We start from the raw sequence: 53,132 nt of genomic DNA on the forward strand, positions 1-53,132 counted from the left end.
TCTATGCTCAGAATAGTGCTGTATGGAATATATTGTTTGGTTCTAAATATCAATGAAGTTTTCTCAATACCTTTCTCCATAATTTTTAGAGAAGAAACTTTGAACAAATCAATTGAAACGTATACTAAAAAAAGCAGTCCTACAAATGCTAAAATTAATGCTTCTTTTGGAGTTGAGTCAGAAATTATCAGTCCATTTACGCAATATGATAAAATTGACAGAAATAGGAAAACTCCAATTCCTGTTCTAATTAAAAAAAGATTACGAAATTTTGATTCTGTTTGCATCTTTTGTATTTCTGGGTTTTAGCATGTTGCATAACTTGTATATAAGCGAAACAAACCTTCGTATATACACCCATTTTGGGGTAGATTGGCGAAGGTTTGTTTCGCTTTATTGTTTTATCAAATATATTAAAATTTTCTTACAAATCATCAAATGGACTTCTATTCCATTTTAAAACATAAAAAAAGCGTTTACTCTCTTTTTAAATTGAGAGGAAACGCTAGTTTACTTTTGTGATGAAAATATTTTTATCGAATCGCTTTTACGAACTCTTCAATTTTTCCTGTTCCGTTTTTGGTTAAATCCTGAATAAAAGCACTGCCTATAATCGCTCCTTTGGCAAATTGTGTGGCTTGCTCGAAGGTTTCTTTGTTGTTGATTCCAAAACCAATTACTTGTGGGTTTTTCAGATTCATATCGGCAATGCGCTTGAAATAGTCTTCCTGTGCGCTGCCAAAACCCGTTTGTGATCCTGTCACGCTCGCTGAACTCACCATATAAATAAATCCATCAGATACACTGTCAATAAAGTGGATGCGTTCTACAGAAGTTTGTGGCGTAATTAAGAATATATTTTTCAAGCCGTATTTTTCAAAAGTAGCTTTGTATTCGTCCGCATACACATTAACGGGAAGGTCTGGTATGATTAATCCGTCAATGCCAATAGCAGCACACTCTTTGCAAAAATTATCAATTCCGTATTGTAACATTGGGTTGAAATAGCCCATAATAATTAGCGGAATAGTAACGGTTTTCCGGATGTCTTTAAGTTGATCAAACAAAACTTGAGTGGTCATTCCATTATGCAATGCTTGGGTAGAACTTTCTTGAATTGTTGGTCCATCGGCCAAAGGATCGCTGAACGGCAATCCAATTTCTATCATGTCCACGCCATTTTTTTCTAGTTCTTCAATGATTTGCACAGTATCCTTTAAGTTGGGATATCCTGCCGAAAAGTAGATGGAAAGTATTTTTTTGTCTTCTTGTAATTTCTGATTTATTCTGTTCATTTTATATTCTGTATAATTTTTTTATCTTTTTAGATCCGCAAAGCGTTTGGCTTTGAGGATGCTTTTTGCAGTTTTCAGACTTTTTTTATTAATGCGGTCGGAGACCGTTAAAAACTTCCTCAAAGTCAGAGACTTTGCGGAGCAGAGGTTTCAAACTTTTTTTATTAATGCGGTCGGAGACCGTTTAAAACCTTCTCAAAGTCGGAGACTTTGCGGAGCGGTATCGTAAATCTTAAATCAAATTGCCGCACTGTATGCCCAAGCTTTTTGGTTGGATTGCAATTGTACTTCAACACGCTTGTAATGCAATCCTTCATAAAGATCCGATTGATGCAGTTCCTTTGTGGTTATGGCATAAACCATTCCGTTGATTGTATCTTCAGGCTTGTGAGTTTCCGTAATAATGGGATAGTAGACTAACCCAAATTCTTCTTCAATTTGAATGTTTTTTACAATATAACCAATTAGTGTTTCAGGAGTTCCCTCAAGAATCCGTCCAAATAGATCTGTTTGTATGTCCTCATTTTGAAGGCTGCCATAAGCGAATAATTTTTCCATAGTTTCTATTTTCAAAATCTGAATTGAACTGCTTCGTGTACTTTTTTTGCGTTAAGGAGTGTAGTGAAAATCCTTTTTTAGCTTGCTTTTTAGCAAGGTGAAAAAGATTGTAACGGAAAGCCTGACCTTGCAGTAACGCTAGTGAAAGCAAGGGAACGCCCCGAAATAAATTCGGGATAAACCCTGAAATAAATTCGGGATAAACCCCGAAATAAATTCAGGATAAATACAATTATAATTTAAAATAATCAATATAAGTATTCAAATCTTTGTCGCCACGACCGGAAAGGTTGATGACCACAATATCTTCTGGTTTGAACTTCATTTCATCCAGAACTGCAAAAGCATGGGCACTTTCGATAGCCGGAATTAATCCTTCCATTTGAGATAATTTGATACCCCAATCCATAGCTTGCGCATCGGTGATCGAGATAAATTTTGCTCTACCAGTAGCAAATAAATTAGCATGCATAGGTCCTACTCCGGGATAATCCAGTCCTGCAGAAATGGAATATGGCTCTGTGATTTGGCCATCCGTAGTTTGCATCAATAAGGTTTTACTTCCATGAATAACGCCCACTTTTCCTAAAGCGGAGGTAGCGGCACTTTCACCAGAATCAACTCCTAAACCAGCTGCTTCCACAGCAATAATGGTCACATCTTCATTGTCTAGAAAATGATAATACGTTCCTGCGGCATTGCTTCCGCCACCAACACAGGCGATTACGTAATCGGGATTTTCACGTCCTTCTTTTTCTAGTAATTGTTCTTTAATTTCTTTCGAGATAACACTTTGAAAACGCGCTACCATATCTGGATAGGGATGTGGTCCTACGACAGATCCTATAATATAATAGGTGTCAACAGGATTATTGATCCAATCTCTGATGGCTTCATTTGTAGCATCTTTCAAGGTTTTTGAACCTGATTTGGCAGGACGAACTTCGGCACCTAACATTTTCATACGAGCTACATTTGGTGCCTGACGCTTGATGTCGACTTCGCCCATGTACACGATGCATTCCAAGCCCATCAAGGCACAAACGGTTGCGGTAGCCACTCCATGCTGACCTGCGCCAGTTTCGGCAATGATTCTGGTCTTGCCCAATCGTTTTGCAAGAATAATTTGTCCAATCGTGTTGTTAATTTTATGTGCGCCCGTATGGCATAGATCTTCTCTTTTCAGATAGATTTTGGTATTGTATTGTTCGGATAAACGCTTTGCAAAATACAGTGGCGTAGGGCGACCTACATACTCCTTAAGCAGGTCATCAAATTCAGCTTGGAATTCTGGTTCAGCTGTTATTTTTAAATAATTTTGGCGTAATTCTTCTACATTTGGATATAACATTTCAGGAATGAAAGCACCTCCAAATTCTCCATAATAGCCTTTTTCGTTGACGTTGTAACTCATTTTGTTTTAAGTTTAAAAGTTTAAAGTTTCAAATTATGCTGAAACTTGCTCAATAAATTTTTGTCTTTTAATCCAGGCTCTGTTTCAAATTTACTATTTAAATCCAAAGCATGAATGGGTAATTGTGTTGCTAAAATTGCTGTTGTCAAATCGATTTCTTCTAAACCTATGCCACCGCTTAGAAAAAAAGGTTTGGTCGATGGGTATTTTTTTAATACTGTCCAATCGAATGTCGAGCCGTTGCCACCAGGTAATTTTCCTTTGGTATCAAAAAGGAAATAATCACAAACCGCTTCAAAGGGTTGCAGTACTTCAAAATCAAAATCAGCAGCAACCGAAAATACTTTTATAATTTCAATATCATTTCCTATTGCGCTCCTTAATTCAGTACAAAATGCCACTGATTCATGGCCGTGCAACTGAATGGCTTGTAAATCGTGGGTTTGCGCTTTCGCCAAAATAACTGCGATACTTTCATTAACAAAAACACCGACTTTTTTAATCGATTTAGGTAAAGGTGGAATCACTCCATCAAAATACCTAGCAGATTTATCCCAGAATATAAATCCCATATAATCGGGTAGGAGTGAGGCTACTTCGAGAATATTGTTAGGGTATTTCATTCCGCAGATTTTAGTCCCAAAGCCCCCTGATCCCCGAAGGGGGAACATTAGAGTGGAATTTGTTTGAAGATTACCACTATTTTTATTTTCTAAAAATGAATCCATTATTGACTAAAGTATTTATTTGTTGCTAATTCCCTTTTGGGGATTAGTGGGCTATTTGCTTAATAAATTCAGTTGCTGCTTGACCCGCATTATCCGTTTTCATGAAGTTTTCACCAATTAAAAATCCCTTATATCCAAAAGGTTTCAATTCATTAATGGCTTCAATGGATGAAATTCCACTTTCTGAAATTTTTACAAAATCATCTGGAATTTGGTTGGCTAATTGCTTGCTGAAATCTAAACTTACTTCAAATGTTTTCAGGTTTCTATTGTTTACCCCAATCATATCTAATGAGGGCATAATCGATTTTTCTAATTCTTCCTGATTGTGTACTTCAAGCAACACTTCGAGTCCTAATTTTTTTGCAAATTCGGATAAAGCTTTAATTTCCTCTCTTGTTAAAACTGCTGCGATTAGCAGAATTAAATCAGCTCCATACGCTTTGGCTTCTAGGATTTGGTATTCATCTACAATAAATTCTTTTCGCAATAACGGAATATTTACTGTGGCTCGTGCCAAAAGTAAATCATCTAACGAACCTCCAAAATATTTTCCATCCGTCAATACCGAGATGCCGCAAGCACCAGCATTTTCGTATCCTTTTGTTACTTCTTCCACCGTAAAACTATAATTGATTTCTGCTTTAGAGGGCGAACGGCGTTTGTGTTCTGCAATAATTCCGGATGTACTGTGTCGCAAATTAGTACTCAAAGAAATAGTCTTTTTTTCAAAGAAAACAGACGCTTCTAGTTGTGAAACTGGAATGATTGATTTCTTGAGAATTACTTCTCGTTTTTTGTCAACTATAATTTTATCTAGGATGTTCATGGTTTAATTTAAAGATTTAAAAATTTAAAGATTTAAAAATTTGTGATGTTTAACAAATTACTCTTTAATTTTGGTGTTTAAATATTTTATAAAGTTGGATAAGTTTTGAGAAATCTCGATACTTAAATCATAACTCTTTTCAATTTCTAATTGTGATATTAGTTCTAATTCTTTCGCTAATACTAACATACTTCTAACTTCTGCACAACTTCCTTTGGAAATTTTCAAATATTTAATCAGCTGTTTGTTACTATTGTATTCGGAACCTTCTGCGATGTTGTTAGTAATCGAAATGACAGCTCTTTTTATTTGATCTTTGAAACCGAATTCTTTTTCAAAGGGTTTGTTGTTTAATAATTTAAAAATCAATTTCGCTAATTGAATACCTTTTTGGTACACTTCGAATTTTTCAAATGACTTTGTCATAATCTTTCAATTTTTAAATGCTTAAATCTTTCAATTTGTTCAAAGATAAAAGTCCTTTTCCGGATAATAAACTTTCTTTCGCTATTTGAAATCCTTCTAAAGGAGAACATTTTATCACCGTGGCAATGGCCATGGCTGCATTTGCACAGACTACGTTGTTTTGTGCTTCGGTTCCTTTTCCAGAAATAATATTCATAAATATTTCTGCTGAATCTTCGATGGTTATTCCTCCTTCAATCTCGCTTTGCAGCAAAAGGCGAACACCAAAATCTTCGGGATGCAGCATTCCTTCCATCGTGCTTGTGATTGTTTTTGTTGGTCCAGTTAAAGAAACTTCGTCATAACCGTCAAGCGAATGTAAAATCGTAAAATTCACATCCGTATTCTGGTACAAGTACGCATACATTCTGGCTAATTCTAAATTGAAAACACCAACCAATTGGTTTTTTGGAAAGGACGGATTTACCATTGGTCCTAACATATTGAAAAAAGTTTTTACAGCCAGTTCTTTTCGAATAGGGCCTACATTTTTCATAGCTGGGTGAAATAAAGGTGCATGTAAAATGGCAATTCCCGCTTTGTCGATACTTTTTTCTATAAAATCAGCGTCATTGCTAAATTTGATTCCTAATTTTTCCATCACATTACTAGAACCTGAAATAGAGGAAACCCCGTAATTTCCATGTTTTGCGACTTTTACTCCTGCACCTGCTGCTACAAAGGAAGCCAAAGTGGAAATATTAAAAGTATCTTTTCCATCACCACCCGTTCCACACAAGTCGATGGTGTTGTAGGCTGATAAATCCACTTTAATGCATAAGTCCAACAACGCTTCTCGGAAACCTGAAAGTTCCTCAATACTGACGCTTCGCATCATGTAAACGGTAAGGAATGCTGTAATTTGACTCGGATTATAACTTCCGTTGGAAATATTAACCAATACATCTTTTGCTTCTGCTGAGGAAAGTATTTCGTGATTAATCAGTCTATTTAATATATTTTTCATATTATTTTATTTTTTGCCGCTAAGGCTCAAAGACGCAATGTTTAGTATTGAATATTGTTATTAAATTCAGTCAACTGATTACTGCGACTGAACACTGAATACTATGATTTCACCCAATTTTCTAATATCTTTTTACCATTAGGCGTCAATACGCTTTCTGGATGAAACTGAACGCCGCGTACATCGTAGGTTTTATGTCTTAAGGACATTACTTGACCATTTTCGTCGAATGAAGTAGCTTCAAGAACATCGGGTAAAGTGGCATCTACAACCCAAGAATGGTAACGTCCTACTTCAAATTCATTTCCTAATCCTTCGAATAAAAGTTCATCATTTACTGCTGTTTTTACATTGGTGGCAACGCCATGATACACTTTGTCTAAGTTGGAAAGTGTTCCTCCAAAAACTTCTCCTATGGCTTGTTGTCCAAGACATACTCCAAAAATGCTTTTGGTAGCTGCATATTTCCGAATCACCTCTTTCAATAACCCTGCTTCATCCGGGATTCCAGGTCCAGGAGATAGCAAAATTTTATCGAAAACAGCAATTTCATCGATGTCAAATTCGTCGTTTCTGTAAACGGTTACTTCGCAATCTAAATCTTCGAGATAATGCACCAAATTATAAGTGAAACTATCGTAATTGTCTATGACTAGTATTTTTTTCATTTTGTTATTGAAAAATTGAAAGATTTAAAGATTGAAAAATTCTAACGTTTCATCAATCTTTAAATTCTTAAATTATTGAATCTTTAAATTATTTATATCGTTTCTGCTAAATCCAAAGCTTTATTCAGCGCTAATAATTTATTGTAAACCTCTTGCATTTCGTTTTCTTCATCAGATCCCGCTACAATTCCCGCTCCAGCTTGGGAGTGTAATTGATGGTTTTTACTCAAAAAAGTCCGAATCATAATCGCATGATTAAAATTACCTTCAAAATCCATAAATCCGATAGCGCCACCATAAAAATTTCTATTCGTTTTTTCATACTCTTCAATCAGCTGCATAGCCCGGTGTTTGGGAGCACCACTCAATGTTCCTGCCGGAAAAGTATCCGCTACGACTTGCATTGTCGTTGCATTTTCATGCAAGTGTCCCGTTACTTTTGAAACCAAGTGAATCACATGAGAAAAGAATTGTACTTCTCTATATTTCTCCACGTTGACATTATGACCGTTTCGGCTTAAATCATTTCTGGCCAAATCTACTAACATTACATGCTCGCTATTTTCTTTTTTATCTATGGATAATTCTTTGGCTAGAACGGCATCTTTTTCATCATCTCCCGTTCTTTTGAAAGTTCCTGCAATAGGATGAATCTCCGCTTTGCGATCTTTTACAATGATTTGTGCTTCGGGTGACGAACCAAATATTTTAAAGTCTCCGTAATCAAAAAAGAACAAATAAGGAGATGGATTGATGCTTCTCAACGCTCTGTACACATTGAATTCATCGCCTTTAAATCCTTGGGTAAACCTGCGAGATAAAACCAATTGGAATACATCGCCGCGGAAACAATGCTTTTTGGCCAAAGCCACATTATGCTTAAATTCTTCGTCTGTTAAATTTGAAAAGCCTTCGCCTTCTTTATAAAATTTATAAGATGAAATGTTTCTGGATTGCAACAATTGCTCGATTTCGGATATGTTGTTTCTTCCGTCTAAACTGTGGCAGAAAATATAGGCTTCATTTTTGAAATGATTGATGGCAATGATATTTTGGTACACGGCATAATACACATCAGGAATGGTATTGCTATTTTCTTTTTTGGCAATAGATACTTTTTCGAAATACCGAACAGCATCGTATGAAATATATCCAAAAAGTCCATTATTGATGAATTTAAAATCATTTTTCTCCGATTTAAACTGACCTGAAAATTCCTGAATTACAGTCGGAATATTGGTATTAACATCAATTGTGATTTTCTCAGAACTTCCATCAGGGAAAGTTTTGTAAATAGTTTCGTTTTCTATTTTGATGGAAGCAATAGGATTGCAACAGATGTAGGAGAAACTGTTGTCATTTCCATGATAATCACTACTTTCTAGTAACAGACTATTTGGAAATTTATCTCTAATTTTGAGATACACACTCACAGGAGTAATTGTATCAGCCAAGATTTGCTTGTAATTTGTATTTAATTTAAGTGATTTCAATTGTTATGTTTTTAATGTTGTGTTTAACTGGTAAAATTGGCACAAAAAAAAGGCCTGTCGTGATGACAAGCCTTTTATATTTATAGTTTTAATAATACTATAGGAGCTTAGTTCACGACGACTGACGTAAATTGTTCCACCACCAAGTATTGTTTAAAATTGTTTTCATGTTTTATTTTGTTGAAACAAATGTAGAAATTAAATTCGATTATTCAAGTATACAATCCGTTAAAAATCATTAAAAATAAAGATTATTTGTTAAATAAATTTTCTAGCAGAAATTCATAAAAGTACAAAACCCCAACAATTGCTTGTTAGGGTTTAATGATATTGTTTTGATTTGAAATTAGAATTTCAGAGCTACAGCTAAAGTGAAATCATCATTGATAGCTTTGTCTCCAATTGCACTAAAAATACTTGCTGAATTATATTCGATTTTGTATTTAGTTCTGTCAATTACTACATTAGCATTAGCTGTATTCGCAGTTGTAGCAAGATCAAAAGTTACGGGTTTAGTAATTCCTTTGATCGTTAAATCTCCAGTTACGGTGTATACATTTGGTGCTTTAGTAACTAATTTTTTGAAAACTAAAGTTGCTGTTGCAAATTTATCTGTTCCAAAAAAGTCATCCGCTTTCAAGTGACCTTCTAATTTTTCTTTACCTTGACCTGCTTTTAAGTCGGTAACAGTCATAGAAGTCATATCAACTACAAATGTACCACCTACTAATTTTTTTCCTTTGAAAACTAAAGCACCGTCTTTAAGGTTGATTGTACCTTCATGAGCTCCAGTTACTTTTTTTCCAACCCAGTTGATTGTACTAGCTGCAGCGTTCACTTTTTTAGTTTGTGCAGTTACTGATACTGTAGATAATACTACTACTAATGCTAATGCGATTGATTTTAAATTTTTCATTTGTTAAAATTTGATTTGAATTAATATTTAATTTTGGATTAGTAATTTATAAAGTGATGAATAAGTCTTCGTTTGATTTTCTAACTTTCTTATAATATTGAGTGGCATCGTCATCATGTCTGTATCCTAGAGTGGCTATTAATGCTGCATTAAGTCCAAGTTTCTCTAAACCTAATATTTCATTTACATCGGCAGGAACAAAACCCTCCATTGGGGTTACATCTATTTTAAGTTCAGCAGCAGCGTTAAGTAAATTTCCTAAAGCTAAATACGTTTGCTTTGCAGTCCAATGATTACGAATATCTTCTGGAAGAGTTGTAAGGTTGTTTTTCATTAAATCACCATAAGGTTTCAAGTTTTCTAAAGGAATTTCTCTAGTTTGACTCATGTTCTGAATTAAATTGTCTATCCCTTCTGCTCCAAAATTTAATTCGTTGGCAAAAACAATTAAATGTGATGCTTCAACAATTTGAGATTGTCCCCAAGCCGAAGGTTTGATTTTAGCTCTTAATTCTGGATTTTCTACGATAATAACTTTGTAAGGTTGCAATCCATAAGACGAAGAAGTCAAACGAATGGCTTCTTTTAAAGTATTTAAATCTTCAGTAGTTATTTTTTTTGTAGCATCGAATTTTTTCGTTGCGTATCTCCAATTTTGATTTTCTAAGAAAGTATTCATATTGTAATGTTATTATTAATTATTTATTGGTTTCTGTATTTTTCTAATAAGTGATTTAATTGGTCTATTTCTTCTGAATTTAGATTTTTTGAAAAATACTGCTCGTGAGCAATGACTTTCGGATCTAATTCTTCTAAAACGTCTAATCCTTTTGGTGTTATTAAGACTTCTATTTTTCGTCTGTTTTCAGGACATACTTTTCGAGTTACTAACTCTTTCAACAACAATTTATCTACTAAACGAGTAGTGTTACTGGTTTTAGCTAACATTCGCTCTTGAATGGCCCACATATTTGCCGGATTCCCTTTTTGTCCTCTTAATATTCGAAGTACATTATATTGTTCTCCTGATATTTCATGAGGTTTTAATATTTCATTAAAATTTTCTGTAATAACATTTTGTGTGTACAAAACATTCAGAATAATTTTTTTAGAATTATCCATGGGTACAGTAGATTTTAAAACGTCTTCAATTTTCATAATTGTATATATGTAATTTGTCGGTACAAATGTAACACTTTTTATAGTTGTATGTACAAATGTGTGTTATTTTTTTATTAAATAAATTTTTTATCCGTTTTAAGCGCTTTTCAGCATCGCTTTGGTTTTATAAAACAAAAAGAATCTTCTAGTTTTCGAATACAAAATTTACAAAAATCAATCCAAAATTTTTTTTCGATTTAGTATTTTAACAATTTGCATTTAAATTGCTCTATTTTGACTTTATATTTTATACTGTTTTGGAAGTTAAAAATGTAGGTTACTATAAAATAACAGGTATTGTTTTTTAGTCAAATCATGGAATTGCACGACTTTTGACATTTAAATTATTATTGCCCTTTTTTATTCTTAACTATAATTTGTTATATTTATCATTTATTATAAATTGATGAGCAAGAATATAAATAAGCCTTCCTACGACGATTTACTTAGTAGAATTCAAAAGCAAGAATTAGAAATAAATCGTTTATTAAAAAAAGAGCAATTAAGCAGTGACCTTGCTTTCTACCAAAAAGTATCTCGCGATTTAGTTTGTATAGCCGGTTTTGATGGTTTTCTTAAACAAATAAATCCCTCTTTTGTACAATTATTAGGCTACTCTTCGGAGGAGTTACTAACTAATCCTATTTTATCATTTATTCATCCAGAGGATATTGAGAAAACAAAGCAGGAATTCTTATTGTTGTCTAATTCTCAGTCATCCCCTTATTTTGAAAACCGATATATAAAAAAGAATGCTGATATAGTAACGATACAATGGACAATTAGCCTTTCTCCTAATCAAGATTATGTATATGGAATAGGTAGAGATATTTCAGAAATAAAAAATAATCAAGACTATTTACGCTCTGCTCAAAACTTATTGAATGAAGCCCAAAAAATTGCCAAGATTGGGAGTTGGGAATTTAATTTAAAGACTAGAAATATGATTTGGTCTAAGGAATTATATTCGATTTATGAAATTGACAGAGATCCTAAACAAAGTTTGTTTCAGGAATTTATAAATCTTTTTTCAGCAGAGGATGCCACCTCTTTTTTAAATAAAATTGATCAAGCAATTATTGATAAAAAAGAATTTGAGGTGCAACAAAATGTCGTTTTATCAAACAACAAAAAAAAATGGTTGCATGCTATTGTAGTTCTAGAATTAGATAGTGAGGGAAATGTTGTTACACTAAGGGGGAATACTCAGGATATTACAGAGAAAAAATTAATCGAGCAGTCAATAAAAGAGCAAGAAGCCGCAGTAATAGATTATAAACTTAAATTGATTGAGAAAGAAAGTGATGCTAAGTTTAAATATTATATTGAAAATGCTCCAGACGGAATTTTTGTTATTAATCAAGACAGAAACTATATTGAAGTTAACCAAGCTGCATCTACATTAACGGGATATTCTGCGGAAGAACTTTTGTTGATGAAATTTGGAGATTTATCTTCAAAGGAACATGCGGATGCTACTTTACAAAAATTTCAACTTTTGCAAGAAACAGGAGTCTTAAAAGGAGAGATTATAATTAATCATAAAAATGGAGCTGAACTGTTTTGTTTCATTGATTTAGTGAAGCTTTCCGAGGATCGATTTTTAGGTTTTGTTAAAGACGTTACTCAAAATAGGAAAGCCGAAGAAAAAATAAAACAAAGCGAAAAATGGTTCCGCACACTAGTAGAATATAATGATGGCATTATAGCTGTTTTGGATAAAGACTTAAACACTATTTTTAGGAGTAGCTCTTCTGCTCGTATTACAGGCTATTCTGATGCCGAGTTTAAAAAAATAACAAGTACAGTCTACTATCATCCTGATTATTTAGAATATGTTAGAGGAATGATTCAAAGAGCAGTTGACAATCCGGGCCTCCCTTTAGACGTTATTTTTCAAGTTAAGCATAAGAATGGAAATTATATCTGGCTACAAGGAGTCCTGAAAAATATGATAGAGCACAATGGTGTGAATGGTATCGTTGTCAATTTAAGAGATGTCACTGAAAGCATCATGGCCAATGAAACCTTATCAAAAGAAAAAGATAAATTTGCTAAAATTGCAGCTACATCGCCAGGATTGATTTATTCCATGCGGCAAAATAAGGACGGTTCATTATGTTATCCTTATGCCAGTCATGCTATTGAGGAAATATATGGATTTACCTATGATGAGATTGAGTTTGATGCAAATAAAGTTTTTGGATTAATTCATCCGGATGATATAGAGAGCTTGATGTGCAGCATACATGAAACTAAATCCAAGTTAGTTCCTCTCAAAGGAGAATACCGCTATTTTCATCCTACAAAAGGATTGGTTTGGCATAGTGTAAATTCTTTGCCTATAGTTGAGCCGGAAGGAACGGTGATTTGCCATGGAATTGTTACAGATGTTACTGAAAAAATTTTAGCGGAACAAAAAATTATTAAAGCTAATAGGCTGTATTTGTTTATCAGTCAGATTAACCAGATGATCGTAAGAACTACAGATCAAGAAACGTTATTTACAGAAGCATGTACTATTGCAGTTGATTTAGGAAAGTTTAAAATGGCATGGGTTGGCATTGTAGATGAAGTTACTAAAAGAGTAATACCAGTAAAAATTGCAGGAGATGACCGGGATTATTTCTCTAAAATTAAAACCATAACAATAGATGATGAGCCACTTGGCAGAGGTCCAGCAGGTCGAGCCATTATACAAGGCAAAGCGGTTGTTTGTAATGATATTGAAAATGATGTAATGATGCTGCCTTGGAAAGAAGAAGCATTAGATAGAGGATATTTATCTTTAATGTCAGTTCCAATAAATAAATTCGGAAAAGCAATTGGTACTTTTACTTTCTATGCAGAGGAGAAAAATTTCTTTGATGAAGAGGAAATTGCATTACTAGAGGAAGCGACAGGTGATGTGGCTTTTGCTCTAGAGATTTTTGAAAAAGAAGCGCTACGCAAAAAAGCGGAAGAAGATATATCTGAAAGTGAACAAAGATATTACACTTTAACGGAGGTTTCTACAGTTGGAATTTTTCGCACAGATACAAAAGGGTATACCACTTATGTAAATTCCTATTGGTGTCAAATTTCCGGATTGTCTTTTGAAGAAGCTATGGGTAACGGCTGGATAAAGGCCGTTCATGAGGAAGATAAAAAAATAGTATCGCAAAGATGGGAGGAAGCAACAAATGATCTAGAAACATCAATATCAGAGTATCGTTTTTTGCGTCCTGATGGATCAATAGCTTGGGTGATGGGCCGGGCGATTCTAGAAAGAAATGTTAGAAATGAAATCGTGGGTTATATCGGTACAATAACTGATATTACGGAGCGTAAGATTGCTGAAGATGCCATTTTGAAGGAAAAACAACTTTCTGAATTGATAATCAATAACCTGCCGGGTGTTTTCTATTTGTATGACGAATCTGGGAATTTTGTTAAATGGAATAAAAATTTCGAGACTGTTACCGGTTACACTGCAGCTGAAATAGCTCAAATGGAAGCAGTAGATTTTTATGATGAGGATTTTAAGGAAATCATAAAAACAAGATTAAAGACGGTCTTTGAAAGTAAAACACCAGGATTAGAAATCGAACTATTTACAAAAAATAAAGATAAAATTCCATATTACATTAATTCTCATAATTTTGAGTATAAAGGAAATAAGTGTCTTTTAGGAATGGGCTTAGATCTTTCTGACCTCAAAAAAGCAGAAGAAAAAATAAGAATTGCAAACGAACGATTTGAAATGATTTCTGCAGCAACCAATGATGCAGTTTTTGAATATAATATACTAACAGGAGAAAGTTGGAACAATCAAACTTTCATTACTCTTTTTGGATTTGGGAGCAGTTTGCCTAATGGTCAGAACAATAGCGTTATATGGCGTTCTAAGGTTCATCCAGAGGATAGGGAAAGAGTGGTTAAAAAATTAGAAGAATCCTATGTAGGATCTACTAATTTATGGTCAGACGAATTCCGATTTTTGAAAGCAGATGGCAGTTATGGAATTTTTTATGACAGAGGAATTATATCCAGAGATGAATCTGGAAAAGCAATTCGTTTAAATGGTGCCATGATTGAAATCACCGAATTAAAAAACATTAAGGAACAGTTAATTCTTAGTGAAGAGAAATATAGAAGTCTTATTGAACAAGCTTCTGATGCTATTTTTATAAATGATATTTCAGGAAATTTACTTGAAGTAAACGAAAGTGCCTGTGTCATGCTAGGGTACACTAAAGAAGAATTATGCGCAAGAAACATAACAGATTTATACACTAAAGCCGAACTTGTAAGGAGGCCAATTATGTTCAAAGAAATATTAAATGGGGAGCAAACCCTGCTTGAACGTACTATGCTTCATAAAATGGGGTCTTTTATTACTGTAGAAATTACTGCAAAAATGATTGCTGATGGTCGGATTGTTGCTATTGTAAGGGATATAAGCGAACGTAAAAAGAAAGATGACGACTTTAAGAAAATGCATAAAAAAATGGAGGCCATTCTTGGAGCCATCCCAGATTTGTTATTTGAAGTAGATCTAACTGGTAAGATTTTTAATTATCATTCGCGCCGTGATGATCTCTTAGCATTACCTCCAGAAGTTTTTTTAGGAAAGACATTTTCAGAAGTTTTATCTCCAGATGTGGCTAATTTAATTTTGTCTGCTATTAAAGAAGCTTCTCTGCAAGGATATTCTATAGGAAGACAATATTCCTTAATATTAAATGAGGAATTGTATTGGTTTGAACTTTCAATTGCACCAATGATGGAAAGCGATGCGCAGGAAGTTCATTTTATATGTTTGTCACGCGATATTACCGCGGTAAAAAAATCCGATTTTGCACTTTTGAAAAGTGAGGAACGATACCGCGGCCTACTAAATAATCTTGATGCAGGGATTCTTGTTTATGCGGCTGATACATCAATTATTGTCAATAATCAAAAAGCAGCTGAATTATTGGGATTGACCGATAATCAAATGAAAGGGATGAAAGATTCGGATTTTGCTTGGAATTTTTTAGATGAGAATAATGCTATTTTGTCCAGAAACAAGTATCCAGTAAATCAAATCATTGCTACTAAGGAGTCTTTGAAAAATTTTAAATTAGGAGTAAGACGTTCCGCTAGAGAGGATATCGTGTGGTTATTAGTAAATGGTTATCCAGATCGTAACGAGAAGGGTGAGATCTTAGAAATTGTAATTAGTTTTTTTGATATTACAAAGCAAAAAGTAATGGAAATGGAACTGCTAAAAGCTAAGGAATTAGCAGAATCTGCAAACAAAGCAAAGACTGATTTTCTAGCTAATATGAGTCATGAAATTAGAACGCCATTGAACGGGATAATTGGATTCACTCATTTACTTATGAAGTCTAATCTAAAAAAAAACCAAGCGGAATATATGACTACGGTTAATGAATCAGCAACATCCTTAATGGAAATTGTTAACAATGTTTTGGATTTTTCTAAAATTGAATCTGGGAAATTAGAACTAGATATTGAGGAGGTCAACCTATTTAAATTGATAAATCAAGTCATAGATTTGTTTAAATTTCAAGCAAATCAAAAGAAGATAGATTTAATACTTGACATAAATAATAACGTTCCGCAATACATTCTGGCTGATTCTGTGCGATTGAAACAAATACTCGTAAATCTCTTGAGTAACGCAATTAAATTTACCAATTTTGGAGAAATAAGATTAGATATCAATGAAGTCGATGCATCAAATGCAAAAGGGTCAACGATTCAGTTTTCTGTTAAAGATACTGGAGTGGGAATTAAGACCCAAAACAACGAAAAAATATTCAATTCGTTTGTGCAAGAAGATAATTCCACCAATAGAAAATTTGGTGGTACAGGATTAGGGTTAGCTATTTCAAATCAATTATTGGCTTTAATGGATAGTAGGTTACAATTGATCAGTAAATATGGTGATGGAAGCGATTTCTTTTTTGTGATTAAATTTAAAAAAGCAAATCATAAGAAAAATACAACTGCGTTATTTGCCAAAAGCTTAAAAGAGGACGTTATTATACCATTGAACACTTTAAGTGATTTTACAGTTCTAATAGTGGAAGATAATAAAATTAATATGTTGCTAGCTAAAACATTAGTCAAAAGGATCATCTCTAATTGCACTATTCTTGAAGCTAAGGACGGTAATGAGGCTGTCGATATCTATAAAAAAGAAAAACCGGATGTGATTTTAATGGACATTCAAATGCCAAATAAAAATGGATATGAAGCAACAGACGAGATTAGACAATTAAAAGATTCGGGGGATATTCCTATAATTGCAATAACCGCCGGAATCATGGTTGGAGATAAAGAAAAATGCCTTCAAGCTGGTATGAATGATTACTTACCTAAACCGATTATTCAATTGGATTTAGAAAAAATGTTGCAAAAATGGTTGAATAAGAATTGATTCTATTTCAACAAAGTCTACAAATAAGCGGTTAATTATAGACATCTAGTATAATATTAGGTAAGAATAGAAGATAGAGAAACGAGAAAGAAGGAGCAAAGATGCTATTATTTTTGCTCCTTTTCTGCGTTTTTTAGACTTGATAACTCCCATTTTAAACCTTTGTATTGGAAAAAATAACTTTAAACAATTTGATGTCGATAAGTGAATATTGCTTAACAATAACTCCAAATCTAAATAAAGAGTTATTTAGAGTAACTTTTGCCTTTAATAAATGATCTAAAAGCAACGTTGAAAAAATTGGTTTACTATTTTTTTTGAGAGTGTAAAAACCTGTATGATTAAGTATACAGGCTTTTAACAGGCTTACTACAAGCGGAATTATTTTAAGATAGCAAAATATTCAATTCCATCATACAGGCGCGCATCATTTGATAGGTTCTTTCAATGTCATTGTCTAAACCTATAGAAAATCGGATTAAACCATCAGTCAATCCCATTTCTGTTTGTTCCTCAAGAGGAATTTCACTTGATGTCGAAGTTCCCGGTGCGCTGAACAATGTTTTGTAAAATCCTAAACTCACGGCCAGATATCCTAGATTTTTTGCTTGCATCAATTCCATTAATTCATTGGCTTTTGCCAAAGTTCCTACGTCCAAAGTCATCATTCCTCCAAAACCATATTCTGGATTAATCATCGTTTTATATATTTCGTGACTTGGATGACTTTCTAAACCGGGATAAACTGTTTTTAAACCGTCTTTTTCGAAGCGTTGCGCCAGATACATCGCATTATGACTGTGCTGTTTCATTCGGATATGCAAAGTGTGCAAGTTTTTCATCACACTCGCTGAACGTAAGCTATCCATTGTAGGTCCCAGTAACATGCTGGCTCCGCTATTGACGTTTTTTAAACTATCAATAAATTCTCTCGAGGCACACGTTACTCCGCCCACAGTATCACTGCTTCCGTTGATGTATTTAGTCAAACTGTGAATCACAATATCAGCACCCAATCGCGCAGGAGAAACGGACAATGGTGAAAATGTATTATCAACCACAAGCGTTAAATTATGGCGCTTTGCAATTTTAGATAAACCTTCAATATCAGCTACTTCTAGCAACGGATTACTAACTGTTTCACAATATAAAACTTTAGTTTCAGCCGTTATTGCAGCTTCTACAACAGCAAGTTTTGTAATGTCTACAAAGGTAGTTTTGATGCCTAATCGTGGTGTAAAATTCTTCAAGAAAGCATACGTTCCTCCATAAATTGTTCTGCTCGAAACAATATGATCGCCTGTGCCGCACAACTGCAAAAGCGTAGGGGTAATCGCACCCATTCCGGAGGCCGAAACATTAGCGGTTTCTGTTCCTTCCATCGCTGCCAAAGCTTTGTCTAAATACAAATTACTTGGGGATGAATGGCGGGAATACAAATAACAGCCTTCCATATTTCCTTCAAAAGTATCGAACATGGTTTTTGCCGATAAAAACGTATACGTGGAGGAATCAGAAATGGATGGATTTACACCACCAAATTCGCCAAAGTACTGTAAATCCTGAATGTTGTCTGCGGGATTGAAATTTTTCATAGTTGTATGTATTTTTATTTGAAGCTATTCCTGCTATTCGTTTCAATCTTTTCTTTTAAAAAAAAGAAAAGGATTTACACTGCTATCAGGGCTAGGGTATTTCGTTAGTAACAAAATCTATTCAAAATAACGTAGTTCTAGATTAATAATCAATCATGTTGTTTGATATTAGATTTTAAAACTATAAAATAGAAATAATGTAATTTAATTTTCTAAATTAGCTCCTTAAACAAGATTTACATAGATTTTATTTCTATTCCAATATTACATAATGATGACACTAGACTCAATAGATAAAAAACTACTTTTCTTATTGCAATCCGATTGTAAGAAAACAACTAAGGAACTTTCTCTTAAATTAAATCTTTCTGTAACTGCTGTTTACGAGCGAATAAAAAAACTCGAAAGAGAGGGAATCATCGATAAATACGTAGTGCTAGTCAACCGTTCGAAAGTCGAAAAAGGTTTTGTTGTTTTTTGTCATCTTAAATTGATACAGCATACCAAAGAGTTTCTTACCAAATTTGAAAGTGAAGTCGTGAAGCTAAAAGAGGTTTTAGAATGCCATCACGTAAGTGGCGAATACGATTATATTCTGAAAATAGTGGTAAAAGATATGGAAGCGTATCGGGAGTTTTTGGTTACAAAGCTGACTACTTTGCAACATATTGGAAGCACACACAGCACTTTTATGATTAGTGAAGTAAAAAATACTACAGTGGTTGACGTTTGATAATTATAAAAGGTAGTTTTTTGTGACTCCTCCTTCCTACCAATGACAAAGCGCATCCAAAACACTTAATTTATATGTCGATTCTTTTTGTTTTTTATTGGAATATGGAATTTGCATACCTTCATTTGTGTTTGCGTGGCATTCACTTGATGTTCATTTCTTAATGAAAGCCCATTTTCATAACAAAAAACCTTCTGAATTAAACTTTAAACAAAACTTAATTCCTTAATTTTGTAGAACATTATATAAAAACACAATAAAAAAATATACTATGAGTTCATTTGACGTAGTCATTATAGGTTCTGGACCAGGCGGATATGTAGCAGCAATTCGTTGTGCACAGTTGGGTTTCAAAACAGCAATTATCGAAAAATATTCCACTCTTGGAGGAACTTGCCTCAATGTAGGTTGTATTCCTTCTAAAGCATTGCTTGCTTCTTCTCATCATTACAGTGAAATTGCTCATTTTGCAGATCACGGAATTGAGGTTTCTGGGGAAGTAAAGGTGAATCTAGAAAAAATGATCGCACGCAAACAAGCGGTTGTAGATCAAACTTCAGGTGGTGTGAAATTTTTAATGGACAAAAATAAAATTACAGTTCTCGAAGGATTGGGTTCTTTTGTAGATGCTACGCACGTTGCTGTTGCAAAAGCAGATGGAACTTCTGAAACTGTTGAAGCTAAAAACATCATAATTGCTACAGGATCTAAACCTTCTTCTTTGCCTTTTATCAAAATTGATAAAGAAAGAATAATCACTTCGACAGAAGCTTTGAAACTAAAGGAAGTACCAAAACATTTGGTCATTATCGGTGGTGGAGTGATTGGAATTGAACTTGGACAAGTATATCTACGATTGGGAGCGCAAGTTTCGGTTGTCGAATATCTAGACAGAATCATTCCAGGAATGGATGCTTCTTTGTCTAAAGAATTGACTAAAGTATTAAAAAAACAAGGTATGAAATTCTACGTTTCGCATAAAGTGAAATCAGTAGAGAGAAATGGCGAAGGGGTTGTAGTTCAAGCTGAAAATGCAAAAGGAGAAACGATTACGCTTCAAGGAGATTATTCATTAGTTTCTGTAGGGCGTCGTCCTTATACCGATGGATTGAATGCGGATAAAGCAGGAGTGAAAATTTCGGATAGAGGAATGGTTGAGGTAAACGATCATTTGCAAACCAATGTTCCAAATATCTATGCCATTGGAGATGTTGTTCGTGGAGCGATGCTTGCTCACAAAGCAGAAGAGGAAGGAGCAATGGTAGCAGAAATATTAGCAGGCCAAAAACCGCATATTGATTATAACTTGATTCCTGGAGTCGTATATACTTGGCCAGAAGTGGCTGCTGTAGGACAAACAGAAGAGCAATTAAAAGCATCTGGAATCGAATACAAAGCGGGAAGTTTTCCATTCAAAGCATTAGGACGTGCAAGAGCAGGAGGAGATTTAGACGGATTTGTAAAAATTCTTGCTGATGCAAAAACGGATGAGGTTTTAGGTGTTCACATGATTGGAGCACGTTGTGCGGATTTAATTGCCGAAGCAGTAACTGCCATGGAATTTAAAGCATCTGCTGAAGATATTTCTAGAATTTCCCATGCGCATCCTACTTTTGCGGAAGCGATTAAGGAAGCTGCACTTGCCGCTACAGACAACAGAGCGTTGCACGTATAAAAAATAGAGTTCTAAAATAATAAATCCCAAATTCCATAGATACAATTGGAATTTGGGATTTTTTTATTTTGGTATTTAGAAGATTTTATTTCAAACTTCCCACCATATCTTCAGGTTTAACCCAAGCATCAAAATCTTCTGGTGTTACATAACCCAAACGCACCGCTTCTTCTTTTAAAGTAGTACCGTTTTTATGTGCCGTCTGAGCAATTTCAGCCGATTTGTAATATCCAATTTTAGTGTTCAAAGCAGTAACTAACATTAAGGAATTGTCTACTAATTCTTTGATTCGTTTGTAGTTTGGTTCAATACCTTGAGCGCAATGTTCGTCAAAAGAAAGACACGCATCACCTAATAAACGAGCAGATTGTAAAAAGTTTGCTGCCATCAGAGGTTTAAAAACATTCAATTCATAATGACCTTGCATTCCTCCCACAGAAATAGCGACATCATTCCCCATAACTTGTGCGCAAACCATTGTCAAAGCTTCGCACTGGGTTGGGTTTACTTTCCCTGGCATGATAGAAGAACCTGGTTCGTTTTCTGGAATAAGGATTTCTCCAATTCCGGAGCGTGGTCCTGAAGCTAACATGCGAACATCATTAGCAATTTTATTCAATGAAACGGCTAATTGTTTTAATGCACCATGTGTTTCAACAATTGCATCATGCGCAGCCAAAGCTTCAAATTTGTTTTCGGCAGTTACGAATGGATGTCCTGTAAATTCCGCTATGTATTCTGCTACTTTTACGTCATATCCTTCTGGGGTATTCAATCCAGTTCCTACTGCTGTACCTCCTAAAGCCACTTCTGATAAGTGAGCTAACGTATTTTTAACTGCTTTTAAACCATAGTTTAATTGCGCTACATATCCTGAAATTTCTTGTCCCAATGTAAGCGGAGTAGCATCCATTAGATGTGTACGTCCAATTTTTACTACTGTCTTGAATTCTGTAGCTTTGGCGTGCAAGGTGTCTCTTAATTTTTCAACAGCAGGAATTGTAATTTCCACAACTGCTTTGTAAGCGGCAATATGCATTCCAGTTGGGAACGTGTCATTTGAAGATTGTGATTTGTTCACATCATCGTTAGCTTTAATGAATTGTTCGCCTTCGCCAATGTTAAATCCCTTTAATACTTGAGCGCGATTTGCAACTACTTCATTTACGTTCATGTTACTCTGTGTTCCAGAACCCGTTTGCCAGATCACTAGTGGAAATTCATTGTCGAGTTTACCGGCAAGGATTTCATCACAAACGGCCGCGATAGCATCTCGTTTTTCGATTGGTAAAACTCCTAAATCACAATTGGCGTAAGCAGCTGCTTTTTTTAGATAAGCGAAACCTTCTACGATTTCTTTTGGCATCGAAGCAGATGGACCAATCTTAAAATTATTACGAGAACGTTCTGTTTGTGCGCCCCAATACTTGTCAGCAGGAACCTGCACTTCACCCATGGTGTCTTTTTCTATTCTGAATTTCATGTTGATGTTATTTATAAATATGAAGTTTATTCGATTTTTAGCCGCGATGGAAATGGAAATCCTTTTCTTTTTTTCTTTAAAAAAGAAAAGATTGGAGTGTACAGCGGGAATAGCTCCAAATTCTGAGCTCAAAAATAGGGAAAATTCCTTTTTTATAAAAATTCATCAGTAGTTTTTATCCTTTTTTATTGGTATGAAAAGGAATTAAACTTACATTTGTGGCTACATTCAAAAATTCCGGAAAACATGTTTGAATTTTCACAGTATTTAGGCTTTTTACTTTTCTTAACCATCCTTACTATAGGGTTTTGGTTGATGTTCTTTTTAGTTGGTTTCGTATCCTATTGGGTAGGTGGAGCAACTTGGGAAGCATACAAAGAGAAAAGAGATAAAAAGAAGCAAGAGCAACAAGCAGTATAATCTGTTTTGTTAAATAAAAAGGACCCGTTTATACGAGTCCTTTTTTTTATGCTTCTTAGTTTTTGAAATTGCATTTTTAATGGATACAAAAAAAACAAGGACTCCTTTTTGGGAGTCCTTATTTTTTTAACCTTGATAGTCGCCTTCGCCATCATTTTGATTTTGTCTAGGTCTTTCTCTTTCGTTTTTCGGTTTGTTGAAACGATACGTAAACGATAAACTAAACTGTCTTTCTCTCCACTGCATTTCACTGTATGAATCTACAATTCCTGGAAGATTGTTTTCCATGATTCTTTTTCTAGAATTGAACACATCACTGATATTAAATGAAAGTGTTCCTTTCTCTTTCATGATGTCTTTACTAAAAGCCAAGTTTGCAGCAAGAACACCCAAACTTCTTCCTTGAGCATTATTTTGTGGACCGTTATAACTAGCATTTGTTTGCCAATCGATTTTGTATGGCAACGTGATTTTAGAGGTTAGTCTAGTAGACCATGATGTAGCTATATTGTCAAAATTTTGAGAGATTTCATTATTGTTAAAGTCGGTATACGTGAAATCGCCTTTTGTTTCATTTCTAAAAAAATTGAAATTCCCATTTAATTTCCACCATTTGTAAGGCGAATAGTTTAAAGTAAACTCAAATCCTGTTCTGAATTCAGTAGCTAAATTGATAGGCGAGCTAATAAGTATAGGCGTACCATTGACAAAGTCACCAGATTCTCTTCTAGCAAATTGAAACGAATCATTTGTTTTGTTTAAATATAGGGAAGTGTTGAATGTTAATTTATCCCATCTTTTGATATAACCAAAATCAATAGCATCAGTAAATGCTGGATCTAAATCAGGATTTCCAACAAAAATATTGATATTACTGGATAAGTTACTGAATGGATTTAAGAATCGGCCTCTAGGTCTTTGAATTCTGCGACTGTAACTTACTGAAGTGCTACTTTTATCTGAAATTTCATAAGTGAAGAAAGCACTAGGGAAAAAATTATTGTATTTTTTAGTATTGAAATCATTCGTAGCTAATTGGTTAATTTCAATATTTGAATCTTCAAAACGCAAGCCAAAAAGGGCTGAGAATTTATTGATTTTCACACCATATTGTGTATAAAGTGCATTTACTTTTTCTTTATATTCTAATGTGTTCGTAAAGTTGTTGTTGATTACTCCGTCATTATCCACTTGGTAATCAGTTAGTAATTTTGAAAAATCACCGCGATATCCTGCTTCAAACTGACTTCCTTTACCAAATGGTAAAACATAATCCATTTGAACTAAATTTCTACTCTGAGTTTGATCATTTCGTGTATTATCAAATGTAACCAAATTTGTTCTAGAGTCATTATCTGTAATTATAGCATTATTGATATCATCATTAGTAGAAAAGGATCCATCAATTGACAATTTGTGTCCGTCTTTTTTGAATTTTTTTATGAAGTTAGTAGCAAATTCTACATTTTCACTATCGCTATTTTCATTATTTACTCGATTGCGAGTGTAATCATAATTAAAACCTGAATCATAATAATCTTGAAAAACGTCATCCCTATTCTTTCCATCGCTTTTACGGTAATTAATAGAATTTGTCCATGATATGGATTTGTTTAAATACCATTCTACACCAAAATTCCCATTGTAGCCTTTATTGTTTCTTTCGTTTTCTCTGGTCTCGTAGATGTAATCTCGAGTTGTATTGTCAGCATTTAAATATCTAGAGTTGGTAAATGCATTTCCGGGATTATTACGATCATTGTAGGCTTGCGTGGTGAAAATATTAAAATTCTCTGATTTATAATTTAAAGTTCCGCTTAAACCGTGATTTTCTGGATAGCCTGTAGAGGCAATAAAGGTTCCATTTAAACCTAAATTTTTACCTTTTTTCAAGATGATGTTTAATAGACCCCCACCACCTTCGGCATCATAACGAGCGGATGGATTGGTAATTACTTCCACTTTTTCAATGGCATCGGCAGGTATAAGGCGTAATGCTTCCGCTATATTTATCGCATTTGATGGTTTTCCATCAATCAGTACTCTAACATTGTCATTCCCACGCAGGCTTATATTTCCCTCAACATCTACTGCAACCGAAGGAATATTATCCAAAACATCACTTACCGTTCCTCCTTTTACCATAAGGTCACTACCTACGTTGTATACTTTTTTATCCAATTTGATTTCAACGGTAGTTTTTTCAGAACGAATAATAACCTCGTTCAATTGATTTACGTCTTCCTCTAAACTAATTAAGCCTAAACTTGTATTGGATTTTAGGTTTTTTTGTTTGATTTCTTTTACTTTGAAAGATATGAATTCAATTTTTATGTCATAAACACCTGGTGTAACCTCGATATCAAATTCTCCTTTTGGATTTGTAATTCCACCCGCAATTGGTTTGGGATTATTAGGAGCCAAAAAAGTAATAGTAGCATATTCTAAAGGTTGATTGCTTATTTTTTCTACCACTCTTCCCGAAATTTTGATTTTTGGGACTGTAGGTGCTTGTTGGGCAAAACTAAAAAGGGTATTAAAAGAGAGAACAAGAAGTAAAATAGATTTTATTTTTTTCATTTCTATAAACATTGGTTAAACAACGTTAGACGTCAAAAGTTGATTTTTGTTTAATGCCCACTGTCATAAAAAAATGTTAAATTTAAATAATTGAATTGTTACGCGATGAACTTGCTGACTTTTTCTAAATCTCGTCCTATAATTGCCTTGTTTCCCTTGACTACAATAGGTCTTTCAATTAGAATTGGATTCGATATCATGGCTAGAATAACTTGTTTGTCATCTAACTTTTGATCTTTATAATTTTCGATCCAAATTTTTTCTTTTTGTCGTACTAAATCAAAAGGTTTTATGTTTAGTTTTTCAATAATGGTAGACAGTTCTTCAAATGAAGGTGGATGTGTTAGGTAGTGGATGACTTTATATTCTAGCTTCGAATTTTGAATAAGTGCTAAACATTGTCTGGATTTTCCGCAGCGGGAATTATGGTATATTTGTAGCATGTAAACTTATATTTTGTTTGTTACGGTTTTTAAAACAAGGAACTGTATCCTGTAACAAAAATAAGGTTTGTTAAACTAATCAGGTATATAATTAAAGTAAAATTCATGTTTATAGAACAAGGTGTAAAGTCAGAAAATAGATTTTGGAAGTATATTTGGGGTTCGGTATTACTCGTTTTAGCTTCACTAATAGGTCAGATGCTATTTGTTGCGGCTTTGTTTTATGAAACATTCACCAATGGCACATCATACCCAACAAATAATGAGGCATTAATGAGGTTTTTTGAGCCTAATGTAACCTTATTTTTGATATTGATTTCATTTGTTTTTATTATGCTAGGAGTTGTTTTAGTAGTACGACATTTACATAATCAAACGCTACTATCTGTAACTACTACTAGAAGTAACGTGGACTGGAATCGAATCTTTTTTTCTTTTTCACTTTGGTCTGCGATTACAATAGTCACAACGTTGTCTTTTTATTTTTATGAACCCAACGACTTTGTAATCAATTTTAAACCAATTCCTTTTGTAATTCTTGTTATTATTGGAACGCTACTTATTCCAGTACAAACCAGTTCTGAAGAATATATTTTCAGAGGATATTTGATGCAGGGTTTTGCTAATTTGTCTAAAAACAAATGGTTTCCTCTTCTCATGACTTCGCTTATTTTTGGTGGGATGCATATCTTTAATCCTGAAGTGGATAAAATTGGCTACATTATATTGGTTTATTATATCGGAACAGGCTTGTTTCTGGGGATTATTACGCTTATGGATGAGGGATTGGAGCTCGCCTTAGGGTTTCACGCTGCTAATAATTTGGTTGGCGCTTTACTCGTCACTTCGGATTGGTCTGCCTTCCAGACACATTCTATTTTTAAAGATGTTTCAGACCCTTCAGCAGGTTTTGATGTTATTCTTCCGGTAATTATTATTTACCCGATACTTTTATTTATCTTTAGTAAAAAATACAACTGGACCAACTGGAAAGAAAAATTAACAGGAAAAATTTAGTATGTTTATTTTTTCAATATCTTAATAAATTACGTAACCATGATCAATACTATAACCTATAATAATGTCCATAATTTATTTAAATTGAATGGATTTCACTTGAACCGAAATGATTTATGCCGAGTAGCTTATAGCTTTATCAAAGAAGGGGAGGAGTTCGAAAAAGCAGTTGGTGATTTTATTCTTGATTGGTTTGATGCTAAGTCCTATCTGGAAATGACTACTTCTGGAACAACAGGAACGCCTAAACTAATCCGAATTGAAAAGCAGGCAATGGTCAATTCAGCGATAGCAACGGGAGATTTTTTCGGTTTAAAACCAGGAGATAAAGCACTACACTGTTTACCTACGAAATACATCGCTGGAAAAATGATGTTTGTAAGAAGCTTTATTTTAGGTCTCGATATTGATTTTGTAGCACCAAGTGCACATCCTTTGCAAGATAATGATTCTAAATATGATTTTGTTGCTATGGTCCCTTTGCAAGCTCAAAATTCTTTATCGGAATTAGAAAACGTAAAAACAGTAATCATTGGTGGTGCAAGAATGAATGATGTACTAGAAAAAGGACTTTCAAAGCTGAAAACAAAAGTGTACGAAACGTATGGTATGACTGAAACAATAACTCATATCGCTGCAAAGCAAATAGGAGAAGAAGCTTTTTCAGTTTTGCCAAATATAAAAATTGCCATTGATGATCGAAATTGCCTTATAATTGATGCTCCTGAAATTTCAAAAGGTTCTATTGTAACCAATGATCTTGTAGCCTTAATTGGAGAGAGTCAGTTTTTGTTTTTAGGACGAATGGATAATATAATAAACAGTGGAGGAATCAAATTGATACCAGAGAAAATTGAAGCTAAATTATCCCACAAGATTCATACTAGATTTTTTGTCACGGGAATTCAAGACACTGATTTAGGTGAGAAATTAGCTTTAATAATAGAGGGTGAAGAGCAAGTTCTAGAAGATACAATTTTTGAAGATTTAGATAAATATGAAAAACCCAAAGAAATTTTTTATGTTGCAAAATTTACAGAAACTGAAAATGGAAAAATAAAACGCAAAGAAATCGTAGAGGGTATTTAAAAAAACTACTTAAGTAGTTGGACTTATTTATTGCCGTACTATAAAAGGAGTGAAATACTATTCAACATAAAAAGTCATGTAAGCATTAAACCTTAAATGACCTTATTATTGCTTAAGTTATCATTCTTACACAAATGAAACTTCAATGACTTATATGGTAAAAAAAAATACGTCATTGTTTTATACTTATTACTTATTTCATTATTTGTAGAAAAAAAGCATCTTTATTTTAACATGCTCCAAAAAGTTAGACACTATTTGGGGCATTTTTTTTTGGTTTTAAAAAGCTAGTTAAAAAACGGTAATTTAGTTTGAATCCAAGACTATTTTCAGCATGGCCATGAGCTAAAAATTGAGTTAAATTCATAGATATACCTATTTTATTTATTTTTGGATTAATAACAAAATACCTGCCCAGATACAGATCCGAACACAAACCGAACTGCTGATCACTTGCATATTCTGACACAAAACCCAGCCCAATCTTTGGATTTTCATCTGAAAGCGCATAACCGATACCCGTTTCTACACCCCAAAACCAATGCGAGTTCATATTAAATTGAATGTTGGGTTTGAGGCAAAATAGACTGAAATTATTGTGACTGGCTCTTTCTGCGAGCGTACTTTCGGCGGTTAGTATTCGTGTATTATTTTTAATGAATCGGTAATCATAGTCAAAACGAATGCCTAGTTCTACTTTTCGGGAAACTATTTTTCCAACTCTAGCGTTTATGCCAATACCCAACCTGTGGGTTCTATACATTTCTATATGTACTGGTAAGGAAGCGTTGATTCCAGATTCAAAATAAACAGATTTCCTTTCATTTGTAGCCTTGGATGGCTCTCCACTAGTTTGGGCAACGATAAACTGACCAAGTAGTAGTGCAGTAGCAAGTAGTAAAACCGAAATCTTTTTCATTTGTCTCTAATTTTAAATTATTAAAATGAATTAGGTTAAGATTTTTTGGGCTTAATATAATAAGAAAAGCTGTTCTGCAAGTACTATACGTAAATTGCAGAACAGCCAAAAATGTACAAAATAATTACATAAGTACTTGAAAATCAGTATTAAACTTGAATAACGCCCAAATTAAATTTCTTTTCGATAGGAGCGTGGTTTGCCGCTTCAATACCCATTGAAATCCATGTACGCGTATCTAAAGGATCGATTATGGCGTCCGTCCACAATCTGGAAGCAGCATAATAAGGGGAAACTTGTTCGTCATATCGGGCCTTTATTTTGTCAAAAAGTGCTTTTTCTTTTTCTTCATCTACTAATTCTCCTTTTGCTTTAAGTGAAGAAGCTTCAATTTGTGCCAATACTTTTGCCGCTTGAGTTCCACCCATAACCGCGAGTTCTGCACTTGGCCACGCAAAAATTAATCTTGGGTCATACGCTTTGCCGCACATGGCATAATTTCCAGCACCATAGGAATTTCCAACAATCACAGTGAATTTTGGAACAACTGAATTACTAACGGCGTTGACCATCTTTGCACCATCTTTTATAATTCCGCCATGTTCGGATTTAGATCCTACCATGAAACCGGTAACATCTTGAACAAAGACCAAAGGAATTTTCTTTTGGTTGCAATTGGCAATAAAACGTGTGGCTTTATCCGCTGAATCGGAATAAATTACACCACCAAACTGCATTTCACCATTCTTTGTTTTTACCACTTTTCGTTGATTAGCCACAATTCCTACTGCCCAACCATCAATCCTGGCATAACCAGTGATGATTGTTTGTCCGTAGCCGTCTTTATACGCTTCAAATTCAGAATTATCAACCAGACGATTGATTATTTCCATCATATCGTATTGTTCATTTCTGGCTTTTGGCAAAACACCATAGATTTCTTTTTCGTCTAATGCTGGTTTTTCCGCTTTAATTCGGCTGTACCCTGCTTTATCAAAATCGCCTATTTTGTCTACAATATTTTTTATTTTATCTAAGGCATCTTTATCATCTTTGGCTTTATAGTCCGTCACGCCCGAAATTTCACAGTGCGTAGTTGCGCCACCTAGTGTTTCGTTATCGATGCTTTCACCAATAGCAGCTTTTACTAAATAGCTTCCAGCTAGAAAAATACTTCCTGTTTTTTCAACAATCAAAGCTTCGTCGCTCATAATAGGTAAATAGGCACCACCGGCAACGCAGCTTCCCATCACGGCAGCAATTTGGGTGATTCCCATACTGCTCATTTGGGCATTGTTTCTGAAGATGCGACCAAAGTGTTCCTTATCTGGAAAAATTTCATCTTGCAAAGGCAAATAAACGCCTGCACTATCCACTAAATAGATAATTGGCAAACGATTTTCCATTGCAATTTCCTGTGCACGTAGATTTTTTTTGGCAGTGATAGGAAACCATGCACCTGCTTTTACAGTAGCATCATTGGCCACCACAATACATTGTTTTCCTCTAATATATCCAATTTTAACTACTACCCCTCCTGAAGGGCATCCTCCATGTTCAGCGTACATTCCTTCTCCAACAAAAGCTCCAATTTCTATACATTTTGCCTTTGGATCCAATAAATAATCGATGCGTTCGCGTGCAGTCATTTTGCCTTCTCCATGTAATTTTTGGATGCGTTTTTCACCGCCTCCCATTTTAACTACGCTCAATTTTTGACGCAAAGCAGAAAGTAAAAGTTTATTGTGGTCTTCGTTTTTGTTGAAGTTTAAATCCATGATGAAATTGTGTTAATAAATGTTTGCGCTAAAATACAAAATCCAATGAAATAAATTTTACTATTTTGTGGGTTTAGAGAGGAAATCGAATATTTGTTTACTATTAAAACAAAAAAACAGAAGCTAACTTCTGTTTTTTTATGAATTTAATAAAAAAGTACCTATTTATTTTTTAGACTCATTTACAAGTCTTTTCAAAATTGCCCATTGTTTCAATGCATCACGAGCTTCTACAGCTGGATAACCTAACATGGTTTTTCCGGCAGGAATATCTCCTGTTACACCAGAACCAGCTCCTACAATGGCTCCATCGCCAATAGTTGTGTGGTCTTTTATGGAAGCGCTTCCGCCTATAATCACACCGTTTCCTAGTGTTACTGAACCAGCAAGACCGCTATTTCCAGCCATAATACAAAATTTACCTAATTTGCTGTTATGGCCTATTTGGACTAAATTATCAATTTTGCAACCATCTCCTAAAATGGTAGAGCTAAATTTCCCTCTGTCAACGCAAGAATTGGCCCCAATTTCTACATTGTTGCCAATAATAACATTACCAATTTGTGGAATTTTTACCAAGCCTCGCTGTGGATCCGGTCGAAAACCAAAACCATCGGCACCGATAGTGGCATTAGGATGTATGATACAATCATTCCCAATATGACATCGTTCCCGAATAACAGTTCCTGACCAAATTACAGTGTTTTTCCCCACTGTAGAATCATCAAGAATGGTAACATTGGGATAAATTGTTGTGTTGTCGCCCAAAACCACATTTGGTCCTATATAACAGCCCGCTCCAATTCTTGCTCCATTGCAAATAGTTGCTGTGAGATCTATCACTGCGGTTGGATGGATGTCAATATTAAATAAAGGCGCTGGAGGTGCAAAAAGTTCTAAAACTTGTGACATTGCTAAATCAGCATTTTTAACTTTTATAAAAGCCCTGTTTTCTCCTGGTTCTATTGCAATATCCTCATTGACAACTGCAACACTAGCTTTAGATGTTGCCCAAAATTTTTCGTATTTTTTGTTTCCAATAAATGAAATTTCAGTAGCACCAGCCATTTCTAATTGTTCTGGAGCGGTAATGTTTTCAGAGGTATTCCCGACAATATTCCCTTGTAGAATCTTATTTATTTCTTGTATTGTAAAGGATTTCATTAGGTATAAATTTGGTTTTGGTATTTAATAATTTTCAAATAAAAGAATTTAGGTCTAATATTCCTAATCCTACTGCTTTCTTTAAAAAAAAAAGACAGTTTTAGCAGTAGAAATTATCAACTTAATTCTACAACGTAAAACAAACCTCAAAGCGTATATTTGCAAAGTATTAATTTTATTGCCCTTATGAGATTTTTTCAAATTAAAATAGCTTTGTTTTTTGTTTTATGTTTTTCCACTTCTGCAAATGCGCAAATTCAAGCGCTTTTCAATAGTAAGACGCAATTAAGGGATTTGACGGAACGTTGGGAATTGGATACCACTTCAACGAGAGGAACTTTTTTGGTTACTCCTTATAAACCAATGTTTGTAATGCCTGTTCGATGGACAAGTAATCCTAATGAAAGACCAATTTCTGGGAATTTAGATCCAGATTATGTAGCTCCTCCAGACATTAATTATAATAATATTGAATCTAAATTTCAATTGAGTTTCAAGACTAAAGTAATGCAGGGTATCTTTTGGGGATATGGTGATTTGTGGGTAGCTTATACGCAAATATCGCATTGGCAAATCTATAATAATGCTCTTTCTAGACCTTTTAGAGAAGTTAATTATGAGCCAGAACTAATCTTGAATGTGCCTGTTAAATTTAATTTCTTGGGTTTTAAAACTCGAATGATTGGAGTCGCTTTAAACCATCAGTCTAATGGTAAAAGTGAGCCTTTTTCAAGAAGTTGGAATAGAGTAATTTTTCATGCTGGACTAGAACGTAAGAACTGGACCATCTATGTACGACCATGGCTTCGAGTGCCTGGTGGGAAAGATGATAATCCAGATATTGCCGAATTTGTAGGACGAGGTGATGTAAACGTAATTTATACTAAAAACGGAAATATACTTTCTTTCGTTGGTAGTCACAATCTTAATTTTAATTCCAAAGCTAGGGGTAATTCGACATTTTCTTGGTCTTATCCTATTAAAAATAATTTAAAAGGGTATTTATTAATCTCTCACGGATACGGAGAAACATTGATTGATTATAATCATTTGCAAACTACCGTCGGTCTTGGTGTTTCATTAATTGAATGGCTTTAGATCTTTAAATGCAGCTACATTTTAGGTATACATTATCCTAAAATTTAAAAAAGGCTCCACTATTTTGATAAAAGATAGTGGAGCCTTTTTAAATAATTTAGGTCTTATTAAAGCGTAATGATTGCATTTTGAGCGATTGCACCTGATTACTCTTCTTTTTGTCCCATCATCATTAGATAGGCTTTCAAGAATTCATCAATTTCACCATTCATAACGCCATCAACATTACTGGTTTCATGACCAGTTCTAACGTCTTTGACTAATTTATAGGGTTGCATCACATAATTTCTGATTTGTGATCCCCATTCTATTTTCATTTTTCCTGCTTCGATATCCGCTCGTTGAGCCTGTTTCTTTTTTAGCTCAATTTCGTATAATTGCGACCGTAACATTTGCATGGCACGCTGTCTATTATCTTGTTGCGAGCGCGTTTCGGAACATTGTATTTGGATTCCAGTTGGTTTATGAAACAATTGTACTTTGGTTTCAACCTTATTTACATTTTGTCCTCCTGCGCCACTAGATCGCGAAGTTGTAATTTCAATGTCGGCAGGATTTATATCAATTTCGATGCTGTCATCCACAAGTGGATACACGTAAACAGAAGCAAACGAAGTATGACGCTTGGCATTACTGTCAAAAGGGGAAATACGCACCAATCGATGTACGCCATTTTCTCCTTTTAAATACCCAAAAGAATAATCGCCTTCAAATTCGAGTGTTACGGTTTTTATTCCCGCAGCTTCACCTTTCTGGAAATTCAGTTCTTTTATTTTATAACCGTACTTTTCGCCCCACATCATGTACATGCGCATGAGCATTTCGGCCCAATCACAGCTTTCAGTTCCACCGGCACCAGCGGTTATTTGCACCACTGCACTCAAAGTATCACCTTCGTCAGAAAGCATGTTCTTGAATTCGATGGCTTCAATATGCGCTTGCGTAGCGCTGTAATGTTCGTCTAATTCCTCACTTGTAAGTTCTCCTTCTTTGTAAAAATCATAGGCCAATTGCAATTCGTCCGTCATTTCGATGGCTTTATTGTAATCTTCAATCCACTTTTTTTTATTTCGAAGATTCTTTACAATGATTTCGGCATCTTTTGCGTTATTCCAAAAGTCGGGTGCAAAAGTCTTCTCTTCTTCGTTTGAAATTTCTATTAATTTGGCATCAACGTCAAAGATACCTCCTCAACGCACCAAGGCGCTCTACAATACCTTTAATCTGTTCGGTAGTTGTCATAAAATTGTATTAATTTAATAGGTCTATTTTTAATATTCATCAAAAATCCCTTTGTGTACTACAATTAGTTTAGTTTTAACGGAACTAGTTGGAATTAACAAACGGTATTGTGTAAATTTGTGGCACAAAAATAGAAAAATTTTACGCAGGGACAAGTCGTGGCTTCTCCTTATCAAAAATAAAAAAATAATATGGAAATAAATTTAGTTAGCGATACAATTACAAAGCCTTCGCGCGAAATGCTGGTATACATGTTAAACGCTGTGGTAGGGGATGATGTTTACAAACAAGATCCCACCGTGATTGAACTTGAAGCCAAAGTTGCTGAAATGTTTGGTATGGAAGCGGGGCTTTTTTTTCCGTCAGGAACGATGGCCAACCAAACTGCTATAAAATTGCACACACAGCCTGGAGAACAATTAATAGCGGATAAATATGCACATGTTTATCATTACGAAGGCGGTGGTGCTTCTTTTAACAGCGGGGTTTCCTGTTGTTTATTGGATGGAAATCGCGGAATGATTACAGCGGAGCAAGTAGCAGGAGCGATTAATGATCCGGAATTTTACCACAGTCCATTAACGAGTTTGGTTTGCGTAGAAAATACCACTAATAAAGGAGGTGGCGCTTGTTATGAACTGGAAGATTTGCAAAAAATAAAGATGGTTTGTGATGCCAATAATTTGAAATTTCACTTGGATGGGGCTCGTATTTGGAATGCTTTGGTTGCTAAAAATCAAGATCCGAAAGCGTTTGGTAAACTCTTTGATACCATTTCAGTTTGTTTGTCTAAGGGTTTGGGAGCTCCTATTGGCTCGGTGTTATTGGCTGATAAAGCTACGATTCATAGAGCTTTGCGAATTCGTAAAATATTAGGAGGCGGAATGCGTCAAGTAGGCTATTTGGCGGCAGCCGGAATTTATGCTTTAGATAACAATATAGAACGCCTTGCTGAAGATCACCGTAGAGCTAAAGAAATTGCCGAAGTATTAAAAAAGTTGAGTTGGGTAGCCTCAGTAGAACCGGTTGAAACTAATATTTTGATTTTTTCACTCGTTCCAAATTGTATCGAGAAGAACTTAATCGAATTGTTGAAACAAAAAAATATTTTAATCAGTTCAATGGGCCACGGAAAACTGCGAATTGTCACACATCTAGATTACAAAGAAGTAATGCACACGTATGTACTAGAAACACTGCAAAAGTTAGTGTAATTCTTTTTGGGAAATTTGTTTAACGTTTAAGGTTTAAAGTTTTTATCACGATCAAAAAACGTTAAACCTTAAACGTTAAACTTTTTATTTAAACAAATCTTCCATTCCAGGAATCATTGGCATATCCATTTTAGTAACGGCATCCAGTTCGCTTTGATTCATATTTGTCGCTTTTTCAATCGCTTTATTCAATACTAAAATCAAATAATCTTCCAGTTGATCTTTATCTTCTAATAGAGTGTCGTCAATAGTGATTGATTTGATAGTTCTGTTAGCTGTCAACGTAACTTTTAATAAACTATCGGTACTTTGTTCGTCAATTAGAACAGTATCTAAACGTTTTTTTGTGTCTTCTATCTTTTGTTGGGTCTCTTTAAGTTTGCCCATCATTCCCATTAAATCCATGTTTTAATTTTTTAAATTAATTTGATTTACAAAATTACTATATTGCATAGTCATAATCAATAAAATATTCATGAAAAATAAACTCATCCTCAGTTGTCTTTGTGTTATTTTTGCAGCATCAAATACTAAAATTAAAGCACAAAAAATGTCAAAAAATATTCCAACTCCAATAGCTAAAATAATTCCAAAAACATTAGAAAAACATGGTGAAAAAAGGCTAGACAATTACTTTTGGTTAAACGATAGAGAGAATCCGGAAGTCATTGATTATTTAAATCAAGAGAACACGTATTATGATGCGATGACTGCGGATACTAAAGGTTTTCAGAAAGATTTATACGAAGAAATGAAAGCCCGCATCAAGGAAGACGATCAATCGGTTCCTTATTTGTACAATGGATATTATTACATCACGCGTTTTGAAACTGGAAAAGACTATCCTATTTATTCCCGAAAAAAAGGGAATCTTGCTGCTACAGAGGAAATTTTGTTCAATTGTAATGAGCTGGCTGAAGGGCATTCGTATTTTCAATTGGGAGGTTTAAGCATAAGTCCAGATAATAAATTTGTAAGTTTTGGCACAGACATAATGGGAAGACGGATTTATACCATACAAATAAAAAATCTCGAAACGGGTGAACTGTTTTCTGAAAAGATTGAAAATGCTACCGGAAGTTCGGTATGGGCGAATGACAATAAGACTATTTTTTACACTAGGCAAGACGAAGTTACCTTGCGATCTGATAAAGTTTTCAAACATAAATTAGCTACAGATGCTGCCAATGATGTATTGGTTTTTAATGAAAAAGATGATACGTTCAACGTTTCCGTTGGGAAAGAAAAATCAAAAAAATACATTGTAATTGCATCAGGAAGCACCTTAACGACGGAGTATAGAACATTAAATTCAGATATGCCAGACGGAGAGTTTAAAGTTTTTCAGCCTAGAGTGCGTGGATTGGAATATAGTATCTCTCATTTTGGAGATTCTTTTTACATTATTACAAATAAGGACAAAGCGACTAATTTTAAGTTGATGAAAACTCCTGAAAATGCTACTGCAAAAGAAAATTGGAAAGATGTAATCGCGCACAGAAAAGATGTTTTACTAGAAGATATTGAAATTTTTAGAAATTATTTGGTCGTTGAAGAACGTTCTAATGGCTTGAATCACATTCGCATCATGCCTTGGAATGGAGAAGGAGAGTACTACTTGCCTTTTGGCAGCGAAACGTACAGCGCAAATACTACAACTAACGTAGATTTTGACACTGATATTTTGCGTTACAGTTATCAATCTTTGGCGACACCATCGTCGGTTATTGATTTTAATATGAAAACTAAGGATAAAGAAATCAAGAAAGAGCAACAAGTTCTTGGTGGCAAATTTGATAAAAATAATTATATCGAAGAGCGTGTTTGGGCTACAGCAACTGATGGAACAAAAGTGCCAATTTCAATGGTTTACCACAAAGGATTGAAAAAAGACGGAAATAATCCGGTATTGCTTTATGCGTATGGTTCGTACGGAGTGACCATGGATGCTTACTTTTCATCTACAAGATTGTCAATTTTGGATCGAGGATTTGTTTTTGCCATAGCGCACATACGTGGTGGCGAGGATTTAGGAAGAGAGTGGTATGAGGACGGTAAATTATTGAAAAAGAAAAATACTTTTACTGATTTTATCGACTGTTCTAAGTTTTTAATCAGGGAGAAATTTACTTCACCACAACATTTATATGCCGAAGGCGGTTCAGCTGGAGGTTTATTGATGGGAGCAGTAGTGAATATGGCGCCTGAATTATACAATGGGGTAATTGCTCAAGTTCCTTTTGTAGATGTAATCACTACGATGCTTGATGATACGATTCCGCTTACAACCGGAGAATATGATGAGTGGGGAAATCCAAACGAGAAAAAATCGTATGATTATATGTTATCCTATTCGCCTTATGATAATGTAAAAGCTCAAAAATATCCTAATATGTTTGTTTCAACCGGACTTCACGATTCTCAGGTGCAGTATTGGGAGCCTGCAAAGTGGGTTGCAAAGCTACGAACTCAAAAAACAAATGATACCGTTTTATATCTTAATACTAATATGGATGCCGGTCACGGTGGCGCTTCTGGTCGATTTGAAGCCCTAAAAGAATTAGCAAAGGAATATAGTTTTTTATTAGATTTAGAAGGAATTAAAAACTAATTAGTTTTTTTTTGTTAGATTTGCAACATTCGTGTTTGATGGAAAATTGCCACGACTAACTATTTTTTTATGAAAAAAGAAATAACTGCTTATAATAATGTCTTAGAATTAATAGGGAATACTCCACTTATTAAGCTAAATAAAGTTACTGAAAATTTAGTAGGAAATTTTTATGCTAAAGTAGAGGCTTTTAATCCAGGACATTCCTCAAAAGATAGAATAGCATTATACATCATTGAAGAAGCAGAGAAGAAAGGTATTTTATCTCCGGGTGATACCATAATTGAAACGACTTCCGGTAACACGGGTTTTAGTTTAGCAATGGTCAGTATCATAAAAGGCTACAACTGCATTCTTGCTGTTAGTTCTAAATCATCTAAAGATAAAATAGACATGCTTCGCAGCTTAGGTGCTAAAGTATATGTTTGTCCGGCACATGTTTCTGCTGATGATGAACGTTCGTATTATAACGTAGCCAAACGTTTGCACGAAGAAACGAAAGGCTCGGTTTATATCAATCAGTATTTTAATGAGTTAAATGTTGATGCGCATTATAAGTCTACCGGACCAGAAATTTGGAAACAAACTAATGGCGCAATTACACACTTGATCGCTTGTAGTGGTACAGGTGGAACTATTTCAGGTACAGCAAAATACCTAAAAGAACAAAATCCAAATATTAGAATTCTTGGCGTTGATGCTTTTGGTTCTGTATTGAAAAAATACCATGAAACCAGAGAATTCGATAATGATGAAATTTATCCATACAGAATAGAAGGTCTTGGAAAAAATTTAATTCCATCAGCTACAGATTTTGATATTATTGATAAGTTTATGAAAGTAACGGATGAGGAAAGCGCTCATGCCGCCCGGGAAATCACTAGAAAAGAAGGTTTATTTGTTGGATATACTTCTGGAGCAGTGATGCAAGCGATAAGACAATATGCAGAAGAAGGAGAATTTGATGAAAACAGTAATGTAATCGCAATTTTCCCGGATCACGGTTCTCGGTATATGAGTAAAGTATTTAGCGATGATTGGATGAACGAACAAGGTTTCTTTGACAGCATCAACGAAGAAGAAGTTCAAAAAATTGAAATGATAAAATAAGTTAAAAATTATAAATGAAAAAGTCCCATTTTTTGCAAATGGGACTTTTTTTTGAACTTTAAGTAAGAACTCTTTTTTATTTAATCTAAAAGTTCAGGATTATTCAGTATCAATTCAATTTTTTTAATAGTAATTGTAATCTGACTCATTTGTAATTCTATATTTCTAAAAAAGAGACTAATGTCTCTATTGACCCAGCTTTCAGAAATTACTCTTGCGCCCAAACTAATTCTTAAAATAGCACTTTCAATTTCAGTAGTATATTTTACATTAACTGCTTGTCCAATATGACATTTTTGAGCCGCAAGTCGAATGATTTCTAAAGAAGAACCTTCAAACTGATCCGATAAATCAGAATTTAATAAAGTATATAATTTTTTTACTTTATCAACAGATAAGACTTCATTGTCTTTAAAAATAAAGAAAGGAAAAATAGTACGTATGTTTCTTATTCCAAATTCTTTACTGCTGTAACTCTTGGTTTTTGTTTCATCACCATAAATAGGCTGCAAAAAAGTAGCCTCTTTTATGGAGTCATCCACAAAATTGCAAAACATCTCAATACCCATATTTCGATATAAAATAGGTGTTTTGTAATACCTGTCCATTTCAACTACAGCGGCATTCCATCGCATGTAGGAACCATAATTATAGCCGTCAGATAATTCATTGGAACAAAACCAAGAAGTCGGCCAATCAGAACGATTATAATATTGGGTTAAGCCTTTGGGTAATGTATTTTTTACAGAATGAATTAATTTATTGACACTTTTAGGTAAAATTAATGCACCGCAGTAAGGAGGACCAGTGAAGAATTTACTTCCCGTAATAGTTACAATATATCCTTTATTTAAATAATTTTGTATGTCTTTTGGATCTAATCTTAGCTGTGATCCATCGACAATTATTTGAATTGATAAGTTTTCAAGAGAATTTAGTTTTTTAATAAATTCGTCGCTCGGAGATTGATACCCCAATTTTGATTGGTCCATCGTATGTAATACAATATGCCTGCCTTGATTTTTGGTCTTAATAACGGCATCTAATACTTCCTGATCTAATTGAGCAGCAGTTTTTAAGGCACCATTTTGATCTCTAAAAGGAATTTGTATTAAATCAACCTCTCTAAAACCCTCAATTTTAGTGTCTTTTTTAATTGGATAATTTAAAGCAGTAGTATTTTCAAAATGACATCCCTTTAAGGCCGCCGCTACACCGCTGCCAGTTTCATCAGAGGCGACCAGAATATGTGTTATTTCTTTATCGGAAATAATTTGCGTTATAGCTGCTATTTGAAGCGAAGAATCAGTTCCTGATGGAGAAAAAATTATTTCACATTCCTCATTTAATTTAAAGATATGTCGCAGGTTATTTTTTAGCAATTCAGAAAACTCAATCGTAGTATTTTGAAAACCTTTTTTCAGACTATTTCTAATCAATATACTTCTCACTTTATCTGTTTTATCAAAAGCAAAATTAGAAACGCTCGAAGCCGTAGAAGAAGCAAAAGTAAATGCATCTGGTCTTGGAAATGGGCGACATCCGTATTTGTTGAGCAAATGAATCTCGTCGATATTCAATCTAAGATCTCCACCAGACATCAACATGTATTCTGTTGGTTTTGCAAGATTTTCGATAATTGCTTTCCAAGATTCTTTGATTTCAGTGTTAGCATTTTTTAAACCATGAAACGATTGGATTTCTTCGTTTATTGAGGAGTATTCAGCATTTAGATCAATATTGTTTTTAATTAAATTAATCAGAACATAATCAAGATTCTCTAATTTTTCTTTATCATCTTTCGGTAATAAATTGTAAAATATTCTGATTACTTCAAGCGCTGCAATATCACATAAAACAACATCTTTTTTCTCCGCGTTCAATGCTTTATACCATAGCTGCCATTCGATTCCATATCGTAAATAGACTAAAGCTAAAATGGGTTTGTCTAAAAAAGAGGAACCAATTATAATTGATTTGTTGGGTACAATTTTGAAAATAGCAGGTTCACTGTTGGACGTGATAATATTGATATTATTTATCTTTGGAACGGTATTAAATCTCTTCAAAATGCGAACTAAATAGTTTACATTTTCTTTTTCAAATAAACTGCTTCTTTTATATTGATTTTCAATTAGAATATTGTTTGTCATATATGTTATAATTTTAAGCGTTCCTTAGAACGATATTCTGTATCTGGAAATCTAGCATACTAACTAAAGTCATTCAACCATGGAGTATCCTTTGTAAAACATTCTCAAAAAAATGATTGTGCTCCCAATAGTTTTATGTTTCGCTTGTTGTTAGGACGTTGCATTTCGCAAAAGTTAGCAAATATAAGAAACTTGGAAGCAGTAAAAAATATTAACAAATACTCATTTGCTGAATTTTCTGTTTTTAATTAAAGTCTGTTATTTAAAAGTATAGAATCTGTAATTTAAAGGTAAACACGTATTAAAAACAGTATTTTTTAATAATTAACACTGGAAAATTTTATAAAAAAAAACAAAGGCGCGATCCTATAAATCCTAGCAATTATCTGTTTTGTGTCCAAAGTTTGTTTTCAACCGATTTAAAAATAAACTCAAAGAATACTATAAAAACGAAATAAAGAAACAACCTTTTTAATACATAAACTATCAAAAAAAACTCTAGCCTAAGCTAGAGTTTTAAGTATAATGGTAATGAAGTCTATGCCTCTTCCATAGTGTGATACACGTTCATAACGTCATCATCTTCTTCTAGTTTTTCAATTAGCTTTTCGATATCAGCTATTTCCGCTTCTGATAATTTCTTTGTGATCTGCGGAATTCTTTCAAATCCAGAAGAAAGTATTTCTAGGCCTCTGTTTTCTAATTCTTTCTGGATGGTTCCAAAACTACCAAAAGGAGCATATATCAATATACCATCTTCGTCTTCAAAAACTTCTTCAGCACCAAAATCGATTAATTCTAACTCTAATTCTTCAGGATCAATTCCGTTTGCAGGAATTCTGAAGTTGCAAGTATGATCAAACATAAATTCTACAGAACCTTGCGTTCCCATAGTCCCGTTGCATTTGTTAAAATAACTTCTGACATTAGCTACCGTTCTGTTGTTATTATCTGTGGCAGTTTCAACCAAGATTGCAATTCCATGCGGTGCATATCCTTCAAATAAAACTTCTTTATAATTGGCTGTATCTTTGTCTGTAGCTTTTTTTATGGCGCGTTCCACATTTTCTTTAGGCATATTTACTGCCTTAGAGTTTTGGATAACGGCTCTTAATCTAGAGTTGGCATCAGGATTTGGTCCGCCTTCCTTTACAGCCATTACAATATCTTTTCCAATTCTGGTAAATGCTTTGGCCATTGCTGACCAACGTTTCATTTTTCTTCCTTTTCTAAACTCAAACGCTCTTCCCATTTCTATTTCTTATTTTGAACTGCAAAAATACAGTTATTAGTTATTTTTTCAAACGTTTTTGTTAATCAATTGGAACGTGTTTCGAAATAAAATTTGTTCCGGTTACATTCCAGTTATTGATTGCGTTCGAACGCTCTGTATTGAACTTTGTATTCAGTTTGTTGTACGTTCCCACTTCTTTATTCAAGCTATTTACGAGCGTATTAAAATTATCAATTTCTGCTGTAGATCTTGCATTCGCGGCTTTGTCGTCCATAATCTTTTTGCTTTCCTGAAATTTTTGGTTCAGCATCATAAAAGCAACAACTCCTGGTGCAAATTCTAACGCCTCTTTTTTACTAAATTCCAATACTTTTTTGGTAGCATTGACCAACATTAAATCGTTTTTATACGGTTGGAATGTCTTTAGTTTATCTAATCCTTCGTTTGCATATTGTTCCAATGCATTGCTGTTTTGTTGTATGGCATTCAAATCATTTTGAGCAATCGCTTTCATTAAAACGGACTCTGTAAAATTCACTTTAAAAAAGATCAGATACAATTGGGTGTGATTTTCGAAAACCTCGTTCGATATTTTCATTTTTTTGCCCAATTCACTTTTATCTTCACCAATTTGAATTCCATATTTATTCGCAAATATTTTTTGGTTGGCATTCAATTTGTCCACTTCTTCATTGATTTTAGCATTGACTAAATCTCTAGCCATAATAAATGCTTCCATAAAGTCATAGGATTGTTCAGCAACTTCTTGCATGTTTATTATTTTGTCATACTCCTGATTCAGTTGCTTTTCAGAAATTGCCAGATACGCTAGAAGCTGGTTTCTATATTCAACATCACCTTTGTAACCCTCTTTGAGTGCTTCTATTTTTTTAGTAGCGCTTTGTATGCTTTTGACCAATGTTTTTCGAGTTACATCAATTTTACGAGCATTTTTGCTGTGTGCAACAGCCGAGGTATATTTCCAAGTTGTTCGGGAAATAATGTCGGTTTCCTTACTGATATAATTCAAATAGTCAACAGGTGTTTTGAATTCTTGAGCAGTAGCAAAAGTTGTAACAAGCAAAAGTAAGAACAAAGTAAAGGTTGGTTTCATATTTTAAAATTAGTTTATTTGGTTATTGTAGTGTAATCATGGAGTATTGCAATTGCTTCTTCTAGATAGGGACTGTTTTTTAAATTTTTAATTTTATAGGCATTGCTTTCTTGCTGAAAAGTATCGAATTTTAAGTTCTCTAAATCGTACGATGTGTTCGAAAGTGTAAAATCACTTTCACTTTCAACTATTTTTTTGACTTTTTCCCAAAGCGTGTCTATTTCATGTACATCATCAAACACATCTTTAAAAACTAATCGTGTTGGTTTTTTAGGATTGTTATAAAGTGCATTAATCTGTTCATTTGCTGTATTAATTTCACTAAAACGAACATTTGCTTGTACTCTTGTTTGGCTTAATGCTGTTAGTTGTGCGAAATAGGTTCTTGGTAAAGGACTGAATCTTGCCTTTGTAGTAATTACATCATTTTTGAAAGCTGTTTTGTAACTGATTTCGCGGGGAATAACACTGTCAAATAGTACTGGAAGCAAAATATCAGGAATAATCCCTTTTATCTGATGACTTTCACCAGTAATTCTATAAAATTTTTCAATGGTCACTTTTATAAAATCCTGTTGATTTTTCTCGTCTAATGGCAAAATAGATTGCATTGTAGCTTTACCTAATGAGGTGCTCCCAACGATAATTCCGCGATTATAATCTTGGATAGCAGCCGCAAAAAATTCGCTTGCTGAAGCGGAATTCCCATTTATCAGTACTACCAAAGGACCATTGTAAACACTACCGCGGTTAAAATCTTTCAAAATTGTTTGATTGGCTTTGCTGTCCACTAAAACCGATACAGGTCCTATGTCTATGAACATTCCTGCTAATTTGATCGCTTCTTCTATCGAACCACCGCCATTGTTTTGAAGATCTATTACTAGTCCTTTGATGTTTTCTTTTTGAAGTTTTACAATTTCTTTGGCAACATCATCGGCGCAACCTTGAACGGAATTCCCATCAAAATTGGAGTAAAAACTGGGGATATTGATATAGCCAATTTTCGATTCTTTCTCGGCAATATAACTATACACCACATTATCTGTGGCTTTCATCACTTGTTTTCTAAGAAATACAGTCGTTATAGCCCCATTTTTTTTCTGAACGGTTAATTCTATGTCAATATTGGAATCTAAGAAAATCAATTCTCCAATTTTTTCAATGGATGAACAGGAAACGGTATAACTGATTCCTTTGGTATTGGAAACTTCTAGAATAATGTCGTCTTTTTCAAACTTACCAGTCTTTGCAGCAGGTCCGCCAGGAACTATTTCTTGCACAACAATTTCCTCTTTCTCATTAAAACCTACATTTAGTCCTAACGAAAGCGTGCTGGTGGACAAACCCGACATGAAGCTGGATTTTGCAGCCAAAGAAAAATAATTAGAATGCGGGTCAAAATAAGTACAAAATAAATTCAAAAAAGTATTTTGTAATTCACTTTCTATTCGGTCTTTAGTTTCCAAAATGCTGTTTACCTGACATAAATTAGCCTCAAATAACTTTATTTTTGTTGCTTTTTCGAGAGTAGAAAAATTTTGACGTAACGAATCTAAATTTGAACTTAGCTTCGAAATATCTTCCAGAATATCATACCGAATTCTCTTTTTCCAAACGCGTTCTATATCTGTTGCAACTAGATCAAAAGCGAATTTTTTCTTCGAAAATTTTACAGAATCATTGGAATTATAATCAAGTGGTTCGTTTTGTATTTTCTCTAAAACTTTCTTTTTTCTGTTTAAAGCCAAAGTGTAAGCAGCAACAAATTCGTTCATGAACGAACAATTGTTCTGCAATATATAATTGTCCAGTTGGAGTCTGTGTTTACAAAGCTTGTCATATTCAATTTTGGTGAATAAGTTGCGGTTCGAATCCAAAGCATCCAAAAAACCATCAAAAACAAAAACCGATAAACTGTCGTCTACCGGTTTAGGTTGATAATGTACACGTTGTAATAACGCGTTCATTTTAGAAAGTGTCTCACAAGTTTTTGCGTCATTTTGACCAAAAAGTGAAAATGTTGAAAGCAAAAATGCTAGTGAAAGTTTCTTCATTTATTTTTATTTCTTGTAAAAAGGTAGTTTCACCACTTTGGCAGGAACATCATTTTTACGGATTCGGATAAAGATATCGCTCTCCAAAGCACTGTTTTCAACGGTTACATAACCCATTCCAATTCCTTTATTCATTGATGGTGACATAGTTCCCGAAGTTACAATCCCAATAACATTTCCCGTTGCATCTACAATCTCGTAATCGTGTCTTGGTACAGCGCGTTCTTGCATTTCAAAAGCAACCAGTTTTTTAGTGACACCTACTTCTTTTTGTTTTTTCAGATTTTCTGAATTCGTGAATTCTTTATTGAATTTCGTGATCCAACCCAATCCAGCTTCAAGAGGAGATGTAGTATCATTAATATCATTTCCGTACAAACAGAAACCCATTTCTAAACGCAACGTATCACGAGCAGCCAATCCAATTGGTTTAATACCAAAAGCAGCACCCGCTTCAAAAACTTTATTCCATATTTGTTCCACTTCTGAACTTTTACAATAAATTTCAAAACCTCCAGAACCGGTATAACCTGTAGCCGAAATAATTACATTTTCAATTCCAGCAAAATCACCCACTTCAAAATGATAATACGGAATCGCTGATAAATCTTTTGAGGTCAAGGATTGCATGGCTTCAACGGCTTTTGGTCCTTGAATTGCCAATAAAGAATAATCATCGGATAGGTTTTTCATCTCCACACCCAAATCATTTTGGCTCGAAATCCAATTCCAATCCTTGTCAATATTCGATGCATTTACGACTAATAAATACTGTTCGTCTTTCATTTTATATACCAGCAAATCATCTACAATTCCGCCGTCGTTGTTAGGTAAACAAGAATATTGCGCTTTTCCAACCGTTAGTGTTGAAGCATCATTCGAAGTTACTTTCTGGATTAATGCCAATGCATTTGGACCCGTTAGTAAAAATTCCCCCATGTGCGAAACGTCAAAAACACCCACAGCATTTCTAACCGTTTCATGTTCCGCATTCACTCCTTCATATAAAATTGGCATATTGTATCCGGCAAACGGAAGCATTTTTGCTCCCAAACTCTCGTGTATGTGCGTAAGTGCAGTATTTTTCATTGTGTTTTTATGTAAAATTTGAAGTTGCTAATTTATTGCTTTTTTATGGAGTGGCAAAGTCAAAGAGAAATTGATTCAAACGATTTCGAAAATCACAAATCACTTTATTAGATAATTGGTTTTAGGAGCTTTTTACTTCGTCAGTTCGCTTCGCTCGGGTCCAGCTATCCATTGCAAGTCCTCGTCTCGCCAAAAAAGGCTTGACTGTGGGCTTTCCATTTCTATCTGGGCTAGGGTATTTGTCTATTTAATTCCATTCTTCTTTAAAAACTTATTCCCGTTGACTAAACCAAAAAAGACAAATCAAAATGGGTTTGATCTGTCTTTTTTGTCTAAAACCGAACCATCTTAGTACTTAGCCGATACTCCAGTTTTGGGTAATGATTGTTTAATAAATTCTCTAATGTCTTCATTTGCCGTTTCCAAATCTTTTTTTCTTAAATACATCATGTGTCCGCTTCTGTAGCCTTTCCAACTCATTCTGTCTTTTAGTCTTCCGCTTGGATCCATTTGCCACATGTTGTATTTCGAGTTAAAATAATCGCAGGCGCCGTCATAATATCCGGACTGAACCATTACATGCAAATACGGATTTTGTGCCATGGCTTGACGTAGATTTTCTCCGGTTTTATCATTGGAATCATCCCAAGGTCTCACAGATCCAAACATATTGTATTTAAAATCCGTTTTGTAATTCAAATTATTGCGCAAATACATGTTGATGGCAGGTGTAAAAGAGTGGAGCCAAGAAGTGAGTTCTGCATTAAAATCTGGACTGTCTCCAGAATCTTTGCGATCAATTCCTTTATATCGAGAATCCAGTCTTCCCACAGTAAATCCTTTATCACGTAACAATTCTTTCCAAAAGTAATCATAAGGAACATCCAGATTATTTTGCATAACCACTTTTTCCGAAATACCGGAATAACGCGCTATTTTAGTGGCAATCTCTTTTCTTTTTTGCTCGTCAAGTGAGCCACCTTTGCTTAAAGAAGGAAGCAGTTCATTAATGGTAAAATCTTCTACTTCTGGAAGCATATCAGTCAAATCTTTATTCTGTAAATCGGGTGGCAGCATTTTATGATACCAAGCTGTCGCTGCAAAATAGGGTAGTTTCAGTGCCGCTTCAGAAGCGACTCCGCGCGCAATTCCTAATTCTGTTGGCGAAACCAAAATCACACCGTTTAAATACATCCATTCGCTGTTTTGTAATTCTAGCGCCAATCCTGAAACGCGTGTAGTACCATAGCTTTCGCCAATTAGGTATTTTGGCGAAGCCCAGCGATTGGTTCGGGATACAAATCCATTAATCCAGTCGGCAAGGTATTTAATGTCGGCATTTACACCAAAGAATTTTGTAGTTGGTATTTCTTTGCTCGTTGCTCTTGAATACGCGGTATTGACCGGATTTACAAAAACAATATCGGCAACATCCAAAATAGAATAGGGATTTTCTTTGATTCCATAAGGCTGCAAAGGATAACCTTCCTCATCAATATTTAATAAACTAGGGCCGGTGTAAGCAATTTGCATCCAAACGGAAGCTGAACCTGGACCACCGTTAAAGGAAATCACTAGTGGGCGGGAAGCACGATCTTTTATATCGGAGCGTTCATAATAGGTGTAAAACAATCCTGCAATTGCTTTTCCTTCTTCGTCCCAAACGGGCATGGTACCTGTGGTTGCTTTGTAAGAAATTTTTTGCCCTTTGATTGTTGTAGTGTGTTCTGTAACCACATTTTGATCGGGATTGAACACAAGATTTGCGGGAGAAGATTTTTCATCTTTGGCAATCCCTTTTGTTTCTTTTGATTCAGAACCAGTTTGTTGTGCGTAAGAATGATTTATAAATGCAGAGAATACTAATAAAAACAGTTTTTTTTTCATGAGATGGTTAATAGGATTTAGTTTTAGGAACAAAGTTTAAAATACTAATGTATTGTTTTTTAAAACAATGGCAAATACCGTCAGAACATATTTACGATAAATAAAGACAATTTAAAATCTACCTTTGAAAGTATGCAAGTAAATTTTTGCATATATAGATTCCGAAATTTTATTGTAGGATAAAGAATTTTCATTTAAAATGTGTAATTTTAGACAAACAAATCCTACCATGAATACCATTTTTATCGACCAAAAAGAAATTCTAAAACGTTATAAATACATTGATAAACAGACGCATAAAGGCATTCAAGGTCATGCTTTATTAATTGGTGGAAGCTATGGAAAAATAGGTTCCGTTTGTCTTTCTTCCAAAGCTGCACTAAAAACAGGTTGTGGTTTAGTGACTGCTTTTGTTCCCAAATGTGGGTATGAAATTGTTCAAATCAGTATTCCTGAAGTGATGGTTTTGACAGATGTTCAAGAAAAATTCATCTCAAATATTACCTTTGAAATTGTACCGCAAGCAATTGGAATCGGGCCAGGAATAGGACAGGAACGCTACACACAAAAAGCACTTCATGATTTCCTGAAAATCAATACGGCGCCGTTAGTCATGGATGCCGATGCATTGAATATTTTATCCCTAAATAAATCATGGCTTTCTTTATTGGCTCCAAAAACTATTATCACGCCACATCCCAAAGAATTGGAGCGATTGATAGGGACATGGAAGTCGGAGGAAGAAAAATTTGAAAAAACAAAACTCTTTTCGAAGCAATATAATTTGATTGTAGTCATGAAAGGAGCACCAACGCATACTATTGATGGCGAAACAATTTATGAAAATTCCACTGGAAATGCTGCGCTAGCAACGGCAGGAAGTGGGGATGTTTTAACTGGGATGATTACCAGTTTATTGGCCCAATCCTATGAACCCGTGAATGCGGCTATTCTGGGTGTTTATCTTCATGGTTTAACGGCTGATATAGCTTTGCCGGAAACAGGTTATCAGTCTTTTATAGCTTCAAATGTCATCGAGAATATTGGAAAAGCCTATTTGACTTTACAAAATGCTCAGAAATAGCAATAGTAGCTATAAAATCCATCCCACTTATTTGTAAGTTTGTAGCAACGCAAAAAGCGTAATTAAAATTAGATTATGGAAAATAACCCCCATCTAAGAACCGTAAATGTTACCCGATATATCACTCCTTTGCGAGAAGGTGGTTCTTTGCCTGCATTGGCTGAAGCCGATGATGATTTTAAATACGTTTTAAAATTTAAAGGTGCCGGTCATGGCGTAAAAGCCTTAATCGCCGAATTGATTGGCGGAGAAATTGCCCGTGTTTTGAAATTAAAAATTCCAGAATTGGTGTATGCTAATCTGGATGAAGCATTTGGACGCACTGAAGCGGATGAAGAAATTCAAGATTTATTACAAGGCAGTCAAGGACTTAATTTAGCATTACATTTTTTATCAGGAGCCATAAATTATGATCCCGTTGTCACTGTTGTCGATTCAAAATTAGCCTCCCAGGTGGTGTGGTTGGATGCATATATTACTAATGTAGATCGTACGTTTAGAAATACTAATATGCTGATGTGGCATAAGGAATTGTGGCTAATTGATCATGGTGCATGTTTGTATTTTCATCATTCGTGGACCAATTGGGAAAAACAGGCTCAAAGTCCTTTTGCATTGATCAAAGATCATGTATTGCTGCCACAAGCTTCTTTGTTGAAGGAAACCGATGTTTTATTCAAAAATATTTTAACAAAAGAAGTTTTGCAGTCTATTGTTAACCTTATTCCTGAGGAATGGCTCAAGTGGGAAGATAGCGAGGATGCTCCCGAAGCGCTTCGAGCGATCTATCTACGGTTTTTATTAATTCGATTGAACCATTCTGAAATTTTTATAAATGAAGCCCAAAATGCAAGAGAAACACTTATATGAGTACTCCGTAATCCGGGTTGTACCAAGGGTAGAACGCGAAGAATTCCTTAATGTGGGTATTGTTCTTTTTTGTAAAAAAGCAAAATATATAAAGGTAATTTATGCTATAAACGAGTTAAAACTCAAAATTTTTGCAAGTGAATTAGACTTGGAACAACTGCAATTAAATTTAGAAGCGTTTCAAAAAATTGGTAATGGAGCTATAACTGGTGGGCCTATCGCGCAATTTGATATTCCATCCCGTTTTCGTTGGTTAACGGCGCTTCGAAGTTCATCTATTCAAACCTCAAGACCACATCCAGGGTTGAGCGCTGATTTAGAACAAACAACCCAACGCTTATTTGAGGAAATGGTGTTATAAATAAAGGAAAATAAATTGTTAAAAGCCGTTTTGATCTAATACAAGACTTTTACAGTTAACAATAAAATAAAAAATTTATTAATGAAGGCTGTTTAAATGCTTTGCGAGATACTTGCCCATGCTAAAGCTAGCTTGAAGAAGGTAGCCTCCAGTAGGGGCGTCCCAGTCTAACATTTCGCCAATACAATAATATCGTTTCAGTTTTTTTAATTCAAAATGTTCATCCACAGCATTAAGTTGGATACCGCCTACAGTAGATATTGCCTCATTTAATAGTGCTGAACCTATAATTTCGATAGGCAGCTCTTTAATGTTTTGTGCTAATAATGCTGGATTAAGGTAGGTTTCTTTTGAAAGGTACTTTTTCAAGAGTCCAATTTGTACAGGACTTAATTTAACCTCTTTTTGCAGTGTTTCGCTTGTCTTCTTGAAGGTTGATTCTTGGATCTTTTGAAGTACAGCAGTGTAATTTAAAGAAGGCTTTAGATCGATACAAACAACGGCTTTTTGGTATTTTTGAAGTTCTTCACGGATTTGTGGACTCAACGCATATATGGCATTTCCTTCTAATCCAAAATGTGTAATGACCGCTTCGCCTTTTTGGCTTTTATTCAAACAGCTCATGGCAATATTTTTTAGCGGACTGCCTTCGTGTTCAGTAATAAAATCTTTCGGCCAATTTACATGGTAACCGCAATTAGAGGATTGAAACGGTGCTACAGGAATATTTTGCTTTTTAAATAGATCAAGCCATGACCCATCAGAGCCAGTTATTTTCCAACTGCCTCCACCAAGGGCAAAAATAGTATAATCAGATTCTATTTCAGTAGCAGTATTGAAAACGAGAGCGCCTTTCGAGGTCCAGCCCGTCCAAATGTGATTATAACGGATGTCAACAGCCTGTTTTTCAAGAACAGTTACGATTGCGTTCAATACCGTTATGGGTTTAATCCCGATTTCAGGATACACGCGTTTGCTACTGCCTACGTATGTTGGAACGCCAATGGAATCGAGCCAATTTCGAAAATCGTGATTGTCAAATTCATTTAGCGCTTCACGTAAAAAATGCGCGGGAGTATATCGTGCTATAAGTTCCTTGATGGATTCTGAATGAGTTAGATTAAAACCTCCTTTTCCAGCCACCAGAAATTTTCTTCCTACTGTTTTGTTTTTCTCATATAAAGTGACCTTAAATTTTTTGCAATCGAGCGATGCAGCGAGTATAAGTGCTGCGGGACCTCCTCCAATAATTGAAACTGATTTCTTCACGCAGCAAAAATAGGGTTTGTTTTGGCGTTTAACACGGAATCTTTTTTAAATAACTTTAAGGTAGTCAAATACTGGATTTAAATTGTGGTGCTAAAAAGTAGCTAGAAATAGTTGAAAAAGAAGTTTCGATTATAACTTGGGCGTTTCCCTCTATAAAAGAGAGGCTATTATCTAAATGGGTAGTAGCCTCTTTTTTATAAAGGGCCGGGCTATTCGCTGCAAGTCCTCGTCAAGTTGCGTTACACTTCACTTGGCTGCGGGCTTTTTGCTACTATCCCTAACGCGGGGAGTTGTATAATTGATTTAGAATTCGGTGTACCTTATATATATAGGTAGGTATAGAATGTCTTAATACAATGAGAACCGCAATAAACAAACAAGGAACAACTGCCCAAGCGATAAAAAACCCGAACCTATCTTAGATGATATTGTACTCAAGGATATAAAATCAGTATTAATCTTATCTGTGATGCTAACAAAGCGACTCAGAAAACCAATAAATATCTAAAAGGAGTCACACATCCAATCGCTGCTAGCGTGATATAATGACAAAAAAACTAGATTTTGGTCCTTTTAGCATGCTTAGCTTTGGAAAGGGAGAGGGAAGCATAAAAAACTTTTACTTTCAAAATTCACGGTTTCAGCGAGTTAAAGTTAAAGTTAAGAAAAGGATAAAAAAAGAGTTTAAAAAAGCTTGAATAACCCAATAAAGGAGTTAGTTTTGCACCCGCAACAACGGCAAACGTTCTTTTAAATACTGGCAAGCACATTAAATTAAGGTAGAAAATTTTTTTTCTAAAAACATTTAAAAAAGCTTGTGAGATTAGAAAACGGATGTTACCTTTGCACCCCGCAAAAGCGCAAAGTTCTTTGAGAGACTGGTAAGAAAAGATAAAGAAAAGAGGATTTAAATCTTCAA

43 protein-coding genes are annotated in these 53,132 nt (G+C 34.5%); 13 read left to right on the top strand and 30 right to left on the bottom strand.

Annotated elements, in window-relative coordinates; all coding sequences use genetic code 11:
* The 13 genes from E0F91_RS15295 to E0F91_RS15355 all read right to left on the bottom strand — a co-directional run.
* Nucleotides 1-287: hypothetical protein (locus tag E0F91_RS15295; protein ID WP_132067311.1), on the bottom strand; the 287-nt coding region annotated here is incomplete at its 3' end.
* Between the two features lie 246 nt (nt 288-533).
* Nucleotides 534-1,295, bottom strand: a complete 762-nt coding sequence (gene trpA, locus E0F91_RS15300) for a tryptophan synthase subunit alpha (RefSeq protein ID WP_132067312.1) — start codon at nt 1,293-1,295, stop codon at nt 534-536.
* 237 nt (nt 1,296-1,532) lie between these two features.
* Entirely contained in the window at nt 1,533-1,853 is a 321-nt protein-coding gene (locus E0F91_RS15305; protein ID WP_073353965.1) for a gamma-glutamylcyclotransferase family protein, read from the bottom strand.
* Between the two features lie 232 nt (nt 1,854-2,085).
* Entirely contained in the window at nt 2,086-3,267 is a 1,182-nt protein-coding gene (gene trpB / locus E0F91_RS15310) for a tryptophan synthase subunit beta (protein WP_132067313.1), read from the bottom strand.
* A 20-nt stretch (nt 3,268-3,287) separates the two neighbouring features.
* Nucleotides 3,288-3,890 carry a phosphoribosylanthranilate isomerase gene (locus tag E0F91_RS15315; RefSeq protein ID WP_132067314.1) on the bottom strand — a complete coding sequence of 201 codons (603 nt, stop codon included), beginning with the start codon at nt 3,888-3,890 and terminating at the stop codon, nt 3,288-3,290.
* Nucleotides 3,891-4,038: 148 nt separating this feature from the next.
* Nucleotides 4,039-4,824: an indole-3-glycerol phosphate synthase TrpC gene (gene trpC, locus E0F91_RS15320; protein WP_132067315.1), complete on the bottom strand. Its 786-nt coding sequence runs from the start codon at nt 4,822-4,824 to the stop codon at nt 4,039-4,041.
* Between the two features lie 57 nt (nt 4,825-4,881).
* A complete protein-coding gene (locus E0F91_RS15325; RefSeq protein WP_132067316.1) occupies nt 4,882-5,250 on the bottom strand; it encodes a four helix bundle protein in 369 nt (122 codons plus the stop codon).
* Nucleotides 5,251-5,263: 13 nt separating this feature from the next.
* On the bottom strand, nt 5,264-6,256 hold the full coding sequence (gene trpD, locus E0F91_RS15330) for an anthranilate phosphoribosyltransferase (RefSeq protein WP_132067317.1): 993 nt from the start codon (nt 6,254-6,256) through the stop codon (nt 5,264-5,266).
* Between the two features lie 101 nt (nt 6,257-6,357).
* Complete coding sequence (locus E0F91_RS15335; protein WP_132067318.1) at nt 6,358-6,924, bottom strand: anthranilate synthase component II; 567 nt, start codon at nt 6,922-6,924, stop codon at nt 6,358-6,360.
* 92 nt (nt 6,925-7,016) lie between these two features.
* On the bottom strand, nt 7,017-8,417 hold the full coding sequence (locus tag E0F91_RS15340; RefSeq protein ID WP_132067319.1) for an anthranilate synthase component I family protein: 1,401 nt from the start codon (nt 8,415-8,417) through the stop codon (nt 7,017-7,019).
* A 346-nt stretch (nt 8,418-8,763) separates the two neighbouring features.
* Nucleotides 8,764-9,333, bottom strand: coding sequence for a YceI family protein (locus E0F91_RS15345; protein ID WP_132067320.1), 570 nt, complete (start codon nt 9,331-9,333; stop codon nt 8,764-8,766).
* Between the two features lie 46 nt (nt 9,334-9,379).
* Entirely contained in the window at nt 9,380-10,012 is a 633-nt protein-coding gene (locus E0F91_RS15350; RefSeq protein ID WP_132067321.1) for an NAD(P)H-dependent oxidoreductase, read from the bottom strand.
* Between the two features lie 23 nt (nt 10,013-10,035).
* Entirely contained in the window at nt 10,036-10,491 is a 456-nt protein-coding gene (locus tag E0F91_RS15355) for a MarR family winged helix-turn-helix transcriptional regulator (RefSeq protein WP_132067322.1), read from the bottom strand.
* A gap of 409 nt (nt 10,492-10,900) precedes the next feature.
* On the opposite strand from E0F91_RS15355, the gene E0F91_RS15360 reads away from it, so the two are divergent.
* Complete coding sequence (locus E0F91_RS15360) at nt 10,901-16,924, top strand: PAS domain S-box protein (protein WP_132067323.1); 6,024 nt, start codon at nt 10,901-10,903, stop codon at nt 16,922-16,924.
* Nucleotides 16,925-17,310: 386 nt separating this feature from the next.
* On the opposite strand, the gene E0F91_RS15365 is transcribed toward E0F91_RS15360, so the two are convergent.
* A complete protein-coding gene (locus tag E0F91_RS15365) occupies nt 17,311-18,519 on the bottom strand; it encodes an aminotransferase class I/II-fold pyridoxal phosphate-dependent enzyme (protein WP_132067324.1) in 1,209 nt (402 codons plus the stop codon).
* Nucleotides 18,520-18,793: 274 nt separating this feature from the next.
* Between E0F91_RS15365 and E0F91_RS15370 the strand changes: the two genes are divergently transcribed.
* Nucleotides 18,794-19,252, top strand: coding sequence for an Lrp/AsnC family transcriptional regulator (locus E0F91_RS15370; RefSeq protein ID WP_132067349.1), 459 nt, complete (start codon nt 18,794-18,796; stop codon nt 19,250-19,252).
* A 271-nt stretch (nt 19,253-19,523) separates the two neighbouring features.
* A complete protein-coding gene (gene lpdA, locus E0F91_RS15375) occupies nt 19,524-20,927 on the top strand; it encodes a dihydrolipoyl dehydrogenase (RefSeq protein ID WP_132067325.1) in 1,404 nt (467 codons plus the stop codon).
* An 85-nt stretch (nt 20,928-21,012) separates the two neighbouring features.
* Here the strand turns inward: lpdA and fumC are convergent, their stop codons facing one another.
* Entirely contained in the window at nt 21,013-22,410 is a 1,398-nt protein-coding gene (gene fumC / locus E0F91_RS15380; protein ID WP_091256903.1) for a class II fumarate hydratase, read from the bottom strand.
* 246 nt (nt 22,411-22,656) lie between these two features.
* Between fumC and E0F91_RS15385 the strand changes: the two genes are divergently transcribed.
* Nucleotides 22,657-22,830 carry a hypothetical protein gene (locus tag E0F91_RS15385; protein WP_091256901.1) on the top strand — a complete coding sequence of 58 codons (174 nt, stop codon included), beginning with the start codon at nt 22,657-22,659 and terminating at the stop codon, nt 22,828-22,830.
* 126 nt (nt 22,831-22,956) lie between these two features.
* Here E0F91_RS15385 and E0F91_RS15390 read toward each other — a convergent pair whose 3' ends face one another.
* Both E0F91_RS15390 and arsC read right to left on the bottom strand, forming a co-directional pair.
* Nucleotides 22,957-25,410: a TonB-dependent receptor gene (locus E0F91_RS15390; RefSeq protein ID WP_132067326.1), complete on the bottom strand. Its 2,454-nt coding sequence runs from the start codon at nt 25,408-25,410 to the stop codon at nt 22,957-22,959.
* A 98-nt stretch (nt 25,411-25,508) separates the two neighbouring features.
* Nucleotides 25,509-25,853 (bottom strand): arsenate reductase (glutaredoxin), encoded by a 345-nt coding sequence (arsC, locus tag E0F91_RS15395; protein ID WP_132067327.1) that lies wholly within the window; start codon nt 25,851-25,853, stop codon nt 25,509-25,511.
* Nucleotides 25,854-25,958: 105 nt separating this feature from the next.
* On the opposite strand from arsC, the gene E0F91_RS15400 reads away from it, so the two are divergent.
* Together E0F91_RS15400 and E0F91_RS15405 are read left to right on the top strand one after the other, a co-directional pair.
* The gene (locus E0F91_RS15400; RefSeq protein WP_132067328.1) at nt 25,959-26,870 is read left to right on the top strand and encodes a CPBP family intramembrane glutamic endopeptidase; all 912 of its coding nucleotides are present in this window, start codon (nt 25,959-25,961) and stop codon (nt 26,868-26,870) included.
* Between the two features lie 39 nt (nt 26,871-26,909).
* Complete coding sequence (locus tag E0F91_RS15405; protein ID WP_132067329.1) at nt 26,910-27,959, top strand: AMP-binding protein; 1,050 nt, start codon at nt 26,910-26,912, stop codon at nt 27,957-27,959.
* 247 nt (nt 27,960-28,206) lie between these two features.
* On the opposite strand, the gene E0F91_RS15410 is transcribed toward E0F91_RS15405, so the two are convergent.
* The 3 genes from E0F91_RS15410 to lpxD form a co-directional block, all read right to left on the bottom strand.
* A complete protein-coding gene (locus E0F91_RS15410) occupies nt 28,207-28,878 on the bottom strand; it encodes a hypothetical protein (RefSeq protein ID WP_132067330.1) in 672 nt (223 codons plus the stop codon).
* Between the two features lie 149 nt (nt 28,879-29,027).
* Nucleotides 29,028-30,656: an acyl-CoA carboxylase subunit beta gene (locus E0F91_RS15415; RefSeq protein ID WP_132067331.1), complete on the bottom strand. Its 1,629-nt coding sequence runs from the start codon at nt 30,654-30,656 to the stop codon at nt 29,028-29,030.
* A 165-nt stretch (nt 30,657-30,821) separates the two neighbouring features.
* A complete protein-coding gene (gene lpxD / locus E0F91_RS15420; RefSeq protein ID WP_132067332.1) occupies nt 30,822-31,820 on the bottom strand; it encodes a UDP-3-O-(3-hydroxymyristoyl)glucosamine N-acyltransferase in 999 nt (332 codons plus the stop codon).
* A 186-nt stretch (nt 31,821-32,006) separates the two neighbouring features.
* Between lpxD and E0F91_RS15425 the strand changes: the two genes are divergently transcribed.
* Nucleotides 32,007-32,918, top strand: a complete 912-nt coding sequence (locus E0F91_RS15425; protein ID WP_132067333.1) for a phospholipase A — start codon at nt 32,007-32,009, stop codon at nt 32,916-32,918.
* A gap of 146 nt (nt 32,919-33,064) precedes the next feature.
* Here E0F91_RS15425 and prfB read toward each other — a convergent pair.
* Nucleotides 33,065-34,160, bottom strand: a protein-coding gene (prfB, locus tag E0F91_RS15430) for a peptide chain release factor 2 (RefSeq protein ID WP_132067334.1) whose coding sequence is annotated in 2 segments (ribosomal slippage) — nt 33,065-34,096 and nt 34,098-34,160 — 1,095 coding nt in all. Because the reading frame shifts where the segments join, the coding sequence is not laid out codon by codon here.
* Between the two features lie 191 nt (nt 34,161-34,351).
* Between prfB and E0F91_RS15435 the strand changes: the two genes are divergently transcribed.
* Nucleotides 34,352-35,374 carry a threonine aldolase family protein gene (locus tag E0F91_RS15435; RefSeq protein ID WP_132067335.1) on the top strand — a complete coding sequence of 341 codons (1,023 nt, stop codon included), beginning with the start codon at nt 34,352-34,354 and terminating at the stop codon, nt 35,372-35,374.
* 84 nt (nt 35,375-35,458) lie between these two features.
* On the opposite strand, the gene E0F91_RS15440 is transcribed toward E0F91_RS15435, so the two are convergent.
* Nucleotides 35,459-35,779, bottom strand: coding sequence for a YbaB/EbfC family nucleoid-associated protein (locus tag E0F91_RS15440; protein WP_132067336.1), 321 nt, complete (start codon nt 35,777-35,779; stop codon nt 35,459-35,461).
* 145 nt (nt 35,780-35,924) lie between these two features.
* On the opposite strand from E0F91_RS15440, the gene E0F91_RS15445 reads away from it, so the two are divergent.
* On the top strand, nt 35,925-37,985 hold the full coding sequence (locus E0F91_RS15445; RefSeq protein ID WP_132067337.1) for a S9 family peptidase: 2,061 nt from the start codon (nt 35,925-35,927) through the stop codon (nt 37,983-37,985).
* A 69-nt stretch (nt 37,986-38,054) separates the two neighbouring features.
* Nucleotides 38,055-39,095: a cysteate synthase gene (gene capA, locus E0F91_RS15450; RefSeq protein ID WP_132067338.1), complete on the top strand. Its 1,041-nt coding sequence runs from the start codon at nt 38,055-38,057 to the stop codon at nt 39,093-39,095.
* Nucleotides 39,096-39,175: 80 nt separating this feature from the next.
* On the opposite strand, the gene E0F91_RS15455 is transcribed toward capA, so the two are convergent.
* The 6 genes from E0F91_RS15455 to E0F91_RS15480 all read right to left on the bottom strand — a co-directional run bounded on the left by E0F91_RS15455 (nt 39,176) and on the right by E0F91_RS15480 (nt 48,629).
* Complete coding sequence (locus tag E0F91_RS15455; protein WP_132067339.1) at nt 39,176-41,248, bottom strand: hypothetical protein; 2,073 nt, start codon at nt 41,246-41,248, stop codon at nt 39,176-39,178.
* Nucleotides 41,249-41,786: 538 nt separating this feature from the next.
* Nucleotides 41,787-42,500 (bottom strand): YebC/PmpR family DNA-binding transcriptional regulator, encoded by a 714-nt coding sequence (locus E0F91_RS15460; protein WP_132067340.1) that lies wholly within the window; start codon nt 42,498-42,500, stop codon nt 41,787-41,789.
* Between the two features lie 61 nt (nt 42,501-42,561).
* Complete coding sequence (locus E0F91_RS15465) at nt 42,562-43,596, bottom strand: LIC11966 family surface protein (protein WP_132067341.1); 1,035 nt, start codon at nt 43,594-43,596, stop codon at nt 42,562-42,564.
* Between the two features lie 14 nt (nt 43,597-43,610).
* Nucleotides 43,611-45,653, bottom strand: coding sequence for a S41 family peptidase (locus tag E0F91_RS15470; protein WP_132067342.1), 2,043 nt, complete (start codon nt 45,651-45,653; stop codon nt 43,611-43,613).
* A gap of 6 nt (nt 45,654-45,659) precedes the next feature.
* Nucleotides 45,660-46,742, bottom strand: coding sequence for a glycine cleavage system aminomethyltransferase GcvT (gcvT, locus tag E0F91_RS15475; protein ID WP_132067343.1), 1,083 nt, complete (start codon nt 46,740-46,742; stop codon nt 45,660-45,662).
* 348 nt (nt 46,743-47,090) lie between these two features.
* The gene (locus E0F91_RS15480; protein WP_132067344.1) at nt 47,091-48,629 is read right to left on the bottom strand and encodes a S10 family peptidase; all 1,539 of its coding nucleotides are present in this window, start codon (nt 48,627-48,629) and stop codon (nt 47,091-47,093) included.
* 229 nt (nt 48,630-48,858) lie between these two features.
* Between E0F91_RS15480 and E0F91_RS15485 the strand changes: the two genes are divergently transcribed.
* From E0F91_RS15485 to E0F91_RS15495, 3 genes are all read left to right on the top strand, one after another.
* Entirely contained in the window at nt 48,859-49,713 is an 855-nt protein-coding gene (locus E0F91_RS15485; protein WP_132067345.1) for an NAD(P)H-hydrate dehydratase, read from the top strand.
* A gap of 75 nt (nt 49,714-49,788) precedes the next feature.
* Entirely contained in the window at nt 49,789-50,583 is a 795-nt protein-coding gene (locus tag E0F91_RS15490; protein ID WP_132067346.1) for a HipA family kinase, read from the top strand.
* On the top strand, nt 50,561-50,944 hold the full coding sequence (locus tag E0F91_RS15495; protein WP_132067347.1) for a DUF3037 domain-containing protein: 384 nt from the start codon (nt 50,561-50,563) through the stop codon (nt 50,942-50,944). Before E0F91_RS15490 ends, E0F91_RS15495 begins: the two co-directional genes overlap by 23 nt.
* Before the next feature lie 78 nt (nt 50,945-51,022).
* On the opposite strand, the gene E0F91_RS15500 is transcribed toward E0F91_RS15495, so the two are convergent.
* Entirely contained in the window at nt 51,023-52,213 is a 1,191-nt protein-coding gene (locus E0F91_RS15500) for a BaiN/RdsA family NAD(P)/FAD-dependent oxidoreductase (protein WP_132067348.1), read from the bottom strand.
* Between the two features lie 632 nt (nt 52,214-52,845).
* Nucleotides 52,846-53,132 (bottom strand): hypothetical protein (locus E0F91_RS17865; protein ID WP_207919052.1); only part of this gene is annotated, 287 nt, incomplete at its 5' end.

Source organism: Flavobacterium sandaracinum (assembly GCF_004349135.1).
Lineage (GTDB): Bacteria > Bacteroidota > Bacteroidia > Flavobacteriales > Flavobacteriaceae > Flavobacterium > Flavobacterium sandaracinum.

What these genes read in the sequence shown, in the direction of transcription:
- trpA (WP_132067312.1), bottom strand. Translation starts at nt 1,295, where the DNA reads ATGAACAGAATAAATCAGAAATTACAAGAAGACAAAAAAATACTTTCC.
- E0F91_RS15305 (WP_073353965.1), bottom strand. Translation starts at nt 1,853, where the DNA reads ATGGAAAAATTATTCGCTTATGGCAGCCTTCAAAATGAGGACATACAA.
- trpB (WP_132067313.1), bottom strand. Translation starts at nt 3,267, where the DNA reads ATGAGTTACAACGTCAACGAAAAAGGCTATTATGGAGAATTTGGAGGT.
- E0F91_RS15315 (WP_132067314.1), bottom strand. Translation starts at nt 3,890, where the DNA reads ATGAAATACCCTAACAATATTCTCGAAGTAGCCTCACTCCTACCCGAT.
- trpC (WP_132067315.1), bottom strand. Translation starts at nt 4,824, where the DNA reads ATGAACATCCTAGATAAAATTATAGTTGACAAAAAACGAGAAGTAATT.
- E0F91_RS15325 (WP_132067316.1), bottom strand. Translation starts at nt 5,250, where the DNA reads ATGACAAAGTCATTTGAAAAATTCGAAGTGTACCAAAAAGGTATTCAA.
- trpD (WP_132067317.1), bottom strand. Translation starts at nt 6,256, where the DNA reads ATGAAAAATATATTAAATAGACTGATTAATCACGAAATACTTTCCTCA.
- E0F91_RS15335 (WP_132067318.1), bottom strand. Translation starts at nt 6,924, where the DNA reads ATGAAAAAAATACTAGTCATAGACAATTACGATAGTTTCACTTATAAT.
- E0F91_RS15345 (WP_132067320.1), bottom strand. Translation starts at nt 9,333, where the DNA reads ATGAAAAATTTAAAATCAATCGCATTAGCATTAGTAGTAGTATTATCT.
- E0F91_RS15350 (WP_132067321.1), bottom strand. Translation starts at nt 10,012, where the DNA reads ATGAATACTTTCTTAGAAAATCAAAATTGGAGATACGCAACGAAAAAA.
- E0F91_RS15355 (WP_132067322.1), bottom strand. Translation starts at nt 10,491, where the DNA reads ATGAAAATTGAAGACGTTTTAAAATCTACTGTACCCATGGATAATTCT.
- E0F91_RS15360 (WP_132067323.1), top strand. Translation starts at nt 10,901, where the DNA reads ATGAGCAAGAATATAAATAAGCCTTCCTACGACGATTTACTTAGTAGA.
- E0F91_RS15365 (WP_132067324.1), bottom strand. Translation starts at nt 18,519, where the DNA reads ATGAAAAATTTCAATCCCGCAGACAACATTCAGGATTTACAGTACTTT.
- E0F91_RS15370 (WP_132067349.1), top strand. Translation starts at nt 18,794, where the DNA reads ATGACACTAGACTCAATAGATAAAAAACTACTTTTCTTATTGCAATCC.
- lpdA (WP_132067325.1), top strand. Translation starts at nt 19,524, where the DNA reads ATGAGTTCATTTGACGTAGTCATTATAGGTTCTGGACCAGGCGGATAT.
- fumC (WP_091256903.1), bottom strand. Translation starts at nt 22,410, where the DNA reads ATGAAATTCAGAATAGAAAAAGACACCATGGGTGAAGTGCAGGTTCCT.
- E0F91_RS15385 (WP_091256901.1), top strand. Translation starts at nt 22,657, where the DNA reads ATGTTTGAATTTTCACAGTATTTAGGCTTTTTACTTTTCTTAACCATC.
- E0F91_RS15390 (WP_132067326.1), bottom strand. Translation starts at nt 25,410, where the DNA reads ATGAAAAAAATAAAATCTATTTTACTTCTTGTTCTCTCTTTTAATACC.
- arsC (WP_132067327.1), bottom strand. Translation starts at nt 25,853, where the DNA reads ATGCTACAAATATACCATAATTCCCGCTGCGGAAAATCCAGACAATGT.
- E0F91_RS15400 (WP_132067328.1), top strand. Translation starts at nt 25,959, where the DNA reads ATGTTTATAGAACAAGGTGTAAAGTCAGAAAATAGATTTTGGAAGTAT.
- E0F91_RS15405 (WP_132067329.1), top strand. Translation starts at nt 26,910, where the DNA reads ATGATCAATACTATAACCTATAATAATGTCCATAATTTATTTAAATTG.
- E0F91_RS15410 (WP_132067330.1), bottom strand. Translation starts at nt 28,878, where the DNA reads ATGAAAAAGATTTCGGTTTTACTACTTGCTACTGCACTACTACTTGGT.
- E0F91_RS15415 (WP_132067331.1), bottom strand. Translation starts at nt 30,656, where the DNA reads ATGGATTTAAACTTCAACAAAAACGAAGACCACAATAAACTTTTACTT.
- lpxD (WP_132067332.1), bottom strand. Translation starts at nt 31,820, where the DNA reads ATGAAATCCTTTACAATACAAGAAATAAATAAGATTCTACAAGGGAAT.
- E0F91_RS15425 (WP_132067333.1), top strand. Translation starts at nt 32,007, where the DNA reads ATGAGATTTTTTCAAATTAAAATAGCTTTGTTTTTTGTTTTATGTTTT.
- E0F91_RS15435 (WP_132067335.1), top strand. Translation starts at nt 34,352, where the DNA reads ATGGAAATAAATTTAGTTAGCGATACAATTACAAAGCCTTCGCGCGAA.
- E0F91_RS15440 (WP_132067336.1), bottom strand. Translation starts at nt 35,779, where the DNA reads ATGGATTTAATGGGAATGATGGGCAAACTTAAAGAGACCCAACAAAAG.
- E0F91_RS15445 (WP_132067337.1), top strand. Translation starts at nt 35,925, where the DNA reads ATGTCAAAAAATATTCCAACTCCAATAGCTAAAATAATTCCAAAAACA.
- capA (WP_132067338.1), top strand. Translation starts at nt 38,055, where the DNA reads ATGAAAAAAGAAATAACTGCTTATAATAATGTCTTAGAATTAATAGGG.
- E0F91_RS15455 (WP_132067339.1), bottom strand. Translation starts at nt 41,248, where the DNA reads ATGACAAACAATATTCTAATTGAAAATCAATATAAAAGAAGCAGTTTA.
- E0F91_RS15460 (WP_132067340.1), bottom strand. Translation starts at nt 42,500, where the DNA reads ATGGGAAGAGCGTTTGAGTTTAGAAAAGGAAGAAAAATGAAACGTTGG.
- E0F91_RS15465 (WP_132067341.1), bottom strand. Translation starts at nt 43,596, where the DNA reads ATGAAACCAACCTTTACTTTGTTCTTACTTTTGCTTGTTACAACTTTT.
- E0F91_RS15470 (WP_132067342.1), bottom strand. Translation starts at nt 45,653, where the DNA reads ATGAAGAAACTTTCACTAGCATTTTTGCTTTCAACATTTTCACTTTTT.
- gcvT (WP_132067343.1), bottom strand. Translation starts at nt 46,742, where the DNA reads ATGAAAAATACTGCACTTACGCACATACACGAGAGTTTGGGAGCAAAA.
- E0F91_RS15480 (WP_132067344.1), bottom strand. Translation starts at nt 48,629, where the DNA reads ATGAAAAAAAAACTGTTTTTATTAGTATTCTCTGCATTTATAAATCAT.
- E0F91_RS15485 (WP_132067345.1), top strand. Translation starts at nt 48,859, where the DNA reads ATGAATACCATTTTTATCGACCAAAAAGAAATTCTAAAACGTTATAAA.
- E0F91_RS15490 (WP_132067346.1), top strand. Translation starts at nt 49,789, where the DNA reads ATGGAAAATAACCCCCATCTAAGAACCGTAAATGTTACCCGATATATC.
- E0F91_RS15495 (WP_132067347.1), top strand. Translation starts at nt 50,561, where the DNA reads ATGCAAGAGAAACACTTATATGAGTACTCCGTAATCCGGGTTGTACCA.